The sequence below is a fragment of the Candidatus Clostridium eludens genome (assembly GCF_045310515.1).
In the GTDB taxonomy this organism is placed as follows: domain Bacteria; phylum Bacillota; class Clostridia; order Clostridiales; family Clostridiaceae; genus Clostridium_B; species Clostridium_B eludens.
In genome coordinates this window covers 57672-115342 of sequence record NZ_JBJHZX010000010.1, presented here as the reverse complement: position 1 = coordinate 115342, position 57671 = coordinate 57672, and the positions used below count along the sequence as shown (strand labels likewise).

General features: G+C 29.4%; 55 protein-coding genes and 2 other annotated features (2 of these 57 cut by a window edge). Of the genes, 43 read left to right on the top strand and 12 right to left on the bottom strand.

The genetic code is table 11. From position 1 onward, the window contains the following. The 12 genes from ACJDU8_RS08680 to ACJDU8_RS08625 form a co-directional block, all read left to right on the top strand. Window positions 1-602, top strand: the final stretch of a protein-coding gene (locus tag ACJDU8_RS08680; RefSeq protein WP_406791753.1) for an aminotransferase class I/II-fold pyridoxal phosphate-dependent enzyme. It extends 838 nt beyond the left edge of the window; 602 of the gene's 1440 nt are visible here — the last part of the coding sequence; its start codon lies beyond the left edge, outside the window; the stop codon is at window positions 600-602. 19 nt (window positions 603-621) lie between these two features. Further along, window positions 622-1308, top strand: coding sequence for a dTMP kinase (locus ACJDU8_RS08675; protein WP_406791752.1), 687 nt, complete (start codon window positions 622-624; stop codon window positions 1306-1308). 85 nt (window positions 1309-1393) lie between these two features. Then, window positions 1394-1711 (top strand): cyclic-di-AMP receptor, encoded by a 318-nt coding sequence (locus ACJDU8_RS08670; protein ID WP_406791751.1) that lies wholly within the window; start codon window positions 1394-1396, stop codon window positions 1709-1711. A 14-nt stretch (window positions 1712-1725) separates the two neighbouring features. Continuing rightward, window positions 1726-2670 (top strand): DNA polymerase III subunit delta', encoded by a 945-nt coding sequence (locus ACJDU8_RS08665; RefSeq protein ID WP_406791750.1) that lies wholly within the window; start codon window positions 1726-1728, stop codon window positions 2668-2670. A 7-nt stretch (window positions 2671-2677) separates the two neighbouring features. After that, window positions 2678-3583 carry a PSP1 domain-containing protein gene (locus ACJDU8_RS08660; protein ID WP_406791749.1) on the top strand — a complete coding sequence of 302 codons (906 nt, stop codon included), beginning with the start codon at window positions 2678-2680 and terminating at the stop codon, window positions 3581-3583. 11 nt (window positions 3584-3594) lie between these two features. Continuing rightward, window positions 3595-3798 carry a heavy-metal-associated domain-containing protein gene (locus ACJDU8_RS08655; protein WP_406791748.1) on the top strand — a complete coding sequence of 68 codons (204 nt, stop codon included), beginning with the start codon at window positions 3595-3597 and terminating at the stop codon, window positions 3796-3798. A gap of 85 nt (window positions 3799-3883) precedes the next feature. Beyond that, a complete protein-coding gene (locus ACJDU8_RS08650; protein WP_406791747.1) occupies window positions 3884-4057 on the top strand; it encodes a DUF362 domain-containing protein in 174 nt (57 codons plus the stop codon). Window positions 4058-4406: 349 nt separating this feature from the next. Next, a complete protein-coding gene (locus ACJDU8_RS08645; protein WP_406791746.1) occupies window positions 4407-5201 on the top strand; it encodes a flagellar motor protein in 795 nt (264 codons plus the stop codon). Then, the gene (locus tag ACJDU8_RS08640) at window positions 5198-5962 is read left to right on the top strand and encodes a flagellar motor protein MotB (RefSeq protein WP_406791745.1); all 765 of its coding nucleotides are present in this window, start codon (window positions 5198-5200) and stop codon (window positions 5960-5962) included. Before ACJDU8_RS08645 ends, ACJDU8_RS08640 begins: the two co-directional genes overlap by 4 nt. A 136-nt stretch (window positions 5963-6098) precedes the next feature. Further along, the gene (locus tag ACJDU8_RS08635; RefSeq protein WP_406791744.1) at window positions 6099-6839 is read left to right on the top strand and encodes a tRNA1(Val) (adenine(37)-N6)-methyltransferase; all 741 of its coding nucleotides are present in this window, start codon (window positions 6099-6101) and stop codon (window positions 6837-6839) included. A gap of 19 nt (window positions 6840-6858) precedes the next feature. Then, a complete protein-coding gene (gene rsmI / locus ACJDU8_RS08630; RefSeq protein ID WP_406791743.1) occupies window positions 6859-7698 on the top strand; it encodes a 16S rRNA (cytidine(1402)-2'-O)-methyltransferase in 840 nt (279 codons plus the stop codon). A gap of 323 nt (window positions 7699-8021) precedes the next feature. Next, window positions 8022-9110, top strand: a complete 1089-nt coding sequence (locus tag ACJDU8_RS08625; protein ID WP_406791742.1) for a C40 family peptidase — start codon at window positions 8022-8024, stop codon at window positions 9108-9110. A 142-nt stretch (window positions 9111-9252) separates the two neighbouring features. Here the strand turns inward: ACJDU8_RS08625 and ACJDU8_RS08620 are convergent, their stop codons facing one another. Continuing rightward, window positions 9253-9498 carry an AbrB/MazE/SpoVT family DNA-binding domain-containing protein gene (locus tag ACJDU8_RS08620; protein WP_406791741.1) on the bottom strand — a complete coding sequence of 82 codons (246 nt, stop codon included), beginning with the start codon at window positions 9496-9498 and terminating at the stop codon, window positions 9253-9255. A 417-nt stretch (window positions 9499-9915) separates the two neighbouring features. On the opposite strand from ACJDU8_RS08620, the gene ACJDU8_RS08615 reads away from it, so the two are divergent. Beyond that, a complete protein-coding gene (locus ACJDU8_RS08615) occupies window positions 9916-11319 on the top strand; it encodes a tRNA nucleotidyltransferase/poly(A) polymerase-related protein (RefSeq protein WP_406791740.1) in 1404 nt (467 codons plus the stop codon). A 278-nt stretch (window positions 11320-11597) separates the two neighbouring features. On the opposite strand, the gene ACJDU8_RS08610 is transcribed toward ACJDU8_RS08615, so the two are convergent. The 3 genes from ACJDU8_RS08610 to ACJDU8_RS08600 are packed head-to-tail and all read right to left on the bottom strand — an operon-like array spanning window position 11598 to window position 13518. Next, entirely contained in the window at window positions 11598-12251 is a 654-nt protein-coding gene (locus tag ACJDU8_RS08610; protein ID WP_406791739.1) for a DUF1292 domain-containing protein, read from the bottom strand. 8 nt (window positions 12252-12259) lie between these two features. After that, window positions 12260-12910 carry a PspA/IM30 family protein gene (locus ACJDU8_RS08605; protein WP_406791738.1) on the bottom strand — a complete coding sequence of 217 codons (651 nt, stop codon included), beginning with the start codon at window positions 12908-12910 and terminating at the stop codon, window positions 12260-12262. A 17-nt stretch (window positions 12911-12927) separates the two neighbouring features. Next, complete coding sequence (locus tag ACJDU8_RS08600) at window positions 12928-13518, bottom strand: hypothetical protein (RefSeq protein ID WP_406791737.1); 591 nt, start codon at window positions 13516-13518, stop codon at window positions 12928-12930. Window positions 13519-13845: 327 nt separating this feature from the next. Here ACJDU8_RS08600 and ACJDU8_RS08595 point away from each other — a divergent pair, with 327 nt between their 5' ends. Beyond that, on the top strand, window positions 13846-14448 hold the full coding sequence (locus ACJDU8_RS08595) for a DUF1836 domain-containing protein (protein ID WP_406791736.1): 603 nt from the start codon (window positions 13846-13848) through the stop codon (window positions 14446-14448). Window positions 14449-14696: 248 nt separating this feature from the next. Here ACJDU8_RS08595 and ispF read toward each other — a convergent pair whose 3' ends face one another. After that, window positions 14697-15176, bottom strand: coding sequence for a 2-C-methyl-D-erythritol 2,4-cyclodiphosphate synthase (ispF, locus tag ACJDU8_RS08590; protein WP_406791735.1), 480 nt, complete (start codon window positions 15174-15176; stop codon window positions 14697-14699). A 1191-nt stretch (window positions 15177-16367) separates the two neighbouring features. Between ispF and ACJDU8_RS08585 the strand changes: the two genes are divergently transcribed. Next, window positions 16368-17213: a polysaccharide deacetylase family protein gene (locus tag ACJDU8_RS08585; protein ID WP_406791734.1), complete on the top strand. Its 846-nt coding sequence runs from the start codon at window positions 16368-16370 to the stop codon at window positions 17211-17213. Between the two features lie 38 nt (window positions 17214-17251). Then, the gene (locus tag ACJDU8_RS08580) at window positions 17252-18745 is read left to right on the top strand and encodes an N-acetylglucosaminidase (protein WP_406791733.1); all 1494 of its coding nucleotides are present in this window, start codon (window positions 17252-17254) and stop codon (window positions 18743-18745) included. Window positions 18746-18846: 101 nt separating this feature from the next. Here the strand turns inward: ACJDU8_RS08580 and ACJDU8_RS08575 are convergent, their stop codons facing one another. Beyond that, entirely contained in the window at window positions 18847-19089 is a 243-nt protein-coding gene (locus ACJDU8_RS08575; protein WP_406791732.1) for a metal-binding protein, read from the bottom strand. A gap of 228 nt (window positions 19090-19317) precedes the next feature. On the opposite strand from ACJDU8_RS08575, the gene ACJDU8_RS08570 reads away from it, so the two are divergent. From ACJDU8_RS08570 to ACJDU8_RS08515, 12 genes are all read left to right on the top strand, one after another. Further along, a complete protein-coding gene (locus ACJDU8_RS08570) occupies window positions 19318-19893 on the top strand; it encodes a nucleoside recognition domain-containing protein (RefSeq protein WP_406791731.1) in 576 nt (191 codons plus the stop codon). A 225-nt stretch (window positions 19894-20118) separates the two neighbouring features. Further along, window positions 20119-20637 (top strand): spore maturation protein, encoded by a 519-nt coding sequence (locus tag ACJDU8_RS08565; protein ID WP_406791730.1) that lies wholly within the window; start codon window positions 20119-20121, stop codon window positions 20635-20637. An 87-nt stretch (window positions 20638-20724) separates the two neighbouring features. Continuing rightward, the gene (locus ACJDU8_RS08560) at window positions 20725-21303 is read left to right on the top strand and encodes a uracil-DNA glycosylase (RefSeq protein WP_406791729.1); all 579 of its coding nucleotides are present in this window, start codon (window positions 20725-20727) and stop codon (window positions 21301-21303) included. Between the two features lie 22 nt (window positions 21304-21325). Next, window positions 21326-21569: a binding site (T-box leader), on the top strand. 108 nt (window positions 21570-21677) lie between these two features. Then, the gene (metG, locus tag ACJDU8_RS08555) at window positions 21678-23630 is read left to right on the top strand and encodes a methionine--tRNA ligase (RefSeq protein ID WP_406791765.1); all 1953 of its coding nucleotides are present in this window, start codon (window positions 21678-21680) and stop codon (window positions 23628-23630) included. Window positions 23631-23814: 184 nt separating this feature from the next. Next, window positions 23815-24588: a TatD family hydrolase gene (locus tag ACJDU8_RS08550; RefSeq protein ID WP_406791728.1), complete on the top strand. Its 774-nt coding sequence runs from the start codon at window positions 23815-23817 to the stop codon at window positions 24586-24588. A 354-nt stretch (window positions 24589-24942) separates the two neighbouring features. Then, window positions 24943-25998: a 3D domain-containing protein gene (locus ACJDU8_RS08545; RefSeq protein ID WP_406791727.1), complete on the top strand. Its 1056-nt coding sequence runs from the start codon at window positions 24943-24945 to the stop codon at window positions 25996-25998. 59 nt (window positions 25999-26057) lie between these two features. After that, window positions 26058-26612, top strand: coding sequence for a ribonuclease M5 (gene rnmV / locus ACJDU8_RS08540; RefSeq protein WP_406791726.1), 555 nt, complete (start codon window positions 26058-26060; stop codon window positions 26610-26612). A 1-nt stretch (window position 26613) separates the two neighbouring features. Next, window positions 26614-27459, top strand: a complete 846-nt coding sequence (rsmA, locus tag ACJDU8_RS08535) for a 16S rRNA (adenine(1518)-N(6)/adenine(1519)-N(6))-dimethyltransferase RsmA (protein ID WP_406791725.1) — start codon at window positions 26614-26616, stop codon at window positions 27457-27459. Between the two features lie 91 nt (window positions 27460-27550). Continuing rightward, window positions 27551-28915, top strand: a complete 1365-nt coding sequence (locus tag ACJDU8_RS08530; protein WP_406791724.1) for a DUF7922 domain-containing protein — start codon at window positions 27551-27553, stop codon at window positions 28913-28915. A gap of 4 nt (window positions 28916-28919) precedes the next feature. Further along, on the top strand, window positions 28920-29516 hold the full coding sequence (locus ACJDU8_RS08525) for a hypothetical protein (protein ID WP_406791723.1): 597 nt from the start codon (window positions 28920-28922) through the stop codon (window positions 29514-29516). A 178-nt stretch (window positions 29517-29694) separates the two neighbouring features. Further along, window positions 29695-30534: a YhfM domain-containing protein gene (locus ACJDU8_RS08520; protein ID WP_406791722.1), complete on the top strand. Its 840-nt coding sequence runs from the start codon at window positions 29695-29697 to the stop codon at window positions 30532-30534. Window positions 30535-30756: 222 nt separating this feature from the next. Continuing rightward, a complete protein-coding gene (locus tag ACJDU8_RS08515) occupies window positions 30757-30945 on the top strand; it encodes a ferredoxin (RefSeq protein WP_406791721.1) in 189 nt (62 codons plus the stop codon). A 101-nt stretch (window positions 30946-31046) separates the two neighbouring features. Here ACJDU8_RS08515 and ACJDU8_RS08510 read toward each other — a convergent pair whose 3' ends face one another. Beyond that, window positions 31047-31238, bottom strand: coding sequence for a hypothetical protein (locus ACJDU8_RS08510; protein ID WP_406791720.1), 192 nt, complete (start codon window positions 31236-31238; stop codon window positions 31047-31049). A gap of 300 nt (window positions 31239-31538) precedes the next feature. Here ACJDU8_RS08510 and ACJDU8_RS08505 point away from each other — a divergent pair, with 300 nt between their 5' ends. Genes ACJDU8_RS08505 through ACJDU8_RS08495 form a run of 3 tightly spaced genes read left to right on the top strand, consistent with a single transcriptional unit; the run spans window position 31539 to window position 34582 of the window. Then, window positions 31539-33644, top strand: a complete 2106-nt coding sequence (locus tag ACJDU8_RS08505) for an anaerobic ribonucleoside triphosphate reductase (RefSeq protein WP_406791719.1) — start codon at window positions 31539-31541, stop codon at window positions 33642-33644. A 14-nt stretch (window positions 33645-33658) separates the two neighbouring features. Then, window positions 33659-34168, top strand: a complete 510-nt coding sequence (gene nrdG, locus ACJDU8_RS08500; protein WP_406791718.1) for an anaerobic ribonucleoside-triphosphate reductase activating protein — start codon at window positions 33659-33661, stop codon at window positions 34166-34168. A gap of 48 nt (window positions 34169-34216) precedes the next feature. Then, window positions 34217-34582: an ArsR/SmtB family transcription factor gene (locus ACJDU8_RS08495; RefSeq protein WP_406791717.1), complete on the top strand. Its 366-nt coding sequence runs from the start codon at window positions 34217-34219 to the stop codon at window positions 34580-34582. A 67-nt stretch (window positions 34583-34649) separates the two neighbouring features. Here the strand turns inward: ACJDU8_RS08495 and ACJDU8_RS08490 are convergent, their stop codons facing one another. After that, window positions 34650-35282 (bottom strand): MBL fold metallo-hydrolase, encoded by a 633-nt coding sequence (locus tag ACJDU8_RS08490; protein WP_406791716.1) that lies wholly within the window; start codon window positions 35280-35282, stop codon window positions 34650-34652. A gap of 231 nt (window positions 35283-35513) precedes the next feature. On the opposite strand from ACJDU8_RS08490, the gene ACJDU8_RS08485 reads away from it, so the two are divergent. From ACJDU8_RS08485 to ACJDU8_RS08460, 6 genes are all read left to right on the top strand, one after another. Continuing rightward, on the top strand, window positions 35514-37319 hold the full coding sequence (locus ACJDU8_RS08485; protein ID WP_406791715.1) for an N-acetylmuramoyl-L-alanine amidase: 1806 nt from the start codon (window positions 35514-35516) through the stop codon (window positions 37317-37319). An 80-nt stretch (window positions 37320-37399) separates the two neighbouring features. Beyond that, window positions 37400-37628: a binding site (T-box leader), on the top strand. Between the two features lie 128 nt (window positions 37629-37756). Continuing rightward, on the top strand, window positions 37757-40861 hold the full coding sequence (gene ileS / locus ACJDU8_RS08480) for an isoleucine--tRNA ligase (protein ID WP_406791714.1): 3105 nt from the start codon (window positions 37757-37759) through the stop codon (window positions 40859-40861). Window positions 40862-40931: 70 nt separating this feature from the next. After that, window positions 40932-41930, top strand: a complete 999-nt coding sequence (locus tag ACJDU8_RS08475; protein WP_406791713.1) for a LacI family DNA-binding transcriptional regulator — start codon at window positions 40932-40934, stop codon at window positions 41928-41930. 126 nt (window positions 41931-42056) lie between these two features. Beyond that, window positions 42057-42665 (top strand): DedA family protein, encoded by a 609-nt coding sequence (locus ACJDU8_RS08470; RefSeq protein WP_406791764.1) that lies wholly within the window; start codon window positions 42057-42059, stop codon window positions 42663-42665. A 194-nt stretch (window positions 42666-42859) separates the two neighbouring features. After that, entirely contained in the window at window positions 42860-46918 is a 4059-nt protein-coding gene (locus ACJDU8_RS08465) for an AAA domain-containing protein (protein WP_406791712.1), read from the top strand. A gap of 196 nt (window positions 46919-47114) precedes the next feature. Then, window positions 47115-48182 (top strand): mannose-1-phosphate guanylyltransferase, encoded by a 1068-nt coding sequence (locus tag ACJDU8_RS08460; RefSeq protein WP_406791711.1) that lies wholly within the window; start codon window positions 47115-47117, stop codon window positions 48180-48182. 41 nt (window positions 48183-48223) lie between these two features. Here the strand turns inward: ACJDU8_RS08460 and ACJDU8_RS08455 are convergent, their stop codons facing one another. Both ACJDU8_RS08455 and ACJDU8_RS08450 read right to left on the bottom strand, forming a co-directional pair. Next, window positions 48224-48472 (bottom strand): GIY-YIG nuclease family protein, encoded by a 249-nt coding sequence (locus tag ACJDU8_RS08455; RefSeq protein ID WP_406791710.1) that lies wholly within the window; start codon window positions 48470-48472, stop codon window positions 48224-48226. 22 nt (window positions 48473-48494) lie between these two features. Further along, entirely contained in the window at window positions 48495-49106 is a 612-nt protein-coding gene (locus ACJDU8_RS08450) for a DNA-3-methyladenine glycosylase (RefSeq protein WP_406791763.1), read from the bottom strand. Window positions 49107-49535: 429 nt separating this feature from the next. Between ACJDU8_RS08450 and ACJDU8_RS08445 the strand changes: the two genes are divergently transcribed. Beyond that, on the top strand, window positions 49536-50918 hold the full coding sequence (locus tag ACJDU8_RS08445) for a radical SAM/SPASM domain-containing protein (protein WP_406791709.1): 1383 nt from the start codon (window positions 49536-49538) through the stop codon (window positions 50916-50918). A 103-nt stretch (window positions 50919-51021) separates the two neighbouring features. After that, a complete protein-coding gene (locus ACJDU8_RS08440) occupies window positions 51022-52287 on the top strand; it encodes an ABC transporter substrate-binding protein (RefSeq protein WP_406791708.1) in 1266 nt (421 codons plus the stop codon). A gap of 169 nt (window positions 52288-52456) precedes the next feature. Here the strand turns inward: ACJDU8_RS08440 and ACJDU8_RS08435 are convergent, their stop codons facing one another. Further along, window positions 52457-53575 carry a glycosyltransferase family 4 protein gene (locus ACJDU8_RS08435; protein WP_406791707.1) on the bottom strand — a complete coding sequence of 373 codons (1119 nt, stop codon included), beginning with the start codon at window positions 53573-53575 and terminating at the stop codon, window positions 52457-52459. A gap of 182 nt (window positions 53576-53757) precedes the next feature. Here ACJDU8_RS08435 and ACJDU8_RS08430 point away from each other — a divergent pair, with 182 nt between their 5' ends. The 4 genes from ACJDU8_RS08430 (at window position 53758) to ACJDU8_RS08415 (ending at window position 56976) form a co-directional block, all read left to right on the top strand. Beyond that, window positions 53758-54765, top strand: a complete 1008-nt coding sequence (locus ACJDU8_RS08430; RefSeq protein WP_406791706.1) for a CotS family spore coat protein — start codon at window positions 53758-53760, stop codon at window positions 54763-54765. A 23-nt stretch (window positions 54766-54788) separates the two neighbouring features. Next, on the top strand, window positions 54789-54998 hold the full coding sequence (locus ACJDU8_RS08425) for a hypothetical protein (RefSeq protein WP_406791705.1): 210 nt from the start codon (window positions 54789-54791) through the stop codon (window positions 54996-54998). A gap of 168 nt (window positions 54999-55166) precedes the next feature. Further along, a complete protein-coding gene (locus ACJDU8_RS08420) occupies window positions 55167-55928 on the top strand; it encodes a spore coat protein (RefSeq protein WP_406791704.1) in 762 nt (253 codons plus the stop codon). A gap of 28 nt (window positions 55929-55956) precedes the next feature. After that, on the top strand, window positions 55957-56976 hold the full coding sequence (locus tag ACJDU8_RS08415) for a CotS family spore coat protein (protein WP_406791762.1): 1020 nt from the start codon (window positions 55957-55959) through the stop codon (window positions 56974-56976). An 87-nt stretch (window positions 56977-57063) separates the two neighbouring features. Here ACJDU8_RS08415 and ACJDU8_RS08410 read toward each other — a convergent pair whose 3' ends face one another. Continuing rightward, window positions 57064-57671: the 3' portion of a glycosyltransferase family 4 protein gene (locus ACJDU8_RS08410; protein ID WP_406791703.1), read on the bottom strand. 520 nt of this gene lie beyond the right edge of the window; only the last 608 of its 1128 coding nucleotides appear in the window; its start codon lies off the right edge, out of view; its stop codon occupies window positions 57064-57066.

The following is a 57671-nucleotide window of genomic DNA, read 5'->3' as shown; positions in this document are numbered from 1 at the left end:
AAGATTACGAAAAACTTATTGAAATAAGTGAGTATTATAGAGAAAAGATAAACCTTATAAAAGGGTTTAATGTAATTGGAAGAAAGGATATATTCGTACATAATAAAAATTTATTGTCAGACATCTGGGACATGGATTTAACTAGATATACTATAAATTTAGAAGGTGATTATAGTGGTAATTTACTTTTAACATATTTAAGAAAATTTAAAATACAGGCTGAAATGAGTGATAACTCTAATGTAGTATTAATTTTTTCTCCTTTTAATAAAAGAGAAGAGTTTGAAAAACTGTATACTGTATTGAAAAGTTGTGATTTAAAAAACTTTAAATGTAAAAGAATAGATGTTATGGAATATGGTACACCTAAAATGGAGATATTGCCATATGAAGTTGTAAATTTGGAAACAGAAATAATAGATTTAGAAAATTCATTTGGAAGAATAGCAGGAGTTAACGTAATACCATATCCTCCTGGAATACCCATATTATTAATGGGAGAATTAATAGATGGAGACATTTTAAAAACTATAAGATATTATGTAAAATTTGGAGCAGATATAATAGGAATAAAGGATAATAAAATTCAAGTTGTAAAATAAATTTATGGGGGAAGTTCAGATGGAATTATTGAAAGGAAAACTTATAGTTATAGAAGGATGTGATGGGAGTGGCAAGGCTACCCAGACTAGAAGACTTTATAAAAGGCTTCTAAATGAAAAATACAATGTAAAGAAAGTAGAGTATCCTAACTATAATAGTCAATCCTCGGCTTTAGTTAAAATGTATTTAAATGGGGAGTTTGGAAAAAATCCTGAAGATGTAAATGCCTATGTTGCATCTACTTTTTATGGGGTAGATAGATTTGCTTCCTATAAAATTCAGTGGAAAGAATTTTATGAACATGGAGGTATAGTTTTAGCAGATAGATATACTACATCTAATATGATACACCAGGCTTCTAAAATTAACAATATAGAAGAAAAGGATAAGTTCTTAGATTGGCTTTGGGATTTCGAATTTAATATATTTAAGTTGCCAATACCAGACTGTGTAATATTTTTAGATGTGCCCCCTGAGTATAGTAAAAATCTCATGCTTGAAAGAAATAATAAATTTACAGGTAATATGGAAAAGGATATACATGAAAGCAATTATAAATATTTAGTTAACTCATATAATAATGCATTATATATTGTAAGCAAATATGGGTGGAATAAAATTCCTTGTATAGAAAATAATAAAATTAGTGCAGTAAATAAAATTCATGAAAGTATATATAATTTGATAAGCAGAATATTAAAATGAAATATATAAGTATGCTATAATTATTATAAGTTAATTTTAAAAATTCAGATAATTTCTATATAAAATTTAGAAGGAGAGATGCCTTATGAAATTAATTATAGCTATTATTCAAGATGATGATGTGGGAAATTTACTGGAGGTTCTAACAAAAGGCGGATTTAAAGTAACTAAACTTGCTACTACAGGTGGATTTTTAAAGTCAGGAAATACAACTTTGATGATAGGGGTAGAAGAACAGGGTGTAGATAAAGTGATAACCCATATTGAAGAGGTATGTAAGACTAGAAAACAGGTTGTAGCGACTCCTTCCTCAACGGGAGTATATATGCCTTATCCCGTGGAAATAGAAGTTGGGGGAGCAAATATATTTGTGGTAGATGTAGATAAGTTTATTAGAATTTAGGAGGTATATTGAGATTGAGTTTTTATAGAATAATAGGGCATGATATGATAAAACTTCAAATAGCAAATTCTATAAATTTAAAAAGATTTTCTCATGCAAATATTTTAGTAGGTGAGAATGGATTAGGGAAAAGTCTATTTGCTAAAGAAATAGCCATGGAGATATTGGGAAAAAGTAGATTTAAACAATATGCAGATATAATAGAAATTAATATATTTAAAGGCAGAAAATCTATTGGTATAGAAGAGATAAAACATATTATAGAAGAAATCAATAAAAAACCTTATGAAAGTGATAAAAAGGTAGTAATATTGTATAGTTCTGATAAAATGACAGAAGCGGCTCAAAATGCTCTATTAAAGACTATAGAAGAACCACCAGCAGGAAGTTTTATTATGCTTTTATGTGAAAAATTAGATGGAATTTTGGATACAATAAAATCCAGATGTCAGATATATAAACTTAACAGACTAAATGAAAGAGATATGAAAATATTTTTAAATAATAAATTCCCTAGTTTATCTAAACAGGAGTTAAAATCTGTTATGGCTTTCAGTGATGGTATACCTGGAAGAGCCGAAAAGTTTATTTCAGATACAGCTTTAAGAAAAATAAGAAATATAACTGTAAAAATGTTTAGAGAATTATATGATGAGGATATAAATTTTACTTTGGAATTTTCTAATTATTTACTTGAAGAAAAAGATAAATGGGAAGAGGTACTTACCTGTATGTTATCCTATATACGTGATGTATTTGTATATAAGGAAACAGGTAATAGTGATTTAATCATAAATATGGATAAGTTTGAGGAGCTAAAAGCTATAGGAGAAATGTTTTCATTTAATAAGTTAAATGCTATTATTAATATTATAGAAAATACTAGAGAGAAATTAGATAGAAATGTGAACTCAACCTTAGTTTTTGATTCTATGTTGATGAAAATGCGGGAGGTATAGATGAAATATGGTAACAGTTGTAGGAATACGATTTAAAAAGGCTGGTAAAATATATTATTTTTCACCAGATAATTTAAATATACAAAAAAATGATAATGTAATAGTTGAAACAGCTAGAGGCATAGAATTCGGTAGGTGCGTTATAAATCCTAAAGATATACATGAAAGTGATGTAGTTTCGCCACTTAAAAATGTTTTAAGGATAGCTACAGAAGAAGATGTAAATAGGCATAATGAAAATAAAGAAAAGGAAAAAGAAGCATTTCAAGTATGCATTGAAAAAATACAACAGCATAATTTAAAGATGAAACTTATAGATGTAGAATATACTTTTGACAATAATAAAGTTATATTTTATTTTACTGCAGATGGAAGGGTAGATTTTAGAGAGTTAGTAAAAGATCTTGCCTCAATATTTAGGACTAGAATAGAACTTAGACAGATAGGAGTAAGAGATGAAGCTAAGATGATAGGGGGACTTGGACCTTGTGGCAGAACTATGTGTTGTTCTACCTTTTTAGGAGATTTTGTACCTGTTTCTATAAAAATGGCTAAAGAGCAGAATTTATCTTTAAATCCTACAAAAATATCTGGAATGTGTGGAAGACTTATGTGCTGCCTAAATTATGAACAAGATACCTATGAAAAAATAAGAAAAAAATTACCTAAAGTAGGTTCAATTGTAAGTACATCCTATGGAGAGGGAGAAGTTATAAGCAATTCTGTAGTTAAAGAAATGGTTAAAGTAAAAATAAAAATTAAGGACGGAGAAGATACCATAAAAGAAATATCTATAAATGATGTTCAGATGGTTTCAGGTGGATTTGAAGGAAATGTAACTGAAGATGAGATAAAAATTGATATAGATTCTGAGGATGAAGATATAATTAAGCGCTTATTTAACGAAGACTAGGGAGGTAGTGTATGAAGTCTGTATTTAAAATTCCTAATATACGTACTGCTAGGGACGTGAATAACATAAGAAAAATTATTTCTAGTAATGAAGGAGTAATAGCATGTCAGATAAATACAGAAAAGTGTGAGGTTAGCATAATATATGATAATTACTTTATAACAGAAGATAAAATAATACAATGTCTTGAAGATGTTGGATATGCAGTATTTTAAAATTATCTTTAAAAATATTAATAAATATGATAGAATATCAGGGGGTAATAAAAACATGTAAATTTAATTAAGGAGGTGTTATATAATGGCATATAAAATTAATGATACTTGTATGAATTGTGGAGCATGTGCTTCAGAATGTCCAGTTGGCTGCATAAGCCAAGGAGACACTCAATTTTTAATAGATGAAGGTACATGTATAGACTGCGGAAGCTGTGCTAGTGCCTGTCCAGTAGGAGCACCAGTTCAAGCAGACTAGTGTTAAAATCATTATTTAAAAAGGCTACCATAGGGTGGTCTTTTTAATTTTTAGACAAGCACTATATAGTTTTTGGGAATTTTATCGAAATCATATAAACCGATACCTCCAGCTTCTCAAACGGAGGAGATAAGCGTTGTTATGAATCTTTATAAGTCCTTCTTAAGGTTCAGAAGGGGAGAAGGATTTCTTGTGGGCAGATTCCACCTAAACTTAAGAATCATTTCATATTTCTTAATACATAAAACATCATATAAAGAGTAGATTATTTTAGCCGATTAATAATTATAGATAAAAAAACATTTTAATGAAAATTTTAGTCGTAAAATGCATCATATGGAGGTATGGTATGGATATATCTGTTATTTTGTTTTTACTTTTTGGACTAGCATCACTTGTGGGAGGATTTATATTAGAAGGGGGAAGTGCTGGAGCACTTTTAGGACCTACTGCAGCTATAATAGTATTTGGTGGAACAATTGGAGCTGTAGGTCTGTCTTTTCCATCAGATGTGTTAAAGAGAATTCCAAAAATGTTTAGAGTTATTATAGGCCCTCCAAAAACGGATTTGCCTTCTTTGATTTCATATTTTAAGGATGTATCCTATAGAACCAGAAAGAATGGACTTTTAAGTTTGGAAGGAGAAATATCTAATGATCCTAATTTAGATCCTTTTATAAAAAAAGGATTGCAACTTGTAGTAGATGGAGTAGATCCTCAAGCAGTTAGGAGTATATTGGAGCTGGAATTAGAATCTACTTCAGAAAGACATAGAGAAGGATCTGCTGTATTTCAAAGTGCTGGTGGATATTCTCCCACTATGGGTATAATAGGTACAGTTATGGGATTAGTTCATGTTTTAGGTAATTTAGAAGATTCATCTACATTAGGTCCTAAGATAGCAGTAGCATTTTTGGCAACATTATATGGTGTTGGTGCAGCTAATATTATATGGCTTCCTATAGGGAACAGGTTAAATGTACTTGATGATAAGGAAGTAAAGGAAAAAACTTTAATAATTGAGGGAATATTATATATACAAGAAGGAATAAATCCAAATACCATAGCGGAGAAATTAAAAAGTTTCTTGAACAAAAGCGAATTGGCTAGATTTGAAGAAATGGATGGTAAGCAGCAATTATGAAGAAGAAAAAAAAACACACAGAAGAAAATTCAGAGAGATGGCTGCTTACTTACTCCGATTTAATAACTCTACTTATGATATTTTTTATTGTAATGTATTCAATGAGTAATGTAAATATATCTAAATATAAGCAGTTATCAGAATCTCTAAAAATAGCCATGGGCGGAGGAAAAAGTGTAATAGGAAGTGATGATACTTCAAGTATAAAAGAAACCATAAATCCTGAGGATATACAACAAACTGATACAGATGATCAGGAAAAAAAGTTAGCAGATTTAAAGGCAGAGGTGGATAAATATTTGCAAAGCAGCGGAATGAGTGGAAGTGTATCTACCAATATAGATGAAAGAGGGCTTATTGTAAGTATGAATGATACGCTGCTATTTGATACTGGAAGTGCTAATATAAAACCTGCGTTCCAGCAAAAGCTTGTGCAAATAGGTAAAATTTTAAATCAATTAGGAAATTACATGAGAGTAGAAGGTCACACCGATAATGTACCAATTAGTAATGAGCAGTATTCTTCTAACTGGAAGTTATCCTGTGATAGGGCATCTAATGTTACTGAATTTCTTATAGGAAGTGCTGGAATTGAACCCCAAAAGCTTTCGGCAATTGGATATGGTGAATATAGACCTATAGCAGATAATTCCACGGATGGAGGTAAAGCTAAAAATAGAAGAGTTGATATAGTTATATTAAATAGTAAGTTTAATGCAGTGGAAGATAATAGCGTCAATAGTAACTCTGCTAAAAAATAAAATAATGTAAATTTCACATTCCCAGGGTATATATCCTGGGGTTTTTTATATCATAATATAGTAGTTTTCAGCTTATTTGACAATGTATAGTATTTAAACCATAATTAAAAATATAAACTAAACATGAGGTATTTATATGAATAGTAATTTATTAAGAATTGACGAAACTTTAGATGATTTACAGTTGAAAGGATTATGCATTATACAAAAAAAGGATGCTTTTAGATTTGGGGTTGACGCAGTTTTATTAGCTAATTTTGCCAAAGTGAAAAAAGGAGCAAGGATAGTGGATTTATGTAGTGGTACGGGAATAATTCCATTTATATTATCGGGAAAAACGCTTGCAGCTAGAATAATAGGTATAGAAATACAAAAAGATATGGTAGAGATGTCTAAAAGATCTGTAGAATTTAATAACATGCAAAATACTATAGAATTTATTTATAAGGATTTAAGAGATCTAAATTATTTGAGGAGTATTCCTAAAGTAGATGTAGTTACAGTAAACCCACCCTATAAATTGAAGAATTCTGGAATTATAAATCTAAAAGACAAAAATGCAATTGCCAGGCATGAAATATGCTGTGAATTAGAAGATGTCATAAAAGCGGCTAAGGCTCTTTTAAAGGATAATGGAAAGATGTATATGATACATAGACCTGATAGAATGGCGGATATTATTTGTACTATGAGACAGTATAAAATAGAGCCTAAATTTATAAGGATGGTTCAGCCTAGTGTAGATAAAGCACCTAATATGGTACTTGTGGAAGGACAAAATAATGGAGGACGATTTTTAAAATGGGGTGTACCTATATATGTGCATGAATTAGACGGAAGCTATACAGCAGAAATTGATGAAATATATGGAAGATGAAAAAAGGAGATATTAGATAATGGGAAAACTTTTTTTTGTGCCAACTCCTATAGGGAATCTAAAAGATATAACCTTAAGGGCATTGGAAATATTTAAAAATGTAGATTTAGTAGCAGCAGAGGATACAAGACAGAGTTTAAAACTGTTAAATTATTTTAATATAAAGAAGCCACTTATAAGTTACCATAAACATAATGAGAATGACAAGAGTAAATTGTTAATACAAAAATTGAAAGATGGAAAAGATATAGCATTGGTAAGTGATGCAGGTACTCCAGGCATATCAGATCCGGGAAATGTTATTGTACGTAAATGTATAGAAGAAGGTATAGATTTTGAAGTATTACCTGGTGCTACGGCAGTAACAACAGCTTTAGTTTATTCTGGGTTGGATACTTCTAAATTTATATTTATAGGTTTTTTGCCCCGAGAAAATAAAGACAAAAAAGATATTTTAGAGGATATAAAGGATAGAGGGGAAACTTTAATAATGTATGAATCTCCCCATAGACTAATTAACACCTTAGAATTTTTAAAAAATATTTTAGGTGACAGACATATAGCCATATGTAGAGAACTCACTAAACTTCATGAGGAAATATTGAGATTTACTATAGGAGAATCCATAGATTATTATTGTGACAGAAATATAAGAGGAGAATTTGTACTTGTAGTAGAAGGTAAAGACAAAAAACAACTTTTAGAAGAAAAAAGAGAAAAATGGGTAAACCTATCTGTAGAAGATCATATAAGAATGTACATTGATGAAGGATTAAGCAAAAAAGAATCTATAAAAAAGGTGGCTAATGATAGAGATATTTGTAAGTCTAGTGTTTATAAACATTCTATTAACTTGTAATAATATAATATAAGGTTAAAATATATTAATATATTATTAAAAAATTTAATATAAAATGATGAATTTATTAACAAAAACTTTAAATTTAGATTATAATTCGAACTTTTTTTAAAAAAATTGCATATAAACGTTGAGATATATTCCAGTTTAATGCTATAATATACACATGTTAAGTTTGAAACTATACTTAATACTATTTAGGTATGGTTTTAAATTTTGTTTAAGCGAAATTTCTAAATCTGTAATTTAGAGTAGATTATTTGCTCCTATAGGTTATAGTAGGGGAGGAGTTTTGTTAAATATTTTACAAGGAGGTAGAAAAATTGAATAAAAAAACTTTGTCTGTTGTGATTGCTTTGGCTATAGCATTGTCAACAGGTGGAAATGTCTTAGCGTCACCGGGCAGTGCCAGTTCATTAGCTCAAGTTAAACAGGAAAAACAAGAATTAGAAGTTAAAGTCGAAAAGTTGAATGATCAAATAGTACAAGTTATGCAGCAGATTGATGTCAATAAAAAAGATATTAGTCAGGTCTCAGGTAATGTAAAAGAGACCCAGAAGAATATAAACACTACTGAAAAAGATATAGCAAAGCAGCAAGGATTATTTAATCAAAGGGTAAAGGTTATGTATGTAAATGGCATGGATAGTTACCTTGGTGTAATACTTGATGCAGATAACTTAAATGATTTCATATCTAGGATAGATAATATAAAAAAGATAATGGGTTTTGATAAGGAAGTCATAGGGAATTTGACGGATAAAAAGAAACAATTAGGTGAACAAAAACAAAAGTTAGATACTGAAAATAACAGGCTTCTGGCATTAAAGTCTGAGAATGAAGAAAAATTGTCCAAGCTTAATAGTAGTAAAGAAACTCAAACTAATCTAATAGCAGATCTAAGTCAAAAAGAAAAAGTTCTTGAGACGTCCGATACATCCACTGCGAAAATAGTAGCTACAGCATCAAATAGTGTACAGCAGGTTAGAAATTCTGCACCAAGAATTACGAATTCAGATGGAAGTTCAAATATAAGTATTTCAAGAGGTGGGGAACCTATAGTGTCCTCAAATGCAGTAGTAGCATATGCCTCTAATTTCTTAGGTGTTCCCTATGTATGGGGAGGGACATCCCCCTCAGGTTTTGATTGTTCAGGTCTAGTTCAATATGTATATGCACATTTTGGAATTAATCTTCCAAGAACTTCACAGTCACAACAAGGTGTTGGTGTGCCAGTTTCAAGAGGTGAACTTGAACCGGGAGATTTGGTATTTTTCGGATCCCCTGCATATCATGTAGGTATATATGTAGGTGATGGAGCGTTTATTAATGCACCTAGGACAGGAGATGTAGTAAAAATAGCATCTTTAGATGCCAGATCAGATTTTACCGGGGGAAGAAGAGTTAGATAGTTAACATAGCAACCTGTGTAATATGTAGTCTTAAATAGAAATATGTGTATACATAGTTAGATTTATTTTTTACACTGATATTAAATAACAAGTATATAAAAAACTGACATCAAAAATTGAATGTCAGTTTTTTATATATTTGTTATCGTCCTTCTTTTAATTCGTTCAGACAATTTTTACAAATATTCTTACCTCTGTAGTTTACTACATCTCTTGCATCACCACAGAAAATACATGCAGGTTCATATTTCTTTAATATGATTTGTTCGCCATCTACATATATTTCTAAGGCATCTTTTTCAGCGATGTCTAGAGTTCTTCTTAATTCTATAGGAATAACAATTCTTCCTAGCTCGTCTACTCTTCTTACAACACCTGTTGATTTCATTTGTTTTCCCCCTTTGATTCCATAATTCGACATAGATACAATTAAATAATAGCAAAAATTACATTAAAAGTCAACACATTTTTATAAGATATTTTACAAATTTCTTATCAAATTCCATCTAAAGTTAATATACTACCAGAATATACAAAAGTCAATAATAATTATAGTGTTGTAATGGTTTAACTCTTAAGTTCATGATAAAATAAAGGAAAAAAATTAGTAAATTTTTTGAGTATATATAAAACAAAAAGGTAACCAAATGGATAATATTATACTATATGTCGAAATCTTAGCTGGGATATGTAAATTGTAGCCTAAACATAAAAATCAATTACTGTAATTAGATTAATTTTAAAATGAGAAAATTTTATCTGTAGAAATTCAGCATTCTTGTATGATAAAATAATGGGGGAGTAGGTGATTAATTTGAGTTATATAAAAAAATTTATTTATGATATAAAGGATATAACCAATGAAGTAGAAGGAGAGCTCTATTTGGTAGGGGGGTATGTAAGAGATAAGTTGATGAGTATAACTTCTCAGCCTAAAGATGCAGATTTTGTGTTTAAAGGAGATATTCATAAGCTTATAGAGAAACTTCAAAATGAGGGATATAAATTTTTCCCTATAAAAGAGAATATAAATATATATAGATGTGTAAAAAATGAAAATAAAATAGATGTAGCTCTTATGAAGGGGAACTCTATTGAAGAAGATTTAAAAAATAGAGATTTTACTATTAATGCTATAGCTTTGAGATTAGGAGATAATAAAATAATAGATCCTTTTTATGGGAAAAGGGCGCTGCAGAATAGAATAATTAAAAATGTTACTGATAGAAGTTTAGAAGATGACCCTTGCAGAATACTGAGAGGTATTAGATTTTGTATAAGTTTTGGAATGCACTTTAATCTAGAAACTGAAGAGAGTGTTGAAAAATTTAAAGGTAAAATAATGGATTTACCCAAGGAAAGAGTTTTTAGTGAACTTATGCTTATAATAGAAAATGACAAGCAGGGGAGGGCTTTTGAAATTCTAGATAATTATGCTATATTAAAGCATATAATTCCTTATATAGAAGAATCCAAGACTATAGGAAAATGTAAATACCATGTAGAAGATGTATTTACACACTTAAATTTAACTTATGGGGTATTTAAAGATGTTTTAAATGGCAAGATAAATTTTCAGAACTTAGATTTGGATGATCTTAATACTAAAATAGGTGAATTTAGATTAAGGGAATATGTGGCATTGGCCTGTTTTTTACATGATATAGGTAAATATGAGGCATATACAAAAACAGGAGACAAGGTAAGTTTCCATGATCATGAAATAAAGGGAGCGGTTATATGTAGAAATTTTTCTAACTACATGAAATTACCTAAAAAGGCAACAAGATATATAGAAAATATAGTAGAAGGACATATGTATCCATTGGCACTTTTTACAAATAGAACTGTAAATAAGAAGGAGGCCTTCTATAAGTTTTTCCATAAGTATGATGGGTATGTAATAGAAATAATTATCACTGCATTTTGTGACAATTGTGCTACTAAGATGCTTCTGGAAATAAAAGATGAGAATTTAGGATTTAAGGAATTTATTGAAGATATGTTAAAGGAATATAAACTGTATTGTAATATAAGTGCAACTAAAATTTTAAGTGGAGAAGAAGTTATTGAAATCTTAGTTAAATCGGGACCACAGGTAAAAACTATACTTGAAGATATTCACAGGATGAGATATCTTGGAAAAATAAATAGCAGGGAAGAGGCATTAGATTATTTGAAATTACAAACACCTAAAACCTATATATAGTTTTATCCGAAGGATGTAATTAGCTAACCCCTCCATCCTCTTAAAAATGGGGGGGCTGTGCCTCTGGATAAGTTCTTCCCTTAAAGGATGTGTATTCTAAGTGCTAAGACATTAAGAATACTGTTAATAAGGTTCAGAATTAATAATATAAGGATACCTAGTTATATTGTAGATAATAAGTATCCTTTAAGTTAGAATATAGTATGTATAAGTTATCCACAGAAATTGTTGATAACTTTGTGGTTTCTGTGGACAAATATTTTAAATTGGTGATATATTTATCCTTCTATAGATTGAAAAGTAGAAACAATAAAGTCAAATTCTTCAGCATCTGAAATTTCTCCATAATTGTCTTCTGAAATTCCAGGATAGTAGTATAGTATAAATTTTTCTTTTGATATAGTATTTTCAATAACTATATATTTTCTGTTTAATTCCACATCTTGAAGTGTTGAAAGAACAATATATTTGCTATCTTTGCCAGTTTTGTTGTTAGTTAGTTCAATAAAAAAATTATCATGTTTTGCAGCATTTATTTTCTTCCTATCACAGTGGACAATTTTAGAACCGGTTTTACATCCAAGGCAGCTGTCAAAATTACAATCAGTTGTGCAGTTCAAACATTGACAGCGGCCGCATTTTTCAAGTTGTAATAGAGATTCCGAGTTATCATTTTTATAATCTTTTAGAAGGAGAATATATTTATCTCCCCTTAATTTAGTTAAAAAATTACTATTATTAAATTCACTTTCTACAGCTTCAATTAAATCTATATACTTTTTTAAAGTTGATATTTTAGCTACATATTTTCTTCTGTTAAAAGTATTTTTATCTAAGAAAGGAGAAACAGCACTTATGGCATAATTTATATCTACAAATATTTTGCCATATCTATCCTTTTCGGCTTTTATAAACTGGTCTGTTTTACCCATAGTATCACCTAATTTTGCTTGTATTTTTTTAATTCTTCATCAATGTTAACTTCATTTAGTTTTTCAAATTCTTTTTCTAGTGAATCTTCTTCTCTTAAATCCCCAAGTCCTTCAGCTAAAGATTCTTTCTTCTGAATTTTTCTTTCGATGTCTTCAATGTTTATTTTATTACCACCTGTTTCTACATTAGCTAATATTTCATTTACTTTTTTAGAGGCTTCTGCATTGTTAAATCTGGCGGAAGCTTCATCCCTATATATTCTGGTCTTACGAATTTCTTCTTCTAATTCTTTTAATTTAGATTTTATTGCTTCAGCTTTCTTACAAGCATCAGTATAACTTGACTCTAGGGAAGCATAAGTTTTATCAGCTTCCAATTTTCTCTCTAAAGCTTTTTTAGCCAGTTCTTCATTATTCTTACTTAGAGCAAGCTTAACTTTTTCGTCGAACTCTAAAGATATCCGTTTTGATTCTTCCATTTTCTTTTCAATTTCGTGTACATTACCAAGTATTTGTGCTGAAGATAATTTAGCCTTGTTTAAACTATCTTCCATATCTCTCAGTTTTTGATCTAGCAATTCAATAGGATTTTCTACTCCATCTAAGGTATTATTTACCTTTGCCCTAAAGATATTAGATATTCTTTTTAACATTCCCATAAAAATCCTCCTCAAAATTATTTTTTATTTCTTCTAAATTTTTTTATTTTATTAATAATAAATATTAATACCAGTATAAATATTATGAATTTAACGAAACCCCAGAAGAAATTTGCTAAGAGACTGCTGTTACCCGTATGGTAGTTGTTTCCCCAAAATATAGGAATGGGTATTGGTAAAAAAGAGCGTTTGTTTCCATCGTTGTAGTTTTTACTGGACTGAGAAGTAGTACTGCTAGCTTTTTCACCACTGGATTTTGAAGATGAAGTAGTAGATGAGTCAGACTTATTAGAAAAACTGCCTGATTTAAAATCGCTACTAGAACTACTACTAGATTTGTAACTGCTGCTAGAGCTACTACTATTGGATTTAGGTGAAGAAAAACTACCTGATTTAAAACTGCCTCCAGAAGCTTTTGAGGTACTGCTGCTTGAAAAACTCCTAGACTTTGAGCCACCGAAACTTGAACTTTTAGCATGTACAGTGTTAAAATTAGTGCTTGTTTTTAAAGTGACTGACTGTGAAGTAAAAACATATACCCATAGAAATAAAAAAGTAAGTAACAGGGATATAATAAAATATTTTTTATTTGCCTTAATTTTACACACCCCCCCTTAAGGCATCTTTAAAGAAATAATCAGCCAGTGTTTTTGACTTGTTATTTGTTTTCAGATATCTAAAAATATATATTTTCTACTATAATAGTAACACAATATCTTAAGCAATGTATATAAGTGATTATATAGTATAAAATAACCCATAACAAGTATTAAAATAACGCATTTAGTATGAATTAATACAACATACCTATATTATCCTAATAAAATCTTATGTTTTTATAAGATGTTGGGTTTGTAAACAATATATCTATACCATATAATATAAATATGGTTTGATTTTAAAAAATTTTACCAGAGAGTACATTTGTTTGGAGGATGTTAACTGTGGATGAACGTAAGTTTGGAATAGAATATATAAATAAGATTGCAAAGAATATATCAACTAGTAACATAATACCTTATGAGGACCTGCCAAGATATGATTTATTTTTGTCACAGGTTACAGATTATTTAAATGATAAATTTAAAGAAGAAAAATATACTAATAATATAGTGCAAAATTATATAAAGAATGAAGTTATATCTAAACCAGAGGATGGCAAAAAAAGAGGTTACACAAAGGTTCATTTAACCCAGCTAATTTTATTAAGTTATATGAGACCTATACTAACTACAGAGGAAATAAAAAAAGTATTTAGGCTAGCTTTTAATGAAATAAATGATGGAGAAGATGATATAATATCCTGGGAAGATGCATATAAAATATTTTCGAATTTACAGCAGGATAGTTTTGAAAACCTGATAGAAAAAGAATGTTTTAACGAAAAGAAATTTGAAAATATAGTAAAAGATATGAATTTAAAAAGTAAAGAGGAAGAAAAAATAATAATTTTTTTTGTTGTTATGTCTTTAATTTGTCAGGCAAGTGCAATTAAAAAATTGGTTCAAAATATAGTTAATAACTATGAAGAAAAGTAAAATTAATTATAAAAAACTATTTTAATTCTTTGTTTAGATTTACGCTTATTATTTAAAGAAGTTTTTATGAAAATGAAAAGACATCTTAAAAATAACTAGATAATATGCTGGTCTATTTTATGCCCTACTAACTGAAAAATTTTTTCTCTATTTAATATAAAATAGACTTTGCATTTTTGGCTTGTTAGTTATCTATAGATGCCTAAACTTGTTAAATATATATTTAAAATAAGTTAAAGTAACGATACTTATTTAGCATTATTATATAGTAGACAAATACTTTGAGCGGCTATTCCTTCTTTTTTACCTGTAAAGCCTAAACCTTCTTCAGTAGTAGCTTTTACACTTATTATAGATTTACTTACATCTAAAATTTTAGCTATATTTAATCTCATGTCAGGTATATAGGGAAATAGCTTGGGTTCTTCAGCTATTATGGTAGAATCTATATTTCCTATAGCATATCCTTCATTTTTGATTAGGTCTGAGACATAAGATAATAATTTAAGGCTTGATATATTTTTATACTTTATGTCATTGTCGGGAAAGTGTTTTCCTATGTCACCTAAGGCTAAAGCTCCCAACAAACTGTCCATTATTGCATGAACAAGTACATCTGCATCAGAATGCCCAACTAATCCCCTATCGAAAGGAATAGTTACACCACCTAGTATAAGGGGTCTATTATAAGCTAATTTATGTACATCATAACCAAGTCCAATTCTCATAGTGAATCCTCCTAATTTTTATTATATTTTATCATATATCAAGTGATTCTTAGGTTCAGATGGAGTTTGCTTATAAGGATGATTCTCTCCAGCTGAACCTTATTAACAGTATTCTTAGTGTTTTCAGCACTTAGAATACGTTATCCTTTAGGGGAAGAACTTATCCAGGCGCGTAGCACCTCTTATCCCCCACTTTGATAGAAAAGCAGAGAACCAAAATTTTTAATTTTGTGTGAATCGCTTTCACAGAGTGCGATGGGGGTGTTAGCAATGGTAGCGATCGGATAAAATAAAAAGGGTGCATTGCAATGCACCTAGGATATATAACGGGAATAATGAATTACTTTACTGCCGTTTTTATTATTTTTTTTATGAACTTTATTCTTAGAATTAAAAAAATTTATAAAAAATTTTTTTAATGAGAAAAGGAATGATTTATTTTCTTGTTTCCTATATTTTGAGAAATCCACTTTGGTAACGTTATCTTTCACAAATAACCCCACCTTTCATAAAATATTTACCTACTTAAATAATAGCATAAATTCAAAGAAATGTTAACAAAATTATAAAAAAATATAATAATTATTTTTAAGCAGAATAACATTTGAGTTTAGTAGAGTAAAATAAAGAAATTAAGAGGTAAAGTAATCCTCCTAATTTCCTGAGATAAAAAGGTATATTTTTTGTATGAGGAAATGTTAGTTATAATTTATGAGCTTTGTAACTGTGTGGGTATTAATAGTATATGGTAATTACTGTGATTTGGTTACTATTATTTTAATATAAATAAAAAATTATTTAGTAACATAGTATAATATTTGTTGGTAATGTTAAAATTAAACTATACAAGTTATAAACAGACGCTTGTGGATAATTTGTATAGTTCTGTACATAGCTAATTTAAATTTAGACAAATCAATAACTTTTTAGTATAATTTACATTGAATGAATAATTTATAATAATAGTGTATGTATAAATAGATTTTTAGAAGTTATGGTAATTAATAAAATAACAAGTTGTCCACAACTATTTGTGGATAATGTGTATAATTCAGAACAAAACTTTTGGATTTATGACCTAAAATTGTAAAAATACTGATACATTTTAATGGGGAAGTGAAAAAATGAAAAATAGAAATATGAAAATTTTAATCAGGATAATTTTAATATTTTTTATCTTATCTGGTATATTTGCAATTTACAAAATTAAATTTTTATCTACCAGTGAAAAAAAAAATTAACACCACTGGAAATTTAAAATATAGCCAGTCGGAAAATAATGATAAAAAACAAGATATAAGTAAGGTTGTAGTTAACAAAAACCGGCAGTTTACAGGGAGGGATTTAATATATAATTCACAGTCCATTCCAGTACTATATTATCATTCCATAAGCTATGAAAAAGGGAATGAACTTAGAATTCCAAAAGAAAAATTTAGGCAGCAAATGCAGTATTTAAAGGACAATGGATATATTACCCTTACTTTAGATGAATTTTATAGTTTTTTAGTTAATAATAGTCCAGTACCCACTAAATCTGTGATAATAACTTTTGATGATGGTTATAAAGATAACTATGAAAATGCTTTTCCTGTATTAAAAGAATTTGGTTTTAAAGCTACCATATTTGTAATTACAAGTACTATAGACAATGAAAAAAACTTTTTAACTTCTACTGAATTGAAACAAATGCAAAATAATGGCATAGATATTGAAAGTCATACGGTAAATCATGATAAATTATGTAATTTAACTTATGACAACCAGGTAAAAACCCTTAAGGATTCTAAGGAATTTTTAGAAAAGCTTTTGCACAAGGATGTAAAATATATTGCATATCCCTATGGAAAATGGAATGAGGATACTTTAAAGGCTGTAAAATCAGTAGGATATGATATGGCTTTTACTACAATAGGAGGATGGTCCAATAAAAGCCAAGGATTATACACATTAGATAGAGTTTATGTAAGTTCTAATCATGGAATAGATGAGTTTAAGAGAAGGTTAATAAATAGTCAATATAATGCTTCAAATTAAGTGAAATTTTATAATCAATATCTTTAGGAGGGGTAGTTTTGAAGAAAAGAGTAAATGCATCCATTTTAATAGTGGTATTTTTAGTGACGTTTTTTCAATTTAAAGTTTGTGCAAGTTCTTCTTTAGCAACACCTGAGGTAAATATTAGTACTAATAAAGAATGGACTGTTAAATTTAATCTTGATTTAAAATCAAGTACTGTAAATAATACTAATATAAAAGTTACAGATAAAAATAATGCTCAAGTACCTGTGGCAATAGCTCAGGGCAGTGATTTAAGTACTGTAATAATAAACCCTAAAATATCAGGATATAATCCTGGTGAGACATATAATTTAATTATAGGAACAGAGGTAGAATCACTTTCAGGAAAAAAATTGTCAAGTCCGGTAACTTTACAATTTACAACAGTGAGTCAATATTCAGATGGGACTAGTTATTCAGGTCTTCCCATAATAACTTCCAATAAATTTGAATATACACCACTGTTATCATCTCAAGAACAAGGATTCTTTATAAATTCTGATTCATCAGGTGTCCAATACAGAATTTTTGTAAGTAAAGAATCAGATAAAAGCGGAACCTATACAGAACTTACTAATGGGTATACTAATGCAGCTAATGGTAAAATAACAGCTTTAAAGACATTAAGTGCAGGAACTAGTGGTGAAAAATATAAAGTAATTATATATATAAAAAGACAAGGTATAACAGGAGCTCATAAAGATCAAAACACAGATTATGATAATTATCTTATAGATTATTTTAGGTGTGTTGATAGTGTGAATAACGAAAATATCCAATATGCGGATTATAACATAACTTTAGATAATATGGTAGACACCCAGCTTAATTCATATAGTAAGCCAGTTTTTGTAGAAACTAGCATAATGGACAATACAGCAACTAAGAATCAAATAAAATATTATGCTAATCCAAACAATTTTCTCGATAGTTATGGAAAATATCAATTTTTAAAGCTTACATATTCAGATGGAATTACTGTGGATGGTTTAAATAATTTTTTAAATGGAAAAGGGATCTTCCAAGGATTGGGACAAGCATTTTTGGATGCGGCCAAGGAAAGTGATATAAGTGTAGCATATTTGGTTTCCCATGCAATGCTTGAAACAGGGAGCGGAACTTCAGTGTTAGCTAATGGAGGAGCTGTTGATGAAAATGGTAACTATATTCATGGAAAGGCAGTATATAACTTCTTTGGTATAGGAGCTACAGATGACAACCCTACAATTAATGGAACTGAAACAGCATATGAGAAGGAATGGTTTACTCCGGAGGAGGCTATAAAAGGAGGCGCAGCGTGGATAGCAGCCCAATATATAAATAATCCTACAAGAAATCAGGATACGCTCTATAAAATGAGGTGGAATCCTGACAACCCGGGAGAACATCAGTATGCTACAGATATAGCTTGGGCGTATAAACAAATTCCTAATATAATCCAAGGAATACAAGATATATCCTCAAATTCTGATAGCAAATTAGAATTTGAGATACCTAAACTAAAATAATGATTTTAATATAATAGACAACCCTATCAAAATAACTAAATTTTGTAGGGTTGTTTATTTATACACTTTTAAATCAATAATTGAATGTTTTTTTAGTGGTTTTAATTTAATATAGTTCTTATATTCACCATACTTTCATCTTTTATAAAAGGTGCACAGAATTGAAAAGTTTTTTCATGTCCACAATTCGAACATATACAATCACATATATCATATGGAATATCGTCAATTAAAATTACATTAGAATATCTAGTTATGTAATCTCCACCACATATTTCGCAAGGAGTATAACTTATAACTAAATATTCACTTTCTAAATATTTCATTATGTCTTTAATTATCATTACTACCCTCCCAATAAAAATATCATAACACAAATGTTAACACTCCTAAAAAATATTTTCAATAGTGGAAAAAAGATTTATTTTCCATATTTTAAACGCTATTTCATATATTTCTCACTGCATCTATTTTAATTAGGAATTTTATACCTAATAACTGTCATATATTAGTTGTGTAAAAATAATTATCTTAGAGAAGTTTTTATTTTAAAGCTTAGAGGGTGAATTGATGTGATTAATATTATATGGTTTTTTATTTTAGCTTTTGGAATAATATTTGGCATTCTCTGTGGCAGAGGAGAAGAAGTATCTAAATCTATTATAGCTTCTTCAGATGCAACAGTAAAACTTATAATAAACCTTGTGGGAATAATGTGCCTATGGTGTGGAATTATGAAAATAGCAGAAAAAAGCGGACTTACTCACAAGATAGCCAAGCTTATGAAACCAATATTAAAGGTATTGTTTAAAAAGGCATCCAAAGATGAAAAGGCCATGGGTGCTATAGTTATGAATATTACTGCTAATATGATGGGATTATCCAATGCTGCCACTCCCTTTGGAATAAAGGCTATGAAGGAATTAAGTCGTCTAAACAATAAAAAAGAAGAAGCAAGTGATGATATGACCCTCTTTTTGGTGCTAAATGCAGCCTGTATACAGTTTTTGCCTACTACAGTTATTTCCATAAGAGCTGCTATGGGCTCTAAGAATCCAGCAGAAACAATAATACCAGCTGTAGTTACCACTACTATAGCTGCAATAGTTGGCATAATATGCTGTAAAATAATGGAGAAATATTTCTGACTTATCCGAACGCTACCATTGCTAATACTCCCATCGCACTCTGTGAAAGCGATTCACACAAAATTAAAAATTTTGGTTCTCTGCTTTTCTATCAAAGTGGGAGATAAGCACTGTTACGCATCTGGATAAGTTCTTCTAATGTTCAGGTGGAGAAAAGCATTTCTCATAAGCAAATTCCACCTGAACCTAAGAATCACTTGATTTTAATAAAGAGGAGGGGGACCTTTGAGTTACATAATAAAGAGTATAATACCCATAATTATAGTTTCTGTAGTTACTTATGGAATAATAAAAGAAGTTAAAGTATATGAATGCTTTATAGAAGGTGCCAAGGAAGGTATTAGCATATGTATTAAGATATTTCCATATTTGCTGGCTATGATATTAGCAGTGGGAGTATTTAGAGAATCTAGGGCACTAGATTATTTTATAGGATTTATAAAACCAATAGTTAATTTTATAGGTATTCCAGCAGAAGTAGTACCTCTTATACTTATAAAACCGCTATCGGGAAGCGGGGCTCTTGGGGTGTTCACTGAAACTTTAAGTAAGTTTGGACCTGACAGTTATATAGGTAGAGTGGCTTCCATAATTATGGGTTCTACAGAAACTATATTTTATACAGTAACAGTTTATTTTGGTGCAGTGGGAATAAAAAAAATAAGGCATACGCTTTGGGCAGCTATAATGGCAGATTTGGTTTCAGTAATAGTAGCAGTAACAGTAGCGAGGATTATGTTTTAGATATACTTTTTTATGAAAAGATTATATTTCATTTTATAGTATTAGTTGTATAATATAATATAATGGTACTTTGAGGTGATGGTTAGGATGTTGAAATGGAGAGAATTATATGAAGAATGTATAAATTGTAAGAAATGTAATCTTAGTAATAATAGAATAAATATGGTTTTTGGAGATGGCAACCCTAGAGCAGGCATGATGTTTATAGGAGAAGCACCCGGGGCAGATGAAGATAGAACAGGTGTACCTTTTGTGGGAAAGGCAGGTAAACTTTTAACCAAGGCTCTTGAGTCACTGGATTTGTATAGGAAAAGAGATTATTACATATGTAATATTTGTAAGTGTAGACCTGAGAATAACAGAACTCCCCATGAACATGAAGAAAAGGCATGTATTCCATATTTGAGAAATCAAGTAGCACTTGTAAGGCCTAAGATAATAGTTTGTCTTGGAGCTACTGCCATGAATTGCATACTAGGAAGGGATTGGAGAATTACAAGGGATAGAGGAAAATGGGTTGAAAGGAAAGGATTCTATATAACTGCCACTTTTCATCCATCTGCCATACTGCGGGATGAGAATAAAAAGCCTATGTTTTGGGAAGACTTAAAAAGTATAAGAAAAAAGTATGAAGAAGTCTTTGAAATAAAAAACATTGACACATAAAAATATATGGCATATTATAGTGTTAAATACTATGAAGGAAAGAGTAGTAAATTAATTTTGTGCAAAGAGAGTCGATAATTTGGTGAAAATCGAAGACAAAATAGTTTATGAACATGGCTCTGGAGTATACCATTTGAAGTAATATTAGGGTGGTACGGCGGCAACCGTTATATTGAAAAGTAATTTTAAAGTTTAATTACTTATAGATGTCTTTATTGCGAAGTAAAGATGAAATAGAGTGGTAAAGCGTGCTTTGCGCCTCTATATGGAAGAAGTTTTCATATAGAGGCTTTTTTATTTTGAGTTTGCAAATTAATATTTTTATCAAGTGAATCTTAATAGATATTAATAAAAGTTTTTGTATAAATTATGAGATAAGGAGAGAAATGAACATGACTAAAGGAACATATTATATTACTACACCTATTTATTATCCATCGGCAAATCTTCACATAGGTAATACATATACCACCGTGGCAGCAGATGCCCTTGTTAGATTTAAGAGGATTACAGGCTATGATGCTATGCTTTTAACTGGTACAGATGAGCATGGACAGAAAATTCAGAGATTGGCAGAAGCTAAAGGAGTTACTCCCAAAGAGTATGTAGATGAAATAGTAGCAGGAATTAAAGAGTTATGGAAAATAATGAATATAAATTATGATAAGTTTATAAGAACTACAGAAGAATATCATGTAAAAGCAGTCCAGAAGATATTTAAAAAATTATATGATCAAGGAGATATATATAAGGGAAATTATGAAGGCTGGTATTGTACCCCTTGTGAATCATTTTGGACCGAAACCCAATTGGTAGATGGAAAGTGTCCTGACTGTGGTAGAGCAGTAGAAAAAGCTAAAGAAGAAGCCTATTTTTTTAAAATGTCAAAATATGCGCCTGAGCTTATAAAGCATATTGAAACTCATCCGGATTTTATACAACCTGAATCTCGAAAAAATGAAATGTTAAATAATTTTTTAAAACCAGGGCTTCAAGAGCTTTGTGTTTCAAGAACTTCTTTTGATTGGGGAATACCTGTAACTTTTGATGATAAACATGTAATATATGTATGGATAGATGCACTGGCAAATTATATAACAGCATTAGGCTACGGCGGTGAAAATCAGGAATTATATAAAAAGTATTGGCCGGCAAATGTACATTTGGTAGGTAAAGATATATTAAGATTTCATACAATTTACTGGCCTATAATGCTTATGGCTTTAGGAGAAGCACTACCTGAAAAAGTATTTGGACATGGTTGGCTTTTGGTAGACGGAGGAAAAATGTCAAAATCTAAAGGAAATGTGGTAGATCCTGTAGTTTTGGTAAATCATTTTGGTGCAGATGCTGTAAGATATTACTTATTGAGGGAGATTCCTTTTGGTGCTGATGGGTTGTTTAATAATGAAATATTTATAAAGAAAATTAATTCAGATTTAGCTAATGATTTAGGAAATTTATTATCAAGAACCTGTACCATGATAGAAAAATACTTTGATGGAATTATGCCATCACCAACACAGAAAGAGGATATAGATAATGAACTCATAAGTTTGGCCCTAGATACACCTATAAAAGTAGAAAAACATATGAATCACTTAAGAATACCTGAAGCTTTAGACAATATATGGCAGCTTATATCAAGAACTAATAAATATATAGATGAAACTACTCCGTGGATATTAGCCAAGGATGAAAGCAAAAAAGATAGATTGGGAACGGTAATTTATAATCTTTCAGAGTCTTTAAGAATAATATCCATATGTCTTTGTGCGTTTCTTCCTGAAACCAGTGAGAAAATTTATAAGCAGTTGAATGTGGAACTTATATCCTGGGATAGTATAGCTTCTTTTGATGGAACTAGGTCGGGAACTAGAATAAATAAAGGAGATATATTATTTCCTAGAATAGATGTAGATAAAAAAATAGAAGAATTGAATAAACTGAAAGAGGAAAAAAGCATTTTGCAAAATTCTACAGCAGAACCTATAAAAGAACAAATAACTATAGATGATTTTGATAAACTAGATTTAAGGGTTGCAAAAGTGTTAAAATGTGACCATATAAAAGGTTCCAATAAGTTACTAAAATTGCAGCTTGAATTAGGACAGGAAAAAAGACAAGTGGTGTCAGGAATATCTAAATATTATAAACCAGAAGAACTTGTGGGAAAATATGTAATAGTTGCAGTAAATTTAAAGCCAGTAAAATTAAAAGGAGAAATTTCAGAGGGAATGATATTATCTGCAGCCTCAAATGATGGCAGCAAATTATTCACACTTTCCATTCCTGGGGAACTTCCTACTGGTAGTGTGGTAAAATGATTAATATATTAATTAAATAATTTTTATATACTTAGGAGAAGTTAGTTAAGGATTAAGAGGTAATAATTATAAGAGTTTTAGAATATGTTCTTTTATAACCGTTAACTTTTAATTCTTGATTACCAAAGCAGGTAAGAGAACTTTACTGTATATATTTAATATTTTACAGGGGAGAGGAGTTAATATGGAATTAAGTATATTTGATGCCCATGCACATTATGATGATGAACAATTTAATGGGGATAGGAATATAGTGATAAATGAATTGAAAAAAAATAATATAGTTGGAGTATTAAATTGTGGATCTTCCATAGAGGGAGCTAGAGTTTCTGTTAAATTAGCAAATGAGCATGAGATATTTTATGCAGCAGTGGGTGTACATCCGGAATATGCAGATAAATTTGATCACAACACAATAGATGAATTAAAAATGTTGGCTAAAAATGAAAAAGTGAAAGCTATTGGAGAAATAGGACTTGATTACTACTATAAAGAAAATCCACCTAAGGAGATACAAAAATCTGTATTTATAAAACAAATGGAACTAGCAAAAGAACTAAATCTTCCTGTAATTATACATGATAGGGAAGCGCATGAAGATATTTTAAATATAATAAAACAATTTAAGGGAGTTGTTGGGGAAATACATTGTTTTTCAGGCAGTGTTGAATTTGCCAGAGAGTGTATAAAGTTAGGTTATTATATAGGCTTTACAGGAGTAGTAACCTTTAAAAATGCAAAAAAATCATTGGATGTGGTGAGAGAAGTACCTGTTGATAGAATTCTAGTTGAAACTGACTGTCCTTATATGGCTCCAGTACCTTTCAGAGGCAAGAGGAATAGATCAGAATATATAAAGTTTATTATATCAAAGATAGCAGACATAAAAGGAGTTACGGAGAAGGAAGTAAGTGAAATAACAATTTCTAATATGAAACACTTGCTTAACTTAACATAATAGTATAAAATGGAAATATCCCATATTTAGTAATTTAAAACATATTTGTAACATAAAATATAATAAATTTACATTAACACCACCTAAAAATATCACAAAAATATTATAAACTGTAATATTAAGTATAACTTAGTTTTGTAGTTAAGCATAAATTAATTATTTTTTTAAATTTAAGTGTAAAATCAAATTTGTTGATTAATAATATTGCAATCATAAATAAATATTTTTATTTATAGTTTATGCACAAGGCTGCATTTGATTATTTTTTAACAGTTTATGCTGGGCGATATTTGACATAAATTTAAGTTCCGTTTATAATGAGGTATGTCGCTCTTGCCCAGAGGAGGTATTTTTATGGTGGAAAGGTTTAAAACTTGCTTGAAGAAATATTTTCCCAATGGTCCTAAGATAGAGTCTATTATAGTTATAAGTTTAACAATGATTTTAGTAGTTTTAACTGCAGTAACATTTAGCATGAGAAAAACAGTAACTATTTCAGTAGATGGCAGTGATAGAAAAGTTACTACGTTTAGTAGTACTTATAAAAAAATTTTGGATAATAATGGAATTAGAATAGGATCAAAGGATAAGGTAAAGCCTAGTCTAGACAGTAGAGTGCAAAATAAAAGTAAATTATTAATTAGAAGAGCAATGGCAATTAAAGTAGAAGTGGATGGTAAAAAATTAAATATAGAGTCTGCCGAATATAATATTAAAGATATGTTAAAGGCAGAAAAAATTCAACTTTCAAATCTTGATAAGGTATATCCATCTGAAGATTATGCAATTAAAAAAGGATTAAAAGTAGTAGTGACTAGGGTAACAACTAAAGATGTAAAAGAGACCAAAAGTATAGACTATGATGTAGTTATAAAAAACAATAATGGAATTGAAGATGGATCTAGAAAGGTCCTACAAGAAGGGCAAAATGGCGAAAAGGAAACTATTACTAGGATAACATATGAAAATAATAAAGAAGTTTCTAGAAAAGTTATAAGTGAAACTGTAAAAAGAGAACCTGTGCAACAGGTGGTAGCAGTGGGAACATTAACTGGCGACTATACCCTTTCTAGAGGAGGTAATTTTAGTCATGCCGCATCCTTGCAGATGAGGGCAACTGCATATACTGCAGATTATGAAAGTACAGGCAAAGGACCTGGAGACCCACAATTTGGGATAACAGCCTCGGGAACTGTGGCCAGAAGAAGTAGCGGGAGTTATAGTTCGATAGCAGTTGATCCTAGAGTAATACCGCTTGGTACCAAACTTTATGTAGAAGGTTATGGATATGCTATAGCTGAGGATACAGGTGGTGCCATTAAGGGTAATAAGGTGGATTTGTTTTTCAATTCTGCTTCTGAGGCGAATAATTGGGGTGTAAAATGGGTTAATGTTTACGTGATAGATTAGGGGCGTGTGCTCCTATTTTTTCTTTTAATGAGAAAATCCAATGTAAATGGAGGAGAAACATGATTAAAGAAGTAATAGTAGTTGAAGGCAAAGATGATGTAGCTGCGGTTAAAAGGGCTGTAGATGCAGAATTGATAGCTGTAGGCGGCTTTGGAATAAATAAAAAAGTTATAAATGAAATAAAAGAGGCACAAAATAGACAAGGTGTAATAGTTATGACAGATCCAGATTTTGCAGGAGAAAAAATAAGAAAAATTATATCTAAGAGAGTTAAGGGAATAAAACATGCATACATATCTCAAGAGGATGGAATAAAAAATGGGGATATTGGTATCGAAAATGCATTACCCCAAACTATAATAAATGCTTTAAAAAATGCTAAATGTGAATTAAAAGAAGTGAGGGAAGAATTTGACATAGGGGATATGGTATTTTTTCAGCTTACAGGAAATTCAAAATCTAAGATGAAAAGAGATATGATTGGTAAAGAACTGGGTATAGGATATTGTAATGCCTCTCAATTCTTAAAGAGATTAAATAATTATGGCATAACAAAGGAAGAATTTAAAAATGCTATAGATAAAGTAAGTAATCTGATGGGTGAGGAGAGATAATATGAATGATTTATCCACTAAAGATATAGTAGAAAAGTATAATTTCAGATTTTCAAAGAGTTTGGGTCAAAATTTTTTAATAGATAATTCCGTATTACAGGATATAGTAAATGGTACAGATGTGAATGAAAATGATTTTGTTATAGAAATAGGGCCAGGGGTTGGTACATTAACAAGAGAACTTTTAAAAAAAGCAAAAAAAGTTTGTGCTATAGAACTGGATTCAGATTTAATCACCATATTAAAAGAAGAATTAAAAGATTATTCTAATTTTGAGCTATTACATAAAGACGTATTAAAAACAAATTTTGATGAAGTGATAAAAGACGAGTCAAGTGTGAAAATTGTGGCCAATCTACCTTATTATATTACTACTCCTATTATTTCAAAGCTCCTAAATAATCATTGCAATTTTAAAACTCTAACTATAATGATACAAAAAGAAGTAGGAGAAAGAATTATATCAAAGCCTGACTGTAAAGAGTATGGTGCACTTTCTTTACTTGTTCAATATTATTGTGATGCTGAAATAATTAGAAAAGTCGGTCCCCATGCCTTTATTCCAAGGCCTAAGATTGATTCTATAGTTATAAAATTAACTAAGTTAAATAAGCCTAGAATTAAAGCTAAAAGTGAAGATTTATTTTTTAAAGTGGTACGGTGTTCTTTTAATATGAGAAGAAAAACTTTATGGAATGCTTTGAAAACATTAAAATTTTCTAAAGAATATATGGAAATAGCATTTAGTAAAGCTGGAATAGATCCCAAGAGAAGAGGAGAAACCCTTTCTATAGAAGAATTTGGAACATTATCAGATTGCATATATGATTTAACATATAGATTATGACATGTTTTCTAATAGGGTATAAAACTATTTGTTCACTTTTTGAAAGTTGTCTCATATATTATAATGAAGATAATATATGGAGGTATAGAAGTTGGCACAAAAAAAGAGTTATAGTAGATACTTTATAATATTACAAGAAGATGAAAAAGGATACTCTTTAGCTTCTGACAAGATTGCTTCGGGATATGCAAAATTGGAGACAAAAAGTGATAAGTGTAAAATATCTTATTATGTACAAAATTTGAAAAAAGAAAAAACTCCTTATTATATGATGTTGATATGTAATAAAAAAGGAATAAAAAATATTATTAAAATTGGTGAAATGAACATAGATGATTATGGAAGATCAGATACATGTTATGAATATCCCGTAGATAATATAGCAGGGAGCGGCATAGCTATGGATAGAGTATCAGGGGCCGCTATAGTTAGAATGTTAGATGATAATATAATATCTGTAATGAGTGGATTTGCAAGTACTGAAATACCAGATTGGAGATCTTTTGTACTGATAGAAGATGAGTCTGAAAAGGTAAAAGATGATGTAAGAGAAAATGAAAATAAGGCCATGGAAGAAATAGAAGAAAATAAAGAAAGTAAACAAAATAAAGAAAATAAACTGAATGAAGAAAATAAACTGAATGAAGAAAATAAAGAAGATAAGGAAGATAAAGAAAAAAGTATATTTGATAAATATGAGGAGAATATAGAGAAAGCTAAAATTGATAAGGAAAGAGCTGAAATTGAAGAAAACTATGAGGAAGAAGACAAGCAGATTTTAAAAGAATTACAAGATGAAGAAAAAGAAGACGATGAACAGAAAGATAAGGAAGTTTTTATAGATAAAGAAGAACAAATATCAGAAGATACACTTGAGTCAAAAATTAGAAAAGATCTCAAAGAGGAAAATGTAACTTTAGAAGATGGAGTAGAAGAAGACAGTCCTGTATATATAGATAACTCCACAGCAAAATTCTGTAAGGAATCAGAGTCAATGAATCAGAGATGTGAAGATAGATGTATGCTTAGAGGTTATCTTAAAAGTCGAGAGGGAAGCTTTTTTAATAGACTTGTGTATGGGCTTGAAGAAGCAAAGAATGTAAGCAGTGAATTGAAAAGATGTAAATGGTATAGGGTCCCTGCAAATTCTATAGAGGATATGTATAATATGGATGATTATAATAAGTATGCCCTAGTTTACTATCCTATGATAGGATATTATCCTTATATAAAAAAGCATTTGCATTATTTAACAGGATATAAATTTGATAAGAATCACAAGGTGAAATATTTAATATATGGTATACCAGGTACCAATAATAGGAAGGAACAGCCTTATGGAGGTAAATCTGGATTTGTTACATGGATACCTATAGAGGGTAAAGACAAAATGGGGTATTGGTTGATGTTCTATGATTTTAAAGCAAATACCATAGTTATACCTGTGAGAAAGTAAAGTTATGACACCTATTATTAAATCAATAGTAATAAATAAAAGGAAACTTGGAGTTACCATAATTATAATAGGACTTATGATAGTACTTCTAGGACTTGAAAAGAATTTTGATATGAGATTGAAGTTTACGGCCCTTATGCAAAATAATATAAAATATTTAACCCAGTATGAAGGTATGGGAAATAGACTAAAGTATAAGCTGCCTTCTCAGTGGTCTTCTAAAAATCAGGATATATTCGGCAGTGAAATATTATATCATAGTGATTTTAAAAGTGAAGATAATAAAATAAACGGATTTGTTGAAGTATGGAACTTAAATGGAGATTTAAAAACATTTCTGCAAAATAGTAAAATTATATCTGAAAAACAAAATTTATATAAGAATTATTATATAAGCGATATCCAAATAAATGGAAACGATGGATATCTAATTCAATATACTATTACAAAGGCGGTTGGAGATAGTTACAAAGGTATGGAGTATTTCTTGAAAAAAGGGACTAAATTTTGTAGATTTTCTTTTTTTGTAAATGAATCAGATTTTAAGGAAAATATGCCTACTATATTTGAAACTATTGTTAAGACCTTAGAATATAAATAAAAATATATATAATTTTGTTCCCTTTCAGTTTATTATTTGGAAGGGGATTTTTTATATTTAAGTATGTTATAATAATTTATAGATTTTTTTAATATAAAAAGGAGGTAAAATGGGTACCATGTAGATAAAAATTAATTTATAGAGCAAATTTATAACATTTTTACAGTGGGTGAGGGTAATGAATAAGGTTATAAAAAAGAGAGTAAATACATTTTGCGTATTAACTATTTTAATATTAGGAATTTTGCTATGTGGATGTAACAAACTAGATCAGTTAAAAGTTAAGGCTGGATTAAAGAATTCGGACTTTGAATATATAAATCAAGGAAAAGTAAAAAGTATAACGATTCAAAGTACTAGAGATCAAGGGTTTAAATTTGTAGTTACTGATCAAAATGCTATTAAAGATTTATATGATATGTTGGCTTCTGCTAAGAAGGTATCAAAAAAATCTTCTTTAAAACCAGATTACACATTGGAAATAGAGGATAAAGATAATAAAATCCACAAATTTAGTTATATAGCAGGACTTGATAAGGATGAGTTAGGAAATTTTTATAGTGGAAATAAGATATACATAGTTTCAAAAAGAATAGATAATGATATAATAAATAGTTTTTGGAATATAAGAACGCCTCCAAGCAATTTTAAAGAAGTTTACTATGGTGCAGTAATAAATACATTGGATAAATATTTTAAAGATAAAAATGAGAAAATTGGAATAAATTTCAACGATGATATAGATGCAGCAAGATTTATATTGTCTACAGATCTAGAAGAATTTAAATCTAATCTTACTGATAAATTTAAAAATGCCAATATTGGTGATAATGATAAAGACAAGTATGATATATGGGTTACAGTAAAAACTGAGGGATATAAAACTACACTATATAAAGCCACTATTACATTTTGGGACAGAAAAAGGAAAAGCGAGAAGATTTACTATATAAAGGATATTTATGAAAATGGAAGATGGAACATTACTATATCTGAAAATAAACTAGATGGATTTTAAAATAGCTGTACAACTTTCGATTTATTATTTGTTTTCAAGTGCATTAGTATGTGAAAATAATTTTAATTTATCTATAATAAATGATGTTTTTGAGAATACTAAAAATAAACTTTCTTAGATACAGAAAGTGTGTTTCATAGTGCGTAATTATTATAGATGAAAGGGGTGAAAATCCCGTTATATATTAATTGTAAATCTGTTAGTTTATGGCGGGAGAATATTATGAACGCAGTAGTTGATAAAGATACCTGTATAAGTTGTGGACTATGTCCAGATGTATGTCCAGATGTTTTCAATATGGATGATGACGGAAAAGCAGTTGCAATTGTAGATGAAGTACCAAAAGAATCAGAGGCCTCTGCTGAAGAGGCAGCAGAAGGTTGTCCTGTTTCTGCTATTACAGTAGAATAATATAAGAAACTGTGCATAAATTTATTGCTAGTAATATTTTAGTAATAATTTATGCACAGCTTTTTTATTGTTTTTCATAAACTTGAAGATATAAATATTTATTAGAAGATATTCATGGAATATATGTTTTTAAATTTATCGTTTAGCATGGGTGGGGAATTAGGATTTATATTTACTCTATCTCCTATTTTAGAGTTTGAAGGCAAGTTATTAATACTTACATCTGTAGTAGTTCCATCTTGAAAACTTATAAGCGCATGGGTAATGTTCATGTCAATTATTTCCCCTATCATAAAATACTTCCTCCTAGAGATTAAATTTATATACTTTTTTAGTCTTATCTATATATTTAATTATTATTCTTAGAATTTTATATTCTGAGCAGTTTATAACTACATTTATTACCTATTGATTGTCTATAATAAAATATCAAGTATCATATGAGGATAATAATTAGAAGAAATGGAAGAAATATAACTTAAGGAGTTTATTAAGTTGCTATAAATCTAAATTTCAAAATTGATATTTAAATTTTTACATAGTATAATAGACAAGATATATACACAATATATAGTAGTTAGGAGGAATGGCATATGCTACATGTTGTGAAAAGAGATGGCAGAAAAGTAGAGTTTAATTCTATAAAAATAACTAATGCAATAAAAAGCGCGTCGGAGGAAATTGGATATGAACTAAAAGAGAGTGATTTTATAGATTTAACTCAGAAAGTAATAAAGCAAATAGAAGAGTTTAATGTAAAAGAAATATATGTAGAGGAAATACAAAATGTAGTTGAAAAAATTCTTCTGCAAAATGGACATAGGAATATAGGATTAGTATATTCAAATTACAGAAATGAAAGGACTAAGATAAGAGATATAAAATCAGACCTTATGAAAGTCATTGATAAGATAGGTATAGAGACAGATAGAGACAATGCAAATGTAGGGAATAATTTTAGCTCTAAATTGCTCAGAATAGCTAGCGAATCAAATAAATGGCATAATTTGGCCACCATGCCTAAATATCTAGCAAAGGCTCATGAAAATGGAGACATATATTACCATGATTTAGATAGTTATAATTTAACTATCAATTGTCTTCATATACCAACAAAAGAGATGCTTTTAAATGGATTTAATACAGGTTATGGGAATATCAGAACCCCAAAGAGAATAGAATCCGCAGCAGAACTTTCTTGTATATTATTGCAGTCATCTCAAAACGATATGTTTGGTGGACAGTCTCATCCTGATTTTGATAATGATATGGCTGTTTTTGTAGAACCTACAAGAAAGGAAATAGTTGAAAACCTTATGGAAATTGGAATAGAAGAAGATAGAATAAAAAATATTTCAGAGAAAAGATTAAGAAAAAATATAGAACAGGCTATGCAGGGAATAATTTATAATTTAAATACCATGCATTCAAGGGCAGGCTCACAGGTACCTTTTAGTTCAATAAACATAGGTATACCTCAATCTAAGGATGCTGCTTTAGTATGTGAGATATTTTTAACTGAATATGAAAAAGGACTGGGAAAAGGGGAGCAGCCTATATTTCCTAATATAATATTTAGAGTTAAAAAGGGAGTAAATAAAAATCAAAGTGATCCTTATTATTATTTGTTTAAAATTGCATGTAGGGTGGCTTCAAAGAGGATGAATCCTACTTTTATGAATTTAGATGCTGATTTCAACAAAGCTTATTATGACAAAGGTGTAATTCCTGCTACTATGGGGTGCAGAACTTATGTTTGCTCAAATGTGAATGGAGAACCAGGAACAAAGGGAAGGGGAAATATCGCGCCAGTAACCATTAATTTGCCTAGACTTGGAATTATAGCTAAGAACAATATAGATAAATTTTTTGAGTTATTAGATAACAGGCTTAATTTGGCTAAAGAATCTTTAATGCATAGATACGGTATTTTAAAAAGATTAAAAGTTAAGGATTTGCCTTTTGTAGTTGGTCAAAGTCTTATGAAAGGCTCTGAAAATTTAAAATTAGAAGATTCCATAGATCCCATATTAAAACAGGGAACCTGGGCCATAGGTTTTATTGGACTTGCAGAAACATTGGTTTCCCTCACTGGAAAGCATCATGGGCAGAGTGAAGAGTCAAGGGAACTGGGCATAAAGATAATCTCACATATTAGGGAATATACAGATAAATTTATAGAACAAACTCGTTTGAATTGGAGTTGTTATGCTACGCCTGCAGAGGGATTAAGTGGAAAGTTTATAGTGCAGGATAAAAAAATATTTGGTGAAATACCTGGAGTAACAGATAAAAATTATTATACCAATTCTTATCATATACCTGTAGGGTTTCCCATATCTATAAAAGATAAAATAGACATCGAAGCTCCATACCATAAAATTTGTAACGGGGGACATATAAGTTATATAGAAATAGATGATTATCCATCAGAGGAAATTGTTGGTGATATAATTAATTATGCCTATGATAATACAAATATATCCTATATTGGAATAAATTTTCATATAAGATATTGTAGAGAATGTGGTACTTATTTACATGGAGAAGATACGTGTCCTAATTGTGGCAGTAGTAATATACAAGGCATATCTAGGGTAACTGGATATTTATCTTTAGACGAAAGATTTGGTGAAGGAAAAATAGCAGAGCGAAGGGACAGAATATCTCAGGGTAATAACAAAGCAGTATATTTTTGATAGGAAGTGAAGAAATGAATAAAAAAGTTAGGTTAGCGGGTATTGCTTATGAGAGTCTTGTAAATGGCCCCGGAATGAGGCGAGTATTTTTTGCACAGGGATGCAGACATAATTGCAATGGGTGTTTTAATCCTTCCACCCATTGTTTTGAAGGAGGCGAATTGAAGAATATAAGTGATTTAGTTCATGATATGAAAATTAATCCTATTATAAGTGGAGTTACATTTTCAGGTGGTGATCCTTTTGAACAGGCGGAAGAGTTTGCGTATATGGCCAGTAAAATTAAAGAGCTAAATTTGAATATATGGTGTTATACAGGATATAAATTTGAGTATATATTAAGTAATGGGCATAATAAAGCATGGCAAGATTTATTAAAGAATATAGATGTTTTGGTAGATGGGAAATTTGAAGAAGATAAAAAAGAGGCTGCACTGAAATTCAGGGGTTCTAAGAATCAGAGAATTATTGATATACAGAAAAGTTTGAAGTATGGTAATACTGTGGTAGTAACTTTAAGTTGAAATATTATAAATAAATATAATATAATATTTCATAGTGAGGTGATAGTTTTGAAAAATGATTTAAAAGCTGAAGTTTATTGTTGTAATGAAATTCATAAAGAAGGCATAGAATGTGTGAGAAAAAGCATGTTAAATGAAAAAACTTTTGTGAAATTATCAGAACTTTTTAAAGTATTAGGAGATTATACAAGAATTAAAATAATATATGCTCTGTTTAAAAAAGAACTATGTGTGTGTGATATTGCAGAAGTACTTGAAATGAGCCAATCTGCTATATCACATCAACTTAGAATTTTAAAGACTTCTCGATTAGTTAAATTTAGAAGAGAAGGAAAATCCGTATATTATTCTTTGGATGACGAACACATAGATAGGTTGCTTAATGCAGGTTTAGAACATGTAGAGCACAATTAAAATTTCTAAAGGTTAGAAGGATTTTTAGAAATTTTTTAATTTTAAGAAAAAGATATAATTTATATTATTAATTAAAATCAAGTATATTGACCATATTATGACCCCTTAACTCATTCTCTATAATTAAAGTATTACTTTTGATTCTTTCTGCATTCTTCATATACCTAAGAAATTGATCCAATCCTTCCAATTCAAAGGTCAAATAGGAAGTTTTGTAATGCATAGGAATTACTATATGACTGTTAATAGCTTTAGCTAATTCAGCAGCTTCTTTGCCGTTTATAGTAAAATTACCTCCTATAGGAATTAAAAGTATATCGATATTACCCAGTTTTTTTAGTTCCTCTTCAGGTAATATATATCCTATATCTCCCAAATGGCATATCCTATAGTTATCCATCTCTATGATAAATATTATATTTTCTCCTCTTTTAGCACCACTTACCTTATCATGATAGGAAGGTATACCTGTAACATTTATTTCACATAAATTAAAAAGACCTGTCTTATTTACAATGTGGTTACATTTTATTTTTTTTGTATAACAGTGATCAAAATGACTATGGCTTATTGTAATTATGTCCACTTCTCCTTGAAAAATATTATATCCGAGACTTTCGTCAAATGGATCTGTTAAAAGTTTTCTCCCTTTTGAATCCTGTAATAAAAAGCAAGAATGAGCTATCCACTTTATTTGCATAAAAATACTTCCTTTCTTTTTTATTATAAACTTTATTGTATATTTTTGGAAAAATACAAGTGTCATAATTAGCAATAAATATAAAGATATTAAAGTTAACATTTAATATGGGTAACTTTAACTATAAAATTAATTCTTTTTATATTATAATAGTATATGTTACATGGAAAATTTTATAGATGTAAATTAAAAAATCTTATTATTCCAAATCTATGAGGGGAAGGTGATTATTTGAAAGATACAAAAGTCTATAAAATTCTATTGTTAACTTTCATATTTATATTTGTAGCTTTAATAAAAATTAATATTGTATATGCTGCAGTGTATGATGGAACAATTATAGGAAAAGATATAGAAATTAATAAGTCATGGAAGATAAAGTTTAACATGGAATTAGATGAAAGCACAGTAAATGATTCAAATATAGTAGTTATGGATAGTGATGGGAATGCTGTACCAATATCTTTACAGTTAGAGGATAACGGAACTGTTGTGGAAGTTACGCCTAAAGCCCAGTACACATACGGCAAAACCTATAATTTAATTGTAAAAAGCGGATTGAAATCTATAAGTGACAAAAATATATATAGCGAATCTAAAATGCAGTTTAATGTAAAGGATAACCCAACTTCCAATGCAAAATATACAGTTACTATTGATGCGGGTCATGGTGGAGATGATGCTGGAAACGTCAGTGCATCGGGCCTGAAGGAGAAAGATGTAGATTTATCAGTGTCATTAAAAGTAGGAAAAATATTAGAGCAAAATGGAGTAAATGTAGTTTATACTCGAAAAGATGATAATGTTTCTTGGAACAGCAGTTCAGATTTACAATCTCGTTTTAATATAGCAAATAATGCGAAATCAGATTTATTTGTTACTATACATTGTAATTCTTATACTAGCAATTCATCAGTAAATGGTATAGAAACTTATTATGCTGGGTATAGTGATGAAGCTAAGAATGTTGCCGGGAAAATTCAAAATGAAATGGTAAGTTATACTAGCCATGTAGATAGAGGTATTAAAGCAGGGGTATTACAGCATGAAATACTCAGAGGTACTTTAGCACCAGCTGTTATGGTAGAATTGGGGTTTATGACTAATTCTCAGGAGAGTACATTACTTGGAAGTGATGATTATCAAGATAAAAGTGCATCGGCTGTTGCAAATGGAATTTTGGAATCTTTAAATTCTCTAAATGAAAATAAAGATTTAACTATAGGTTCTATATCAGATTTATCTGATAATATAACTGTAGGAAATGAGTATTCCCTTCCTATTAGTGTACAAGCTACTATGAGCGATGGAAGTAGTAGAAAAGTAGGTATTATATGGAATTCAAGTACGGTAGATTCTTCTAAGGATGGCACATTTACATATAAAGGAACTGCACCAGGATATAGTAAACAAGTAACTTTTACTTTAACCATAGCTAAGGGAACATCTGGAACACCACCTTCAAGTACAGCTCCTATAATAGTTATAGATCCGGGACATGGAATGGGAAGTGATGTAGGTGCTACTGGAATAGGAGGACTCCAAGAAGATGATATTACATTGGCAGTAGGATTAAAGACGGGTAAGATACTGGAGGAACATGGAGTAAATGTAGTATATACTAGGACAACAGATATGCGTTCTACTCCAATGAGTGTTACAGAAAGTCTTCAAAAACGTTGTGACATATCAAATAACGTCAATGCTAAATATTTTGTATGTATCCATACCAATTCTTTCGATAGTTCTTCAGCATATGGTACAGAAACCTTGTATTATACAGGAAATGAAGAAGGAAAAAAATTAGCATCATACATACAAAACAGTATTGTAGAAGAAGTAGGAACTTATAATAGAGGCTTGAAGGATGGAAGTTGGCTTTACATCGCAAGAAATACAGTGGCACCAGCGGTATTGACAGAATTAGGGTTTGTAACAAATCCTGATGATGCTGCAAAATTAAGCAGTGATGAGTATAGGCAAAAATTTGCACAAGCTATAGCTGATGGAATACTGAAGGCCTTAGGCATTAATTAAGATTGAAAATTTTGTTGTAAATAAATTGACAATAAAATTTTCATATAATATAATAGAGAAAAATTAATATAGTAAACATTTTAAAAACTTTGAACAGGAAAAGTATTTAGGTCTATATCATTTACAGAGAGCGGGGGAGTGTTGAGAGTCCGTAGGAGAACTTAAGGAAAATCACCTGGGAGTTTAAGGGTTGAACGGTATTAAATTGCTTAGTAGATTCTTACGCAATTCTGCGTTAGAGGGTACATATGACAGTGTTTTAAAAAGGTTACCCATAGGTGGTATAGCGAATTTAACTTCGTCCTATTTGGATGAAGTTTTTTTATTGCAAATAATTTATTTGAATTTTGTTTATATTTCAAATGGTATATTCAAGTCATGTATAAAACAGAACAAATAGTAAAAAATTAACAATAAAGATGAAAGGGGCCAAATTTATGTATAAAAAAATTGATAATAATAGAAGTTTTGTACAGATGGAAGAAGATATTTTAAAATTATGGCAGGATAAAAAAATAGTAGAGAAGAGTTTTGAATCCAATAAAGACGGGGATTACTTTACTTTCTATGATGGACCTCCCACTGCTAATGGAAAACCTCATATAGGACACGTTTTAACCAGAGTCATAAAAGATCTTATACCTAGGTATAAAGTTATGAAAGGATATAAGGTTTTAAGAAAAGCAGGCTGGGATACCCATGGACTTCCTGTTGAACTGGAAGTTGAAAAAAGTCTTGGAATTTCAGGCAAACCTCAAATTGAAAAGTATGGAGTAGAGGATTTTATAAAAAAGTGTAAAGATAGCGTTTTTACTTATGTAAGTGAATGGAGAAAAATGTCCGATAGAATAGGTTTTTGGGTGGATATGGATGATCCATATGTAACTTATCATAATAATTACATAGAATCAGAATGGTGGGCCTTAAAACAAATATGGAATAAAGACTTTTTATATAAAGGCCACAAAGTAGTACCTTATTGTCCAAGATGCGGTACTGCACTTTCTTCCCATGAAGTTTCACAGGGCTATAAGGATGTAAAAGAGACATCTGTATATGTTAAATTTAAGCTTAAAAATGAAAATAAATACATGCTTGCATGGACTACAACGCCGTGGACGTTACCTAATAACATGGCATTGACAATAAATAAAAATTACGACTATGTGGAAGTAATGAATAATGGAGAATGTCTAATATTAGCTGAAGGGCTTCTGGAAAAATTAGAAGGAGAATATGAAATTTTAAAGAAGTTTAAAGGTGAACAACTTCTAGGGTTAGAGTATGAACAGATGTTTAATTTTACATCTTTTGATGGAAAGGCTCATTATGTTGTTCATGGTGATTATGTAACCCTAACAGATGGTACTGGAATTGTGCATACTGCACCTGCATTTGGCGAAGATGACAGTATTACATGTAAAAAACACAATATACCTATGATAAATTCTGTGACAACTCAGGGAAATTTTAAAGATGAAGTTGCTCCATGGAAAGGACTTTTTGTAAAAGATGCAGATCCTAAAATAATTGCATATTTAAAAGAAAAAGGCATATTGTATAAATCGGAGAAGTTTACTCATTCTTATCCATTTTGCTGGAGATGCGATACTCCACTCTTATATTACCCAAGAGATACCTGGTTTATAAGGATGTCTGCTATAAGGGATAAATTAATTAAAAATACTAATGATACAAATTGGTATCCTGACAATATAAGAACAGGAAGATTTGGGAAATTCATCGAAGGGGTAATAGATTGGGGACTTAGCAGAGAAAGATATTGGGGTACACCACTACCTATATGGGAATGTGAGTGTGGACATAGGGAGTGTATAGGAAGTATTGCAGAATTAAAAGAAAAAGGAATTAATGTACCAGATAATATAGAGCTTCATAAGCCTTACATAGATGAGGTTAAATTGAAGTGTGATAAATGCCAGAAAGAAATGAAAAGGGTGCCAGAAGTAATTGATTGTTGGTTTGATTCAGGGTCTATGCCTTTTGCACAACATCATTATCCATTTGAAAATAAAGAACTTTTTGAGAAAAATTTTCCGGCCCAATTTATATCCGAGGCTGTAGATCAAACCAGGGGATGGTTTTATACTCTTATGGCAATATCTACAATATTATTTGATAAGAGTTCATTTCAAAATTGTCTAGTTTTAGGACACGTATTGGATAAGCATGGCCTTAAAATGTCAAAGCATAAGGGAAATGTATTGAGTCCTAAAGTGGTTCTAGAGAATGAAGGTGCTGATGCTACAAGGTGGTATTTTTATACTGAAAGTGCACCGTGGCTTCCGTCTAGATTTTATGAAGAAGCAGTTCAAGATAGTCAGAGGAAATTCTTAGGAACACTTTGGAACGTATATTCTTTTTATGTACTCTATGCAGATTTAGATAAATTTAATCCATTAGAATATTCAGATTTTGTAAGTGAAAATGTAATGGATAAGTGGGTAATTTCAAGGCTGAATTCGCTGATAAAAACGACAGAAAAGAATTTAGATAATTATAGAATTACTCAGGCCGCTGAAAATATTGGTGATTTTGTAGATGAGCTTTCAAACTGGTATGTAAGGAGAAATAGAACTAGATTCTGGAATGAAAAGTTAACAAAAGATAAAATAGGTGCCTATGTGACTCTGTATAATGTATTAAATACATTGTGTTTAATTGCTGCACCTTTTATACCATTTATGGCAGAAGAGATTTATCAAAATCTTGTATTAAATTTAAATAAAGATGTACCAGAAAGTATACATTTATGTAAATGGCCAGAATATAATTTGGATTTAATAGACACTGATTTAGAAAGGAATATGGAAGAATGCTACAAGATAGTTAAGTTAGGAAGAAGTGCTAGAAATGCAGCCAATATAAAAAATAGGCAGCCCCTTTCAGAGATGCTTATAAGTGTGAAGACACTTCCTGAATACTATGGAGATATAATAAAAAGTGAGCTAAATATAAAAAATATAGTATTTAATGCAGATTTGTCTAAATATGTTGATTTTAGCATAAAGCCTAATTTGCCTATATTAGGAAAAAAATATGGTAAGCTTATACCTAAAATAAAACAAAAGATAGCTTCTATGGATCAGATGGATCTCGCTGGAAAAATAAATAATAATGAAGTGGTAAAGGTACAAATAGATGAAGTAGAAATAGAATTAAATTCACAAAATTTACTTATTACTATGGATGGGTTAGAAGGATTTGCCTTTGCCGGAGAAGGCAGCACAGGTATAGTTTTAGAAACCACAATTACAGAAGAGCTTAGAGAAGAAGGAAATTTAAGAGAAATTTTAAGTAAAATACAAAACATGAGAAAAGAAAGTGGATTTGAAGTTGCTGATAAAATAAAGCTTTATGTTTCAAATAATGAAAAGCTTGAAGAAGTAGTAAGAAAATTTGAAGGGCAAATTAAGAAAGAGACCCTTGCTGTAGAAGTTATTTATAATGAAAACAGAGAATATAGTAGTTATAATATTAATGGAGAAAAATTTAATATTTCAGTAGAAGTATTAAAATAATAAATTAGCTTGTAATATAGTAGTTTTGTAAGTATAATTATAAAAAACAAATGGATCGGTAGGTGATAAAATGGCCACATCAATTAAAGACGTTGCTAAGGAGGCAGGAGTTTCTATAGCTACAGTTTCTAGGGTACTCAATGACGTAGATGTTGTGAATGAGGAAACTAAGAAGAAAGTTTTAGCAGCTATCAATAAACTAGGATATAGACCTAATATAGTAGCAAGAAGTCTTAAAACTCAAAAAACAAGAACTATAGGAATAATAATTCCTGATATATCCAATCAATTTTATCCTGAAATTGTAAGAGGAGCTGAGGACGTAGCAAATATATATGATTATAATATAATGCTGTGTAATACTGATTTAGATATAGAAAAAGAAATGGAATATTTAAAAGTTCTAAAAGAAAAAATGGCAGATGGAGTTCTATATATGAGTAATTCACTGGAATCAGATATGCTAAACCTTATAAAACAGCTTCAAATTCCAATGGTATTGGTAGAGACTGCAAATGACAAAGAAAATATTCCAAGTGTAACTATTGATAATGAAAAAGCAGCATATGACGGGGTAACTTATTTAATAAATAAGGGAAATAAAAAAATAGCGTATATAGGTGCTAGTGAAGATATAGCTAATGCAAGTGCTGTAAGGTATAGAGGATACAAAAAAGCCCTTGAGGAAAATGGCTTGGAGGTTAACAAGAATAGAACTTATTTTAGCAACTTAAAAGCAAAAGACGGGTATGAGGGTGTGAATAAAATATTAGATAAAACAGAAGTAGACTCAATATTTTGCAGCAGCGATGAGATTGCAATGGGGGCTATAAATGCACTTAGGGATAGGGGAATCAAGGTCCCTGAAGATGTAGATGTAATAGGCTTTGAAAATATATATTCAGCATCTATATTTTACCCTAAGTTAACTACTGTAGCTCAACCTATCTATGACATGGGTTCTGTGGGGATGAGAATGCTTATAAAATTAATCAATAATCAAAAAATGGAGAATACAAACTATGTATTGCCTCATCAATTAATTGAAAGAGATTCCTGCAAAAAATAGGATATGGCTGGTTTTAGTAAATATGTTCTTAACACTGTTTATAGAAAATTAATACAAAAATTCCGGGGTATAATATATAATAAAGTATAAACAAGATACATATTTTTCGTAGGAAAGGAACGTATGATGGTAGAAAGAATAATTGATGTAGTCATTTTTATCCTGGACAAAACAGGTTATGTAGGTACGTTTGTAGCTATGGCCTTAGAAAGTGCCTGCATACCTATTCCTAGTGAAGCCATATTGCCTTTTGGAGGATATTTAAGCTTTACAGGAAGATTGAATTTAATCCTTGTTATAATATTTGGTACATTAGGAGGAACAGCGGGTTCTCTAGGGGCTTATTACATTGGGAAAATAGGTGGAAGGCCCTTAGTTGAGAAGTATGCGGATAAGCTTAGATTATCAAAGGCTCATATTGAAAAAAGTGACTATTACTTTAACAAATATGGAGAAAAAATAGTATTTTATTCTAGGCTTTTACCTATAATTAGAACGTTTATTTCGCTTCCTGCAGGTATAAGTAAAATGGACGTTAAAAAATTTACCATATATACTTTATTGGGATCTGCTGTATGGAGTGTACTTTTGGGGTATACTGGTTATAAAATGGGAGAAAATTGGACTATTATACGTGAATGGTTTCATTTTGCGGATATAGCCTTAGTAATCTTAATAGTTGTATTTATTCTTTATAAATTGATAATAAAGAAAGTGCAGACAGAAAATTCATAGATATAGTTTTAATTATAAAAGAGTTCAAAATAATTATTTTGAACTCTTTTTATATTTTGAATATTATGGGAAAAAATATTGTCGCAGATATTTGAATTTTGTTTAACGAAATTTTTGAACTTTTTATTATTTCATGGTATAATTTAACATAAAAGTAAATATAATTATTGTTTACCATTATAGGAGGGGGAATTATGAATTATAGGGATAAGGTAAAAAGGATATTTTATTATTTGCTGAACTTAAAAGAACTGAACCAAAAATATGTAAAAAATATTTATGATTGTGATAGGTTATACTGGGAAGATGAATTTTCTAATATATCTAATAGTGAGTCGTGGGTTGAAGTAAACAAAAATAATAGCAAACTTTATAAAGAATTCTTTAATTTGTATCAAGAGAATGAGAAAAACGGGGAGAATTTTGAGATAGTTTTTGGACATGGATTAATAGTATGGAAGGTAGAAAATGAAAAAATTGTATATCCAGTTCTAAGCACTAGAATGAAAATAGAATTTAACAAGATAAAGGAAACATTTGTGTTGATTCCTTCTGCTAAAACTACTCTGGAGACTTTTTTATTTGAAGATTTAAAACAGTGTAATATATCTAACATTTTCGACTTAGAAGATAAAGTAAATGAATCCAATTTGGATCCTAGAAATATAGAGGAAGCTGAAAATGTGTTTTTAAATCTGCTTTCTAATATAGATGAGCAGGGAACATTTAATAAGGGTAAATTTTCAAGAAAAAAAATTAATTTTGAGGAGTTTCCGGTTATCTATGATACTTCTGTTATTTTAGCAAGAAAGAACAATATGAAATTGTGGGAAATTGAAATTAATAACATAATTAAACAAATAGACAGTGGATATAAAATACCTGAAACTATCAAAGCTCTGGTAGATGAAAAGGATATAAGTTATAGCGAAGAAGATGTAAATGAATGGAAAAATATAGGACAAGATTTGCTTTTCCCATTACCTGCAAATTCAGATCAAAAGGAGATAATAAAGCGTATATCTGAAAATTACGGAGTAGTTGTACAAGGACCTCCGGGTACAGGCAAAAGTCATACTATAGTAAATTTGATATGTCATCTTCTTGCTTATGGAAAAAGAATATTGGTGACAAGCCAGACTAGTAGAGCACTTAAAGTATTGACAGAAAAAATACCTGAGGAAATAAGGCCATTGTGCATTAGTGTTTTGGGGAATGACGCTAATTCCTTAAATGAACTTAATGAATCTGTAAGAAAAATAACGGATAACTTATCTGAGGATCCTGAAGTAATGTACGAAGATATCAAAATATTGGAGAGAAGATTGAATTATTGTAGAAAAAATCAACAGGCTTTATATGAAAAATTTAAGCAGGTAGAGAAATTGGAAAATTATAGCATAGATTATGAGGGAAAAAATTATAATACTATGTATATGGCAAAGTGGGTGAAAGATAATAGGGATAAGTATAATTGGATAGATGACAAAGTAGAGATTAATGAAGTTATGCCTGTTTCAGAAAAGGAATTTGATTTACTCATTTATCTACTAGGAGAATTAGACAAATCTGAAAAGTGTCACTTTGATAGTATAAAAAATATAGTGACTAGGCTGCCTGATGAAGAGGAATTCTGTAGTAAAATACAAGAATATAAGAAATTAGGTATGGAATATGAAAAATGCATTAAAACAGTAGAGGGATGGCATATACCTTATAATGATAGATGTGATTATGGAAAGTTGTTAAAATTAATTGAAGAATGTAAAAGTAAAATTTCATATCTTGAAGAAGGTATGTGGGGAAATATAATGCATAATTATTATAATAGTAATATAACAAAACAAACACTTAAAGATTTACTGTATAAAAGTAATAACTATATATTAATGCTTAGTAGAATTAGAAATCAACTTAGAAATCATAAAATAGAACTTCCTAGTGATATCAACATGGACAAGTTCATAGAAAAATTTAATATTCTATACAGTGCTTTGAACGAAAATAAAAAAATAAGTAAACTATTTATCATGCTTCATCCAGAATATAACTATATATTAGAAAATTGTAAAGTAGATGGCAAACCTTTAAAAAGTATGAGTCAAGCAATGGCAGTTAAACTCTATACACAGCAAGAACAAATATTTAAAGAATTAAGGACTATTTGGAATAACACAATAAAAGATTATGGGGGAAAGATAATAAGTTCTAGTTTAAAGGAAGCCGAGCTGATTTCTGTTGAAAAAAATTTAGATAATTTGAGTGAAATTGTAAATTGGGATACAAAATATAAAAAACCTATTATAGAAGGCCTGGGGAGAATATCAATTCCACAATATATTAACTGGCACAAAAAGGAAACTTACGATTATTTAATTAAATGTGTAAAAGCTATAGGAAATATAAATAAATACAATCAAGCCAAAGCATATATAGAGGTATTTAAGAAAACAATAAATACTTCAAATAAATTAAAAGAACTTTATGATGCTATAGAAGACTTAGATACAGATAAGATTAGAGAAACCTTAAGTAGATTAAAGGAAATGAGTACTATAAAAAATAAGTCTGCAAAAATAGATGAATTAATAGGCAAAATAAATAAAGTATGCCCAGATACTGCTAGAAAAATAATAGATAATTGGAGTTGTGCGTCAGAGAAATTTAACAATTGGGGACAAGCATGGAGATGGGCTCAATGGAACAGCTTTTTAAATAATATATATAGCTTAAATTCGGAAATACTAGAAGAGAGCATAGAGCAGCAGAAGAACAAAGAAAAGTCAATCATAAAAGATATAGTTTCGAAAAAGACCTGGTATAATGAAATACGTCGGACTACTGAAAATCAAAAAAGAAGTTTATTTTCATGGCTTCAGGCAGTGAAAAGAATTGGCAAGGGTCGTGGTAAAATGGTGCCGGAGTATAGGAAAATAGCGCAAAATGAAATGGAGAAATGTAAAGAAGTTATTCCTGTATGGATTATGCCTTTAAATAGAATTATTGAAAATGTAAAGTTGTCTAAAGATATGTTTGATGTAATAATATTTGATGAGAGTAGTCAAAGTGATATATTTTCATTATGTGCACTTATGAGAGCTAAGAGGGCAGTCATAGTAGGAGATGATAAGCAGATAAGTCCGGAAACTGTTGGAATTGACCAAAGTGTTATATATAATTTAATAGATAAATATCTAAAAGGTATACCCCAACGGGAATGGTTTGATTTGCAAACAAGTTTATATGATACTTCACTCAGAGTATTTCCAAGTAGGTTAATGTTAAAAGAACATTTTAGGTGTATTCCTGAAATAATAAATTTTAGTAATGACTTAAGTTATTCAGGAGAAATATTACCACTAAGGTATCCTAAAATACATGAGAAATTTTATCCTCCGATAAATACAATCAGAGTTAAGGAAGGAGCTAGGGACCCTATTAAACCTATTAATGTAAAAGAAGCAGAATGTTTAGTAGATAAAGTTGTATCCTGTTGTAAAGATGCAAGATACTCTAATATGTCCATGGGAGTTATATCATTATTAGGAGAGGCTCAAGGGCACCTAATAGAAAGTATGCTGAGAGAAAAGATTGGTGTGGAAGAAATGATAAGAAGAAAGCTCATATGTGGAGATGCCTATTCTTTTCAAGGGGATGAAAGAGATATAATGTTTTTATCCATGGTAATTTCAAATGATGTAAAATTTGCCCCTCTTATGAGAGAAAATGATATTAGGAGATTTAATGTGGCATCTAGCAGAGCGAAAAATCAAATGTGGCTATTCTATTCTATAGAATTAGAAGATTTAAATGTAGACTGTGCACGTTATTATCTTTTAAACTATTGCTTAAATTATGATAAATATTATATGAACAACAAGAATATAGAATATATATTCCAATCCAAGCTACAAAAAGATGTTTATAATATTATAAAAAATAAAGGATATAATGTTATACCAGAAGTAAAAATAGGTAGATACAAAATAGATTTTATAGTAGAAGGAGTTAGAAATAGAGTAGCTATTATATGTGATGGAGATGTTTCTTCGGAAAAGTATAATTGGGAAGAAACCATAGAAAGGCAGTTGGATTTACAAAGGGTAGGATGGATATTTTATAGAATAAGAGGAAGTGAATTTTATTACAATCCAGAAAAAGTTATGAATAAATTATGGGAAAAGTTAAGTAATATAGGAATGGAGCAGTATAAGGTGGAAGAAATTGATGCTAAGAATCTTAAGGCCGTATAAACTTTATTATAAAATGTATGATTTTGTACAATGCTTTCAAAAGCTAAATTTGATAATTATTAAATAAAAGGTGTTTCAAAGATATTTGGAGCACTTTTTATATTGAAATATTTTTAAAATTTAATTAGCATATTACACACTTATAACAATCTATACATATTATAAAGCATAGCAAGCATTATTTGGAGTGAAATCATTGTTATATGCGCTAATTCTTGCAGGTGGTAAAGGAACGAGATTATTTCCATTATCAAGGGCCAAAAATCCAAAACAATTTTTAAAAATAATAAATAATAAAAGTTTTTTAAGGAATACCGTAGATAGAATTAAGCCTTTAGTTAATGAAAAAAATATATATGTAGTTACTAATGAAGAGTATATAGATAAAGTTCAAGAAGAACTTCCAGATATAAGTGTGGAAAATATATTTGCAGAACCAGAAAATAAAGAAACTGCTACATGTATAGGATTTTCCGCAGTAAAATTATTAAAAAAAGATCCATCTGCTACTATGATAATTTTACCATCAGATCATTATATAGAGAATGAGAAATTATTTATAGATACTATTTTTCAAGCAGTAGAAATTGCTGAGAGAAAAAAAGGACTTGTAACTATGGGAGTTAAACCTTCCAGACCTGAAACAGGTTATGGTTATATAAATATGGGAGAAAGAGTAAGTGCCAGAATTGCCACTTTTAGAGTAGAGAGGTTCTTGGAAAAACCTAATGTAGAAGTTGCCAAGGATTTAATACTTAAAGGTACTTATTTATGGAATAGTGGTATATTTGTATGGAGAGCAGATGTATTTTTGAGGGAAATGCAAAAATATCTCCCTAAAATGTATAAGTGTATGCTTTCAATATATAAAAATTTGGATACAGAACAAGAAGAAGAAGTAATAAAAGAACAATATGGCTTTATAGATGGAATATCTGTAGATTTTGGAGTAATGCAAAAAACTAGGAAAGCTTATGTAATTGAGAGTGAGTTCTTATGGGATGATATAGGAACTTTTAATGCTTTAGGAAGATTTCTCAAAGATCTTAATGGTAATAATGTAAAGGGCAATGCAGTATTCGAATCCAGTGAGAGTTGTACTGTATATGGAGATGATAAGCTTATTATAGTATTTGGAGTAAAAGATTTAATAGTAGTAGACTGCAAAGATGTGCTATTAATTATGGATAAAAATAAGGATCAAGAAATAAAGTATTTAGTTAATGTTTTAAAGAATAAAAATAGTTTAAAAAAATATTTATAATACAAATAAAGTTGGGATTTATAAATCCTAACTTTATTATATTATAAGGACATTTTTTTAATTAAATTCAATTTGTTTTCTCTACTCATTTTTTTTATAGCGTATTCTCTGCACATAGCTTCTTTCTTGGAATTGTATTTTTCATAATATACTAGTTGTACAGGAAGCCTACCCATGGTATATTTGGCTCCCTTTTTATTGCTATGTGCTTGTATCCTTTTTTGCAAATTGTTAGTATAACCAGTGTATAATGTTTCGTCTTTACATCTTAATATATAAACGTAATTCATATTTATATCTACTTTCATAAATTTATTTGACAGATACGTAAGAATTATCTTCTATATAAAATCTCCAGGGATAATTTGCCGCATCTCCTGCATAATTTATACCCACCCTTTTTGAATTTTTTATATTAAAGTCTTTGAAATCATCGTCTTCAACATACAAATTACTACTGCAAAGATCTTTTTTGTTTTGATTTTTATCTATAAGTAATGCCTGACATAGTTTACCAGGACCATTGGTCAAATTTTTTACTTCAATTTTACTTAAACAAGTAAATTCTTTTTTATATCTATTAATGGACATTTCATCTAAACACTGAAGGGGTTCTAAAGCTCTTACAAGTACAGCCTCTGGTATATCTATATCTTCAGTTACAATATTAAAGCAATAATACATACCATATATCATATATACATATGAAAATCCACAGCAGCCATACATTATCTCTGTCCGCTTTGTTCTTCTGTTTCCATAGGAATGGGCAGCTTTATCTTTAATTCCTTTATAAGCTTCTGTTTCAACTATTCTTCCAGATATTTTTTTACCATTCACTTCATGAACTAATATTTTGCCTAAAAGGTTTTTAGCAATTAATAAAGTATCCTTACTGTAAAAGTTTCGCTGTATTTTTTTCAACAATAACACAATCCTTTTAATACTTGAATTTATTTAAGTTTAATACTAAATATATAATAATTATATATAAATAATATATTTTGTCAAACTCAGTTATAGTTAAGTGTTTTATAAATAATGATTAGGTATAAACCAGTATATAAGTCATATGAAATATATTTGTAATTATGGTAAAATTGTAATTAATCAATAATACGGTAAATGGAAAACTAGCAAAGGAATTTTATAATAAAAAGTATAAATATATTAATTTTACAGAATAAAAATCAATATATTGAATATATATCAAATAATGGGAAAATACTAGATTGGAGTAGTCTTACAAAATAAAAAAATATAAACATAATCAATATGAAATTTAGATGTATTATTGATTGTTATGTGTATGTTAAAGAAAAATATATTATTTTTTATTGGGAGGAATAGCATATGAAGACGAGTGGAATTTTAGAAAAAACGGCTAAAGATGCGTTGGTTAAAGCTGGTTTAGAATTGCTGAATAGAAACCCAGAAGAAAATATTGACAGACTATTTGCACTTATTAAAAAAACAATAAGGAGAGATAAGGAGAACTTAACTAAAATTGAGGCAGTCCAGGAGTTATACGAAACAAACCCATCAATCCACCAACTTATTACAGGCATTATTAAAGATTCGAATAAAAAATGTATAAATAAGTTTTTTACAAATTTTTTGGGAAATGCAGTTTGGTATGGAATGCCGAAGAGGGCAAAATTTTTTAGTGAAACTGGTATAAAAACACCTTTTACAATCCTTATGAGTCCCTCCATGAGGTGTAACTTAAGTTGTAGGGGATGTTATGCTTCTAGTTATAGTAAAGAGGATGATATTCCAGAGAAAGAGGTAGATAGAATCATTAAAGAGGCTAGAACCCTTGGGATTTATTTTTTTGTAATTCTCGGAGGAGAGCCTTTCATAAATGATTATATGCTAAATATATATAAAAAATATAATGATTGTATGTTTGTACCTTTTTCTAATGGTACACTTTTTGATGAAAAATTGGCGGATAGGATAAAGGAACTTGGAAATATTCTTCCTATGTTTTCTGTTGAAGGATTTGAAGAAGAAACAGATATAAGAAGAGGCAAGGGTGTATTTAAAGATGTTATGAGTGCTATGGAACTTTTAAAGGAACGAGGAGTTTTATTTGGGGTATCTACTGCGGTTAGCAGGTATAATGTAGATACAGTCATATCAGATGAATTTATAGACATGCTTGTAGGTAAAGGAGCAAAAATGGGATGGTACTTTATATTTATGCCTGTAGGTAAGAAGCCTGATGTGAATTTAATGCTTACGCCCAAACAGAGAATACGATTAGGAGAGAGAGTAAGGGAAATAAGGAGTTCAAAACCGTACTTTGCCATAGACTTTTTTAATGATGCACCGTATGTTGGAGGATGTATTGCAGGAAAATATTATTGTCATATAAATTCTAAGGAAGATGTAGAACCTTGCATATTTGCTCATTTCGCAGCAGATAACTTAAAAGAAAAAAAGCTTGTAGATGTATTTAACTCTGATTTTTTTAAAGAGCTTAGGCATAGACAACCATATAACTCTAATTTATTATTGCCTTGTATGATGATTGATAATACGTATGAAATTAGAGATATTGCAAAAAAAACAGGTGTAAGCCCCACAGATGAAGGGGCTAAGATGATGCTTGAAGATTTGGAATTTCAAAGCAAGCTTGATGAAATATCAAAGGAATTTAAATCTTATGCAGAAGAAGCATGGAAAGAGGATTTTAAAGGTCATGGTAATTATAAAATGTCTAAGGGTTAAATTTTATATTTAGGCTGATTTTCTAGATAATATATTGAAACATAAGATTATATTTGTTAGTATAAAATATATATGTTAAGTTACAAGTAATGGGAGAATTTCTATGAAAGGATATACGAAAATAATAATAGTTCTAATATTGATAGCTGTTATATTATTTATAGTTTTTTATAATAAAAGAGGAAATGAAGGAACAAATGAAGAGGTATTTAAAGGAAAAATTGAAATCATTACTGACGAAAGTCATAAACCTCAGTTAAAGTTAGCAGCAAGTAAATTCCAGTTATTACATCAGAAAGTCAATATAGATGTTATAGCAATGAATGATATAAATAATAATATTAAATCCATATTAAATAGTTCCAAATATAATGCAGATATAATAACTGTGGGTGATAGTTATGTAAAATATGTTCTTTCTGAAAGCTCAGATAAAGTTTTGGAAGTTGCAAGTTTAATTAATCCATATAAAAATATAATGTTAAATAATAAAATTGATAATGACACCATAGAAGGAAAAATTTATGCAGTACCCTGGGACACTTATCCTAAGGCTTTAATATATAGAAAAGATATATTTTCAAAGCAAGGTATAGATGTGAGCAGCATAAAAACTTGGAGTGATTATATAGAAGCAGGTAGGAAAGTAAGTAAAAGTACAGGAGATATATTTATTGGTAACTACCAGGGAGATAAGAGTAATATTTTTTTATTACTTTCCAATCAATTAGGGACTAGCTATTTTAATAAAAACGGAGAGTTAGATTTCCAATCTTCAAAGTGGAGTAGAGTAGTTGAAATACTAAAAATTTTATATGGAGAAGGACTAATTAAGGATTTCAATTCTGAAAGTGAGGTTATGGCTAGTGCACAAGCAGGTAAATTAGTTTCATTTATAGGAGATCCAACTTATGCTATAAATTTAATGAAATATTCCCAAGATGCAGGCAAATGGGGCATAATGAAATTACCGGCCTTTGAATTAGGTGGAAATAGAGATGTGTCCCAAGGTGGAGTGAACTTACTTATAAATAAAAATACATCATCATCGCAGCTTGTACAAGAATTTATAAAATTTACACTTACAGACGATGAATTACAAATGGATTTGTTAAATCAATATGGTAGATTTCCGGTAAATACTAATGTCTATAATTTTGTGAATTTTAATAAGAATATTTCTTATTTTAATAGTACAATATGGAATTTATTTGCAGGTGTAGAACAAGGCTCTTTTAGTATAAATTATACTAAAAAATTTCCTGAAGTAAAGGAAATAACACAAGATATTTTAACTAGTGATAATATAAAAAACCAAGATTTTAAAGTTATAGCGGAAAATATAGAAAAGTCTATGAAAAATAAATAAAATTTGTACGAAAATTATTTTGAAATGAGCATTATAAAACGTTTACAAAATTTAAAATTTAATGTATAATATGTGTAGGGATTAATCATATAGGGATTTTTTAACATATAAGTAAAGCCTTTTAACCGGGAGCGTAAGTAGTTAAAGGGCTTTGCTTGCATAAAGTTTTTTAATTATTTAAAATTTTGTTATAAACTTCAATAGTCTTTTCAGAAGTTTTTTCCCAAGAAAATTTAGCTGACTGTTTTAGGGCTTTTAAGCTTAATTCTTCTCTTATACTACTATCATTAATTAAAGCCTCTATAGAGTACATAAGGCTTTCTATATCAAATGGATTTATGAGAATTCCACCGTCTCCTACTACTTCTGGAATGGATGAAATATTTGAAGTTATTACAGGAGTACCGCAGCTCATGGCTTCTAGAGGAGGAAGTCCGAAACCTTCATATAAAGATGGATATATGAATATGTCGCAGGCATTGTAAAAAATAGGCATCATTTTTTCTTCTACGAATCCTGTAAATCTAATATTTTTATCTATGTTCAAATTTATACTTAAATTTTTTAGCATATCAGAATCATCTTTATTAGAACCTGCTATTACTAAATCATAGTTTTTATCTAGTTTTTTGTGAATTTTGGAGAAAGCAGTAATTAGTGATGATACATTTTTTCTAGGACTAAAACCCCCTATATAAAGAATAAATGGATTTTCTATGTTATAATTAGAATTTATTTCATACCTGCATTTATCTTTTTCTAGAGGTGTGTATCTACTATTTGCAGCTAAAGGAGTTACAAATATTTTATCTTCATTTATGGGAAAGAATTTTAAAATATCTTTTTTTGAACAATCAGAAACGGTTATTATTCCATCAGCCAAATCAATGATTTTGGGCATTTCCTTCAAGAATTTTGATAGATATCCCTTTCCTACTGTTTCAGGAAGTATATAAGGTATTAAGTCGTGAATAGTAACTATCTTCTTGCATTCTATATTTTCAGATATGCCAATACCGTTCTGAGGAATATGGTATATATCCACCGTTTCTTTTTTTAAATTTACTGGAAAGTAATATTGTTCAAAAAATCTATGTTGTTTTTTAGAAGCCATTACTATTTTAGTGTTTTCTTGTTGTAATTTATCATAATTATTACCTGACCAGTATATGTGATAAAAGTTTTCTCTATGGTTTTTAGTCATATATTTTAATATTTCACTGGTATAAGTGCCTATACCAGTGCCTTTATACCAGTTAGCTCCTCTTGCGTCCATGGCAATTTTCATTATTCATACCTCCACATCCCAGTAGCCTTAAAGTAATTCAAATTGTTATATTACATAGTATTAACATTAGTATAAAAAGGTGACCATAACTTTTAGACTAAAATTCAAAATATACTTCTTTATCACATACATATATGGTTATTCATATAATACATATATAATAATTTTTGGAGGAAAAGCTTTTGGATATATTAAAGGTTCGAGAGTATGTTGAAGATGCTTATAATCTCCATATTGAATTTATAGAAAAGATAAAGAGTATATATAAAATTCACACTAAATGTAATCAGTATTGTTTAAAGGTAATAAATTATGACTATGGGCATTTCTTATTTATAATTTCTGCTATAAAGCATCTCCAAAATAAAAAATTTAGAAGTATACCTAAAATAATTAAGACTAAAAATCAAAAAGATTATATAAAAATGGAAAATTCTTATGCCTATTTGTGCGAATGGATTGCCTCCAGACAGTGTAACTATGACAATACTTTAGACATTTTAGTAGCAACTTCTAAGTTAGCAGAGTTGCATAAAAAAAGTTGTAGTTTTCAAGTTACTGAAGATATGAATCCCAGAATAGGATGGCTTAAATGGATAGACACCTTTGAAGTTAGACGAAAAGAAATGCTGGATTTTAAAAGGAGAATATTAGAAAAGAAATTTAAGGGAGACTTTGATATATTATATTTAAAATCTATGGATAAAGAAGTTAAGCTAGCAGAAGAGGCTATAGAAAATTTAAAGAAAACTAGATATGTAGATAATATGAAAAAAGAAATGAAAAGTAAGGGATTTTGTCACCATGATTATGCAAATCACAATATTTTGATAGGAAATCAAGGTGAGGTTAACATAATAGATTTTGATTATTGCATATTGGATACCCATCTTCATGATCTAGCAAGCTTACTTATAAGGAGAATGAAAAATGGCAGATGGAATGTAAATAATGCACTTTTCATTATTGATACTTATAATGCAATAAACACTGTAGAAAAAGATGATATACCTATTATATTGGCTTTTATGAAATTCCCTCAAGACTATTGGCAAATTGGCATACAGTGCTATTGGGAAAATCAGCTATGGGGAGAAGATTTTTTTATAAAAAAGTTAAAGAAGACACTTAAAGATAGAGAAGAAAAATTAGAATTTATAGGTGAATTTAAAAACTGGAAATATAATTAAAGTTTCGAAAGGAGAATTTGGTCATGTCACATAAAAAATCCCGAAATAAAAGTGAAGAGGAAATGGAAAATAAAGATTTAGGTTATTATGAAAATAAAGCAGAAAGTCTTAAGAAGACTGTTAAACATTTGGAGAAGATTAATAAAAGAAAAAAAGAGGTTATGAAACTGGAAAAGAAGAAAAGGCGAATGGTAAAGGAAATGAAGAAAAAGCACAGATCAAGTGAATCTTAGAAGAACTTATCCAGACGCGCAGCAGTGCTTATCTCCCACTTTGATAGAAAAGCAGAGAACCAAAATTTTTAATTTTGTGTGAATCGCTTTCACAGAGTGCGATAGGAGTATTAGCAATGGTAGCGTTGGGATAAAATAGTGGCAGTATAAGGGTGAGGTGGTTTAAAGGTGTATAGTGACAATATTGAACTTTGCTTTATAGAATATTTGAAATCAAGGGGAATATCTGTTGTAAAAGAATTTAAGGAGGAGTTAAAACAAGAGCAATTAACTTTAGGTGGAATAAAGGAACAGATATCCATAATAAGTGAATTTCATAGAAAAGCTTTAGGATATACAGGAGTTATGAATAAACGGTTGGATAACAATATAGGAAAAACAGTTGAGCGTTATAGAATATATACAAAAAGGCTAAAAAAAGATTTAGAAATCGTACGTGACTGTAATAATAGAAGTTACTTCCATGAAAAATTAAATAAAGTTGGAAAAAAATATTTGATTAGAGCAGAGAAATGCATGGATAATTTATATAAAAATAATTATGTGAATTTGATAGTTAGGAGTATGGATAGGGTGGAAATGTGTCTCACTGATACCTATTTTGACAATTTGAAAAAAAAGGAAGATATAGAAGTGGTGAATATAAAAGGCTGCTGCTACAATATGGTCGAAATGGATTTGGCATATTTTTTAAATAGAATAAAGAGAAAAGGTATAGATGTAAATTTTAATGAGCTTATAAAAGAATTTTGTGCTTATGAATCTTTAAATGATAACAGCTTACAATTTATATTGTCTATAATATCTTATCCTTATCATTTTATGAAATGCTGTAATAGATATAGGTACAATACAAAAAATTGGACGGAAGAGCAATACGTACTGAAATTAGATGAATCTATGAATGAAGATGGGGAAAGTTTAATTTAAACAATAGGTAATAGGGGGCTTTAGATTGATAGATAGATATAGTGAAAAAAAATATTTAGCTAAATATGATTTATGTATAGAACTTTTTAGTAGATTTGACTTAGAAGTATATGATGTTATACCTATTAGAAGTGTATATATGGTTTCTTCAGATAAAGGGAGGAAGATATTAAAAAAGTTAGAGTACACTTTAGATGAGTTAAAATTCATATATGAACTTTTAACTTATGTAAGAAGTAAGTTTTCTAGAGTAGTTAATTTTGTAAAAAATAAAGATGGAGAGATATATACTATATGGAATGGAGATATGTATTGTATAATGGATGTGGTTTATGGAAAGGAATGCAACTTTAGCAATCCGGTGGATTTAAGCATTGCATCTGAAGGACTTGGAGAATTTCATCTTGCCTCTGAGGGTTTTAAAACAAGTATAAAGAATAAATATAATAGTGGAAGGCTTATTGATACTTTTAAAAGAAGAATCCAGGAAATGGAATTCTTTAGAAGTATAGCAAATATACATGAAAAGAAAACAGAATTTGATGAAATATTTATAGAAAATTCAAATTATTATATAGAAGAAATTAAAAAAAGTGAAAGTATGCTTGAAAAATCTTATTATTATAAGTTATGCAGTGAGGAAGACAAAATAGTAGTATGTCATCATGATTTAGCTTACCATAACATATTAATAAATAATAATGAAGCTTATTTTGTGGATTTTGATTATGCAATTATAGATCTTAAAGTACATGATCTATGTAATTTTATAAATAAAGTTATTAAAAATTTTGCTTTTGATGTAGAAAAAGCAAAATTGATAATAAATGATTATTGTAACAAAAATACCTTGAGCAATAGAGAATTAGAAGTATTATATGCTATGTTAAACTTTCCTAATGATTTTTATACTATATCTAAGGACTATTATACTAAACGGAAAGATTGGAGAGAAGAAGTATTTTTAGATAGACTAAAAAGAAAGATTAGATATAAAGAAGATAGACAGGAATTTTTAGAGGAATTTAAAAATAAAATTTTAAATTAGGTATGTACCCTTTTGAGAAGAAAAATATAAAAATAAATAATATATACCCATTGAAATAAGTACTATACTTCGATGGGTATATATTATTTATTTTTTACTTACAATTTTATTATATATGTTTATGGTATTTATAGTAGTCTTCTTCCAATTTAACTCAGAAGCCCTTTTAACACCTGAAGATATTAATTTATTCTTAAGAGTGTCATCTAATAATACATTTAACATAGCTTCACATAAACTAGCCTTATCCAAAGGATTTATAAGTAAAGCTCCTTTACCAACTACCTCAGGAAGAGATGTAGTATCTGAAGTTATTACAGGTATACCACAGGCCATGGCCTCTATAGGAGGCAGGCCGAATCCTTCATAGAAAGAAGGGTATACGAATAATTTAGCTGCATTATATATATAGGGAAGATGTTCTATGGAAATAAAGCCAGGAAATAAGACTTTGTCAGAAATATTTAGTTTTTCCGCATGTTTCTTATAAGTCTCATATGATTTCCCTTTTGAACCTGCTATTACTAAAACTATAGGTTTTTTATATAATGTTATAAGTTTACTAAAGCTGTCAATAAGTCCTAATATATTTTTTCTTGGACTGAATCCACCTACATAAAGTATATAATCTTGGTATATGGAATAATATTTTTTAGCTACATATTTACTTATTCTTTTATCTAGGGGTTTGTATA

Coding starts and splice junctions, on each gene's coding strand:
- ACJDU8_RS08675 (WP_406791752.1), top strand. CDS start 622: ATGGAATTATTGAAAGGAAAACTTATAGTTATAGAAGGATGTGATGGG.
- ACJDU8_RS08670 (WP_406791751.1), top strand. CDS start 1,394: ATGAAATTAATTATAGCTATTATTCAAGATGATGATGTGGGAAATTTA.
- ACJDU8_RS08660 (WP_406791749.1), top strand. CDS start 2,678: ATGGTAACAGTTGTAGGAATACGATTTAAAAAGGCTGGTAAAATATAT.
- ACJDU8_RS08655 (WP_406791748.1), top strand. CDS start 3,595: ATGAAGTCTGTATTTAAAATTCCTAATATACGTACTGCTAGGGACGTG.
- ACJDU8_RS08650 (WP_406791747.1), top strand. CDS start 3,884: ATGGCATATAAAATTAATGATACTTGTATGAATTGTGGAGCATGTGCT.
- ACJDU8_RS08645 (WP_406791746.1), top strand. CDS start 4,407: ATGGATATATCTGTTATTTTGTTTTTACTTTTTGGACTAGCATCACTT.
- ACJDU8_RS08640 (WP_406791745.1), top strand. CDS start 5,198: ATGAAGAAGAAAAAAAAACACACAGAAGAAAATTCAGAGAGATGGCTG.
- ACJDU8_RS08635 (WP_406791744.1), top strand. CDS start 6,099: ATGAATAGTAATTTATTAAGAATTGACGAAACTTTAGATGATTTACAG.
- rsmI (WP_406791743.1), top strand. CDS start 6,859: ATGGGAAAACTTTTTTTTGTGCCAACTCCTATAGGGAATCTAAAAGAT.
- ACJDU8_RS08620 (WP_406791741.1), bottom strand. CDS start 9,498: ATGAAATCAACAGGTGTTGTAAGAAGAGTAGACGAGCTAGGAAGAATT.
- ACJDU8_RS08610 (WP_406791739.1), bottom strand. CDS start 12,251: ATGGGTAAAACAGACCAGTTTATAAAAGCCGAAAAGGATAGATATGGC.
- ACJDU8_RS08605 (WP_406791738.1), bottom strand. CDS start 12,910: ATGGGAATGTTAAAAAGAATATCTAATATCTTTAGGGCAAAGGTAAAT.
- ACJDU8_RS08595 (WP_406791736.1), top strand. CDS start 13,846: ATGTTAACTGTGGATGAACGTAAGTTTGGAATAGAATATATAAATAAG.
- ispF (WP_406791735.1), bottom strand. CDS start 15,176: ATGAGAATTGGACTTGGTTATGATGTACATAAATTAGCTTATAATAGA.
- ACJDU8_RS08575 (WP_406791732.1), bottom strand. CDS start 19,089: ATGATAATTAAAGACATAATGAAATATTTAGAAAGTGAATATTTAGTT.
- ACJDU8_RS08560 (WP_406791729.1), top strand. CDS start 20,725: ATGTTGAAATGGAGAGAATTATATGAAGAATGTATAAATTGTAAGAAA.
- ACJDU8_RS08550 (WP_406791728.1), top strand. CDS start 23,815: ATGGAATTAAGTATATTTGATGCCCATGCACATTATGATGATGAACAA.
- ACJDU8_RS08545 (WP_406791727.1), top strand. CDS start 24,943: ATGGTGGAAAGGTTTAAAACTTGCTTGAAGAAATATTTTCCCAATGGT.
- rnmV (WP_406791726.1), top strand. CDS start 26,058: ATGATTAAAGAAGTAATAGTAGTTGAAGGCAAAGATGATGTAGCTGCG.
- rsmA (WP_406791725.1), top strand. CDS start 26,614: ATGAATGATTTATCCACTAAAGATATAGTAGAAAAGTATAATTTCAGA.
- ACJDU8_RS08525 (WP_406791723.1), top strand. CDS start 28,920: ATGACACCTATTATTAAATCAATAGTAATAAATAAAAGGAAACTTGGA.
- ACJDU8_RS08520 (WP_406791722.1), top strand. CDS start 29,695: ATGAATAAGGTTATAAAAAAGAGAGTAAATACATTTTGCGTATTAACT.
- ACJDU8_RS08515 (WP_406791721.1), top strand. CDS start 30,757: ATGAACGCAGTAGTTGATAAAGATACCTGTATAAGTTGTGGACTATGT.
- ACJDU8_RS08510 (WP_406791720.1), bottom strand. CDS start 31,238: ATGATAGGGGAAATAATTGACATGAACATTACCCATGCGCTTATAAGT.
- ACJDU8_RS08505 (WP_406791719.1), top strand. CDS start 31,539: ATGCTACATGTTGTGAAAAGAGATGGCAGAAAAGTAGAGTTTAATTCT.
- nrdG (WP_406791718.1), top strand. CDS start 33,659: ATGAATAAAAAAGTTAGGTTAGCGGGTATTGCTTATGAGAGTCTTGTA.
- ACJDU8_RS08490 (WP_406791716.1), bottom strand. CDS start 35,282: ATGCAAATAAAGTGGATAGCTCATTCTTGCTTTTTATTACAGGATTCA.
- ileS (WP_406791714.1), top strand. CDS start 37,757: ATGTATAAAAAAATTGATAATAATAGAAGTTTTGTACAGATGGAAGAA.
- ACJDU8_RS08475 (WP_406791713.1), top strand. CDS start 40,932: ATGGCCACATCAATTAAAGACGTTGCTAAGGAGGCAGGAGTTTCTATA.
- ACJDU8_RS08470 (WP_406791764.1), top strand. CDS start 42,057: ATGGTAGAAAGAATAATTGATGTAGTCATTTTTATCCTGGACAAAACA.
- ACJDU8_RS08465 (WP_406791712.1), top strand. CDS start 42,860: ATGAATTATAGGGATAAGGTAAAAAGGATATTTTATTATTTGCTGAAC.
- ACJDU8_RS08455 (WP_406791710.1), bottom strand. CDS start 48,472: ATGAATTACGTTTATATATTAAGATGTAAAGACGAAACATTATACACT.
- ACJDU8_RS08445 (WP_406791709.1), top strand. CDS start 49,536: ATGAAGACGAGTGGAATTTTAGAAAAAACGGCTAAAGATGCGTTGGTT.
- ACJDU8_RS08440 (WP_406791708.1), top strand. CDS start 51,022: ATGAAAGGATATACGAAAATAATAATAGTTCTAATATTGATAGCTGTT.
- ACJDU8_RS08435 (WP_406791707.1), bottom strand. CDS start 53,575: ATGAAAATTGCCATGGACGCAAGAGGAGCTAACTGGTATAAAGGCACT.
- ACJDU8_RS08425 (WP_406791705.1), top strand. CDS start 54,789: ATGTCACATAAAAAATCCCGAAATAAAAGTGAAGAGGAAATGGAAAAT.